General features: G+C 64.5%; 46 protein-coding genes, 1 tRNA gene and 1 pseudogene (1 of these 48 cut by a window edge). 29 read left to right on the top strand and 19 right to left on the bottom strand.

Annotated features, from left to right (window positions below; genetic code table 11):
• The coding region (locus A7X65_RS41025) for a transposase (RefSeq protein ID WP_156528257.1) at positions 1–166 on the top strand (166 nt) is incomplete at its 5' end.
• Between the two features lie 128 nt (positions 167–294).
• Here the strand turns inward: A7X65_RS41025 and A7X65_RS31355 are convergent.
• Both A7X65_RS31355 and A7X65_RS31350 read right to left on the bottom strand, forming a co-directional pair.
• Positions 295–1,110 (bottom strand): DUF2927 domain-containing protein, encoded by an 816-nt coding sequence (locus tag A7X65_RS31355; RefSeq protein WP_063692518.1) that lies wholly within the window; start codon positions 1,108–1,110, stop codon positions 295–297.
• A 173-nt stretch (positions 1,111–1,283) separates the two neighbouring features.
• Entirely contained in the window at positions 1,284–1,862 is a 579-nt protein-coding gene (locus A7X65_RS31350; protein WP_063692516.1) for a L,D-transpeptidase, read from the bottom strand.
• Between the two features lie 87 nt (positions 1,863–1,949).
• On the opposite strand from A7X65_RS31350, the gene A7X65_RS41020 reads away from it, so the two are divergent.
• The 3 genes from A7X65_RS41020 to A7X65_RS31340 all read left to right on the top strand — a co-directional run bounded on the left by A7X65_RS41020 (position 1,950) and on the right by A7X65_RS31340 (position 4,485).
• Positions 1,950–2,180, top strand: a complete 231-nt coding sequence (locus A7X65_RS41020) for a hypothetical protein (protein WP_082885119.1) — start codon at positions 1,950–1,952, stop codon at positions 2,178–2,180.
• 47 nt (positions 2,181–2,227) lie between these two features.
• The gene (locus A7X65_RS31345; RefSeq protein ID WP_063692514.1) at positions 2,228–3,775 is read left to right on the top strand and encodes an acetolactate synthase large subunit; all 1,548 of its coding nucleotides are present in this window, start codon (positions 2,228–2,230) and stop codon (positions 3,773–3,775) included.
• A gap of 179 nt (positions 3,776–3,954) precedes the next feature.
• Positions 3,955–4,485, top strand: a complete 531-nt coding sequence (locus tag A7X65_RS31340; RefSeq protein ID WP_063692512.1) for a hypothetical protein — start codon at positions 3,955–3,957, stop codon at positions 4,483–4,485.
• Positions 4,486–4,540: 55 nt separating this feature from the next.
• On the opposite strand, the gene A7X65_RS31335 is transcribed toward A7X65_RS31340, so the two are convergent.
• Complete coding sequence (locus A7X65_RS31335; RefSeq protein WP_063692510.1) at positions 4,541–6,079, bottom strand: peroxidase family protein; 1,539 nt, start codon at positions 6,077–6,079, stop codon at positions 4,541–4,543.
• Between A7X65_RS31335 and A7X65_RS42165 the strand changes: the two genes are divergently transcribed.
• Positions 6,065–6,394, top strand: coding sequence for a hypothetical protein (locus A7X65_RS42165; protein WP_156528255.1), 330 nt, complete (start codon positions 6,065–6,067; stop codon positions 6,392–6,394). The genes A7X65_RS31335 and A7X65_RS42165 overlap by 15 nt on opposite strands.
• Positions 6,395–6,416: 22 nt before the next feature.
• On the opposite strand, the gene A7X65_RS31330 is transcribed toward A7X65_RS42165, so the two are convergent.
• Positions 6,417–6,650: a DUF3551 domain-containing protein gene (locus A7X65_RS31330; protein ID WP_063692508.1), complete on the bottom strand. Its 234-nt coding sequence runs from the start codon at positions 6,648–6,650 to the stop codon at positions 6,417–6,419.
• Between the two features lie 283 nt (positions 6,651–6,933).
• Here A7X65_RS31330 and A7X65_RS31325 point away from each other — a divergent pair, with 283 nt between their 5' ends.
• The 4 genes from A7X65_RS31325 (at position 6,934) to A7X65_RS31310 (ending at position 9,245) form a co-directional block, all read left to right on the top strand.
• Positions 6,934–7,266, top strand: coding sequence for a hypothetical protein (locus tag A7X65_RS31325; RefSeq protein WP_063692647.1), 333 nt, complete (start codon positions 6,934–6,936; stop codon positions 7,264–7,266).
• A 234-nt stretch (positions 7,267–7,500) separates the two neighbouring features.
• A complete protein-coding gene (locus tag A7X65_RS31320; protein WP_063692507.1) occupies positions 7,501–7,986 on the top strand; it encodes a hypothetical protein in 486 nt (161 codons plus the stop codon).
• 56 nt (positions 7,987–8,042) lie between these two features.
• Positions 8,043–8,525, top strand: a complete 483-nt coding sequence (gene greA, locus A7X65_RS31315) for a transcription elongation factor GreA (protein WP_063692506.1) — start codon at positions 8,043–8,045, stop codon at positions 8,523–8,525.
• 42 nt (positions 8,526–8,567) lie between these two features.
• Positions 8,568–9,245, top strand: coding sequence for a hypothetical protein (locus A7X65_RS31310; RefSeq protein WP_063692504.1), 678 nt, complete (start codon positions 8,568–8,570; stop codon positions 9,243–9,245).
• Between the two features lie 24 nt (positions 9,246–9,269).
• On the opposite strand, the gene A7X65_RS31305 is transcribed toward A7X65_RS31310, so the two are convergent.
• A complete protein-coding gene (locus A7X65_RS31305) occupies positions 9,270–10,964 on the bottom strand; it encodes a hypothetical protein (RefSeq protein WP_156528254.1) in 1,695 nt (564 codons plus the stop codon).
• Between the two features lie 81 nt (positions 10,965–11,045).
• Here A7X65_RS31305 and A7X65_RS31300 point away from each other — a divergent pair, with 81 nt between their 5' ends.
• The 6 genes and pseudogenes from A7X65_RS31300 (at position 11,046) to A7X65_RS31275 (ending at position 18,192) form a co-directional block, all read left to right on the top strand.
• A complete protein-coding gene (locus A7X65_RS31300; protein ID WP_156528252.1) occupies positions 11,046–11,288 on the top strand; it encodes a hypothetical protein in 243 nt (80 codons plus the stop codon).
• Positions 11,289–11,521: 233 nt separating this feature from the next.
• Positions 11,522–15,097, top strand: a complete 3,576-nt coding sequence (locus tag A7X65_RS31295; protein ID WP_430643659.1) for a GAF domain-containing protein — start codon at positions 11,522–11,524, stop codon at positions 15,095–15,097.
• Positions 15,094–15,483 carry a response regulator gene (locus tag A7X65_RS31290; protein ID WP_063692499.1) on the top strand — a complete coding sequence of 130 codons (390 nt, stop codon included), beginning with the start codon at positions 15,094–15,096 and terminating at the stop codon, positions 15,481–15,483. The genes A7X65_RS31295 and A7X65_RS31290 overlap by 4 nt, the downstream gene beginning before the upstream one ends.
• Positions 15,484–15,558: 75 nt before the next feature.
• Complete coding sequence (locus A7X65_RS31285; RefSeq protein ID WP_245323959.1) at positions 15,559–16,428, top strand: universal stress protein; 870 nt, start codon at positions 15,559–15,561, stop codon at positions 16,426–16,428.
• A gap of 125 nt (positions 16,429–16,553) precedes the next feature.
• Positions 16,554–17,546 (top strand): annotated as a pseudogene (locus tag A7X65_RS31280) (DNA-directed RNA polymerase subunit alpha); the annotation flags it as partial.
• Between the two features lie 286 nt (positions 17,547–17,832).
• The gene (locus A7X65_RS31275) at positions 17,833–18,192 is read left to right on the top strand and encodes a hypothetical protein (RefSeq protein WP_063692496.1); all 360 of its coding nucleotides are present in this window, start codon (positions 17,833–17,835) and stop codon (positions 18,190–18,192) included.
• A gap of 456 nt (positions 18,193–18,648) precedes the next feature.
• On the opposite strand, the gene A7X65_RS31270 is transcribed toward A7X65_RS31275, so the two are convergent.
• The 3 genes from A7X65_RS31270 to A7X65_RS31260 all read right to left on the bottom strand — a co-directional run bounded on the left by A7X65_RS31270 (position 18,649) and on the right by A7X65_RS31260 (position 20,903).
• Positions 18,649–18,723 (bottom strand) — tRNA-Val (locus tag A7X65_RS31270).
• Positions 18,724–18,882: 159 nt separating this feature from the next.
• Positions 18,883–20,181 carry a coiled-coil domain-containing protein gene (locus tag A7X65_RS31265; protein WP_063692494.1) on the bottom strand — a complete coding sequence of 433 codons (1,299 nt, stop codon included), beginning with the start codon at positions 20,179–20,181 and terminating at the stop codon, positions 18,883–18,885.
• Positions 20,182–20,297: 116 nt separating this feature from the next.
• Positions 20,298–20,903, bottom strand: a complete 606-nt coding sequence (locus tag A7X65_RS31260; protein ID WP_063692492.1) for a DUF1134 domain-containing protein — start codon at positions 20,901–20,903, stop codon at positions 20,298–20,300.
• A 139-nt stretch (positions 20,904–21,042) separates the two neighbouring features.
• On the opposite strand from A7X65_RS31260, the gene A7X65_RS31255 reads away from it, so the two are divergent.
• On the top strand, positions 21,043–21,528 hold the full coding sequence (locus tag A7X65_RS31255) for a YHS domain-containing (seleno)protein (protein WP_063692490.1): 486 nt from the start codon (positions 21,043–21,045) through the stop codon (positions 21,526–21,528).
• Here the strand turns inward: A7X65_RS31255 and A7X65_RS31250 are convergent.
• The gene (locus tag A7X65_RS31250) at positions 21,522–22,349 is read right to left on the bottom strand and encodes a 3'(2'),5'-bisphosphate nucleotidase CysQ family protein (RefSeq protein WP_063692489.1); all 828 of its coding nucleotides are present in this window, start codon (positions 22,347–22,349) and stop codon (positions 21,522–21,524) included. The two genes, A7X65_RS31255 and A7X65_RS31250, sit on opposite strands and share 7 nt — an antisense overlap.
• A gap of 187 nt (positions 22,350–22,536) precedes the next feature.
• Between A7X65_RS31250 and chpT the strand changes: the two genes are divergently transcribed.
• The 7 genes from chpT (at position 22,537) to A7X65_RS31215 (ending at position 30,009) form a co-directional block, all read left to right on the top strand.
• A complete protein-coding gene (gene chpT, locus A7X65_RS31245) occupies positions 22,537–23,190 on the top strand; it encodes a histidine phosphotransferase ChpT (RefSeq protein ID WP_063692487.1) in 654 nt (217 codons plus the stop codon).
• Between the two features lie 198 nt (positions 23,191–23,388).
• Positions 23,389–26,187 (top strand): hybrid sensor histidine kinase/response regulator, encoded by a 2,799-nt coding sequence (locus A7X65_RS31240; protein ID WP_063692485.1) that lies wholly within the window; start codon positions 23,389–23,391, stop codon positions 26,185–26,187.
• Positions 26,188–26,213: 26 nt separating this feature from the next.
• Entirely contained in the window at positions 26,214–26,684 is a 471-nt protein-coding gene (locus A7X65_RS31235; RefSeq protein WP_063692483.1) for a chemotaxis protein CheW, read from the top strand.
• A 73-nt stretch (positions 26,685–26,757) separates the two neighbouring features.
• Complete coding sequence (locus tag A7X65_RS31230; RefSeq protein WP_007600538.1) at positions 26,758–27,123, top strand: response regulator; 366 nt, start codon at positions 26,758–26,760, stop codon at positions 27,121–27,123.
• Between the two features lie 75 nt (positions 27,124–27,198).
• Entirely contained in the window at positions 27,199–28,401 is a 1,203-nt protein-coding gene (locus tag A7X65_RS31225) for a protein-glutamate methylesterase/protein-glutamine glutaminase (protein WP_063692481.1), read from the top strand.
• Entirely contained in the window at positions 28,398–29,270 is an 873-nt protein-coding gene (locus A7X65_RS31220; RefSeq protein WP_063692479.1) for a CheR family methyltransferase, read from the top strand. The genes A7X65_RS31225 and A7X65_RS31220 overlap by 4 nt, the downstream gene beginning before the upstream one ends.
• Before the next feature lie 196 nt (positions 29,271–29,466).
• On the top strand, positions 29,467–30,009 hold the full coding sequence (locus A7X65_RS31215) for an MORN repeat-containing protein (protein WP_245323957.1): 543 nt from the start codon (positions 29,467–29,469) through the stop codon (positions 30,007–30,009).
• Positions 30,010–30,069: 60 nt separating this feature from the next.
• Here A7X65_RS31215 and A7X65_RS31210 read toward each other — a convergent pair whose 3' ends face one another.
• The 4 genes from A7X65_RS31210 to ctrA all read right to left on the bottom strand — a co-directional run bounded on the left by A7X65_RS31210 (position 30,070) and on the right by ctrA (position 33,187).
• Positions 30,070–31,230 (bottom strand): glutathionylspermidine synthase family protein, encoded by a 1,161-nt coding sequence (locus tag A7X65_RS31210; protein WP_063692475.1) that lies wholly within the window; start codon positions 31,228–31,230, stop codon positions 30,070–30,072.
• Positions 31,231–31,315: 85 nt separating this feature from the next.
• Positions 31,316–31,726 (bottom strand): hypothetical protein, encoded by a 411-nt coding sequence (locus A7X65_RS31205; RefSeq protein WP_063692473.1) that lies wholly within the window; start codon positions 31,724–31,726, stop codon positions 31,316–31,318.
• Between the two features lies 1 nt (position 31,727).
• Positions 31,728–32,132: a DUF350 domain-containing protein gene (locus A7X65_RS31200; RefSeq protein ID WP_063692472.1), complete on the bottom strand. Its 405-nt coding sequence runs from the start codon at positions 32,130–32,132 to the stop codon at positions 31,728–31,730.
• 353 nt (positions 32,133–32,485) lie between these two features.
• Positions 32,486–33,187: a response regulator transcription factor CtrA gene (gene ctrA, locus A7X65_RS31195; protein WP_008138878.1), complete on the bottom strand. Its 702-nt coding sequence runs from the start codon at positions 33,185–33,187 to the stop codon at positions 32,486–32,488.
• Positions 33,188–33,627: 440 nt separating this feature from the next.
• On the opposite strand from ctrA, the gene fliI reads away from it, so the two are divergent.
• The 6 genes from fliI to A7X65_RS31165 all read left to right on the top strand — a co-directional run bounded on the left by fliI (position 33,628) and on the right by A7X65_RS31165 (position 39,926).
• Positions 33,628–34,953, top strand: a complete 1,326-nt coding sequence (fliI, locus tag A7X65_RS31190; RefSeq protein ID WP_063692470.1) for a flagellar protein export ATPase FliI — start codon at positions 33,628–33,630, stop codon at positions 34,951–34,953.
• A gap of 133 nt (positions 34,954–35,086) precedes the next feature.
• Positions 35,087–35,506 (top strand): flagellar export protein FliJ, encoded by a 420-nt coding sequence (fliJ, locus tag A7X65_RS31185; RefSeq protein WP_011084990.1) that lies wholly within the window; start codon positions 35,087–35,089, stop codon positions 35,504–35,506.
• A 185-nt stretch (positions 35,507–35,691) separates the two neighbouring features.
• Complete coding sequence (locus A7X65_RS31180) at positions 35,692–36,237, top strand: sigma-70 family RNA polymerase sigma factor (RefSeq protein WP_063692468.1); 546 nt, start codon at positions 35,692–35,694, stop codon at positions 36,235–36,237.
• Positions 36,238–36,286: 49 nt separating this feature from the next.
• A complete protein-coding gene (locus tag A7X65_RS31175; protein WP_063692467.1) occupies positions 36,287–37,384 on the top strand; it encodes an anti-sigma factor in 1,098 nt (365 codons plus the stop codon).
• A gap of 237 nt (positions 37,385–37,621) precedes the next feature.
• Complete coding sequence (locus A7X65_RS31170; RefSeq protein ID WP_063692465.1) at positions 37,622–38,581, top strand: helix-turn-helix transcriptional regulator; 960 nt, start codon at positions 37,622–37,624, stop codon at positions 38,579–38,581.
• A gap of 118 nt (positions 38,582–38,699) precedes the next feature.
• Positions 38,700–39,926, top strand: coding sequence for an NAD(P)/FAD-dependent oxidoreductase (locus A7X65_RS31165; RefSeq protein WP_063692463.1), 1,227 nt, complete (start codon positions 38,700–38,702; stop codon positions 39,924–39,926).
• A gap of 1,107 nt (positions 39,927–41,033) precedes the next feature.
• Here the strand turns inward: A7X65_RS31165 and A7X65_RS31160 are convergent.
• The 6 genes from A7X65_RS31160 to A7X65_RS31135 all read right to left on the bottom strand — a co-directional run.
• Positions 41,034–41,234 (bottom strand): hypothetical protein, encoded by a 201-nt coding sequence (locus A7X65_RS31160; RefSeq protein ID WP_063692462.1) that lies wholly within the window; start codon positions 41,232–41,234, stop codon positions 41,034–41,036.
• Between the two features lie 294 nt (positions 41,235–41,528).
• On the bottom strand, positions 41,529–43,670 hold the full coding sequence (flhA, locus tag A7X65_RS31155) for a flagellar biosynthesis protein FlhA (RefSeq protein ID WP_063692461.1): 2,142 nt from the start codon (positions 43,668–43,670) through the stop codon (positions 41,529–41,531).
• A 298-nt stretch (positions 43,671–43,968) separates the two neighbouring features.
• Positions 43,969–44,721: a hypothetical protein gene (locus A7X65_RS31150; protein WP_145669099.1), complete on the bottom strand. Its 753-nt coding sequence runs from the start codon at positions 44,719–44,721 to the stop codon at positions 43,969–43,971.
• Between the two features lie 228 nt (positions 44,722–44,949).
• Positions 44,950–45,249 carry a copper-binding protein gene (locus A7X65_RS31145; protein ID WP_063692644.1) on the bottom strand — a complete coding sequence of 100 codons (300 nt, stop codon included), beginning with the start codon at positions 45,247–45,249 and terminating at the stop codon, positions 44,950–44,952.
• Between the two features lie 16 nt (positions 45,250–45,265).
• Positions 45,266–45,718 (bottom strand): cupredoxin domain-containing protein, encoded by a 453-nt coding sequence (locus A7X65_RS31140; RefSeq protein WP_063692643.1) that lies wholly within the window; start codon positions 45,716–45,718, stop codon positions 45,266–45,268.
• Between the two features lie 32 nt (positions 45,719–45,750).
• Positions 45,751–45,900: the end of a copper oxidase gene (locus A7X65_RS31135; RefSeq protein WP_063692641.1), read on the bottom strand. 1,188 nt of this gene lie beyond the right edge of the window; the window shows 150 of its 1,338 coding nt (coding positions 1,189–1,338); its start codon lies beyond the right edge, outside the window — the gene reads right to left on this strand; its stop codon occupies positions 45,751–45,753.

Below are 45,900 nucleotides of genomic sequence, written 5' to 3'. Positions count from 1 at the left end.
TCTCATCGCACGACGGCGGGCAACGGTAGAGACCACCTTTGCGACCCTCAAACGCCGGATGCGGCTCACTTGCATCCGCTACGTCGGAATCACCAAGGCAAGCGGACAAGTCCTGCTTGCCTCCATCGCCTTCAACATGAGGCGGTGGGCCACGATCGCCGCGTGAGACGCCCGCCAAGGGCGCCGACTACCGTCTCGGCCTCACAAAAAGACGCAGACGCAGCCCTCTCTCGACGTTTCCTGCCCCAAAAATGCAATAGCGCAACAGGCCCACAAGGGGAGAGGGAAAGAACCTCACTCCTTCAGATCATTCACCCGCTTCACCCACGCCCTGACATCCGTGAGCACCTGTGGCAGCAGGGCCTTGACCTCCGGCACGGTCATGCCGGGCTTGATGCGGGGGTCGTAGAGCAAATTGAGAATGTACTGGTCGTAGACGTCGAAATAGCCCATCGAGACGTTGTCGTTGAACATCGTCCACGGCACGCTCGCGGTGTCGTTGATCGGCCCGAGCGATTGCAGCAGCTCCTCATAGGCGCAGTCGAGGAAGGTGAAATCGCCATTGTCGACGGTGAGGATGACGTCGGAATGCTCGATCTCGAAATTGTCGTTCTTGCGGAAGCCGGACAGGCATTGCGGATCGAGCGAGGTGCGGATCTCGCGCGCCTTTTCCACGCCGTAGAAACTGGTGAGGGTGCGGAACAGGTCGCGGTCGCGCACCAGCTTCACCCGCACATTCGCGGCCTCGCTGCTGTCGATCATGGCGATGTCGAGATGCTGCACGCGCTTGCCGATGTCGGCGACGACCTTTGCAAGCTGCGCCTTGCGCTCGGCGCGTTCGCTCTCGACGAACACGCGCACCGGCCCGTCGAACTTGCGGATGCGGTCGACGCGGCCGGCGAGGTGGTATTCGGCGCCGAACGCGGTCTTGAGAAAACCTTCGACGATCTCGCCGTCGGAAAAGCTTTTCCGCTCGGCGCGCTGGCGCGAGGCGATCGCGGGCAATTCGCCCGCGGCGGCCATGGTAGCGGTGTCAGGGATAGATGTGAGCGCGGCGAGCGCCAGCAGGGCGAAACGGAAGGCAGCCGAGGGCGAGGTCAATGCGCTCATCGTCACCCGACGCTGCCGTATTCGCGTCGCGTGCACAAGACCGCAAATTCACGCGGCCCGCAGGTTCCCAATCACGGTGCCGTAGGGTGGGCAAAGGCGCGAAGCGCCGTGCCCACCATCTCCAGGCCGTGGGCACGCTTCGCTTTGCCCACCCTGCGGCACTTCGCGCGGGTCTAGTTGTTCAGCACCACCACGGTGGTGCCGACCCCGACGCGGCTGTAGAGGTCGCTCACGTCGTCATTGGTCATGCGGAAGCAGCCGGACGAGACCGCCTGGCCGATCGTCTCCGGCTCGTTGGAGCCGTGGATGCGGTAGAGCGTCGAGCCCAGATACATCGCGCGGGCGCCGAGCGGATTCTCGATGCCGCCCTTCATGTGGCGCGGCAGGTCCGGCCGGCGCGCCAGCATCTGCGACGGCGGGGTCCAATCCGGCCATTCCTTCTTGGCGGTGATCTTGTGCACCCCGCCCCAGCGGAAGCCGTCGCGGCCGACGCCGATGCCGTAGCGCAGCGCCTGGCCGTTCTGGAGCACCAGATACAGCCGGCGCTCAGAGGTGTTCACCACGATCGTGCCGGGGGCGTAGGTGCCGTTGTACATGACGGTGGTGCGGGGGATCGGGCTGGAGCCGCCGCGGAAGAAGTTCGGTCCGCCGCCCATGATGTCGCGGGAGTCGAACTCCTCGGCGAAGACGCCGCCGGCCGTGGCGGTCAAGAGTGCGATGGCGGCAATCGGCGCGGCAAAAAACCGGATCATTGTCTCCCCCGGAAAAAATTCTCTTCAACACAGGCCAGAGGTCATATTTGCGGGCTTTTCGCAAGCCACGGCCCCGTGAGGGCCGCCATGCCCGGCGATTGGCGTTACCAAATCGCCAACTGCGCCGATTTGCCGGAAAGCGCCAGAGCGTTCTCAGGCGAAGTGGATACCGGTTCGCATCGCGAAAACGCGTCGAAACAGGAAGCTGATGCCCCGTTCCGATGCCATCGGAACGGGGCATTAGCCAAGCCAGCGGATCGTCATGCGGGGCAGGGCCGCGATGCCCCCTATTGCTTTGACGCGGCCTGCGAACAATGATTGACCGGACGGATCACTGAAAATCGCCGGTTGCGGGAGCAAGAAGAATGAATGGTGCGGAAAGCCTGGTGCGGACGATGGTCAAGGGTGGGGTCGACGTCTGCTTCACCAACCCCGGCACCTCCGAGATGCATTTTGTCGCGGCGCTCGACCGCGTGCCCGGCATGCGCTGCGTGCTCGGCCTGTTCGAAGGCGTGGTGACGGGCGCGGCCGACGGCTATTTCCGCATGAAGGGCACGCCGGCCTCGACCCTGCTGCATCTCGGCCCCGGCCTCGCCAATGGCCTGGCCAACCTGCACAACGCCAAGAAGGCCAATTCCGGCATCGTCAACATCGTCGGCCAGCATGCCGTCTACCACATCGACTACAACGCGCCGCTGACCTCCGACATCGAGGGCCTGGCCCGGCCGATGTCGTCCTGGGTCCGGACCTCGCCGAATTCCAAATCGGTCGCCGCCGACGGCGCCGCGGCCATCGCCGCCGCCAAGAGCGCGCCGCCGCAGATCGCCACCCTGATCCTGCCCGCCGACACCGCCTGGAACGAGGCCGACGGCATCGCCGAGGTGCCGGCCGAGCAGCAGCGCGCCAGCTATTCGCCGCAGGCGGTCGACAAGGCCGCGAAGATCCTGCACGGCGACGGCGAGGGCACGCTGCTGCTGATGACCGGCAGCGCGCTGAGCGAGCAGGGCCTGGCCCTCGCCGAACGCATCGCCGGCAAGACCGGCTGCACCGTGATGGGGCCGACCTTCCGCCCGAAGATGGCGCGCGGCCGCGGCCGCTACTCGATCGACCGCATCCACTACGTGATCGAGAACGCGCTGCCGATGCTGGCCAAGTTCCGTCACATCGTGCTGGTCGAGTCCGACGATCCCGTGGCGTTCTTCGCCTATCCGAACAAGCCGAGCATGCTCAAGCCCGAGGGCTGCGAGGTGCACCGCATGACCTCCTGGGGCGAGAATTCGATCGCGGCGCTCGAAGCGCTCGCCGGCGCGGTCAAGGCCAGCGCCAAGGACGTCAAGCCGCAGGCGTTGCAGGAGCTGGTCAAGCCGACCGGCGCCCTGAACTTCGCCTCGATCGCACAGGCGATCGCCTGCGCGATCCCCGAGAACGCCATCATGGTCGATGAGTCCCTGACCACCGGCCGCGGCTTCTTCCCGCCGACCGCGGCAGCGGCGCCGCACGACTGGCTGCAGAACATGGGCGGCTCGATCGGCTTCTCCACGCCGCTCTCGATCGGCGCCGCGATCGCCTGCCCGGACCGCAAGGTCATCACCATGGTCGGTGACGGCAGCGCGATGTACACGATCCAGTCGCTGTGGACGCAGGCCAGAGAGAACCTCAACATCGTCACCATCGTGTTCGCCAACCGCATCTACCAGATCCTGCGCGGCGAGTTCGACAATGTCGGCGCCGGCGAACCCGGCCAGCGCGCCAACGACATGCTCCGCCTCGACCGTCCGACGCTCGATTTCGTCGCGCTGGCCAAGGGCATGGGCGTGCCGGGCCGCGCCGTCACCAACGCCGACGAGTTCAACAAGGCGCTGGCCGAAGCCGTCGCCGAGCCCGGTCCGCGGCTGATCGAAGTCCAGATGTAGCGCTGGCCGATCGTGCCGCGAATTCCGGCCTCATCCTGAGGAGCCCGCGGAACGCGGGCGTCTCGAAGGATGACGATAGGAGGGATATGGGCCTTCATGGTTAGACGCGCGTTCCGCGCTCCTCACCATGAGGGTCCGGGGGCGGCGCAACGGAGTGCGCGTGAGGGGTCGGGGGCACGATGCAGACCGAGCTGAACAAGGTGATCGCGGCGCTCCGGGACTTCTACGCCCACGAGGATTTTCTGTTCGAGAAGGACATCGGCGAGCGCGCGGTGACGCACCGCTTCGCAGTCTATCTGGAACGGCAGTTTTCCGGCTGGGCGGTCGACTGCAATTACGACCGGCTCGGCGAGCGCACGCTGCACCTGCCCCACGGCACCATCATCTCGACCGACGATCATCTCGGCAAGTCGATCTATCCCGACGTCGCCGTGCATCAGCGCGAGATCCCGAACAATCTGCTCACCGTGGAAATCCGCAAGGCGAGCAACCACACGCCGCTGGAGCACGACCAGCACAAGCTGCGGGCGCTCACCGACGTGCATGTCTGGTTTCCCTACTGGATCGGCGTGCTGCTGGTGCTGGACCGGCAGCATGTGACGATGTCGGAAGTCTATGTCAGCGGCGCCGTCGATCAGGCGCAGTCACTCTGGTTTGCGGAGCGGCTGGATGAGATCGGTCTCGGGACTGCGCATAAGACCGCGCCGTGACAAGGCCGCCCGCATAGCGCGGGCGGCCCTTCGCATCATCGTCGTAGAGGCAACCTCAGTGCAGCGGATCGCCCTGACCGAGCGCGTAGGCGACGAGATCCTTCAGCGCGAAGCCGGGGCCCGTCACCGGCGTCCATTGCGGGTCCTGCGACAGCACGGAGGAATTGTCGCCGAACAGCATGCCGAGGAAGACTTCTGCGACGATGCGGCCGCCGACAGGGCCGAGCTGCGGCGTGTTGATGCCGCCCGCCGGCGCGCCGGTGGCGGGGATGGCGACCGCGGTCTGGAACTGCCGCGCCTCGGCCAGGATGTAGGCCCACAGCGGGCAATTGCCGGCGAACACGCCGTTGGCGATGGACGCGATCGGCGCCTGCGGATCGTCAGGGCCCGGCTCGTCGACGGCCTTGCCGATGATGATCTGATCGTCGGCCAGCGGCGTCAGGTTCATTGCTCTCGCGACAGCCTGGCCCGAGGGCAGGCCAAGCCGCCAGCCGCGCTCGAGATTGCGCAGCGCCAGCGAGGCCGGATTGGACGCGACCTCCGGCGGCAGCTTGCGCAGCGGATCGACCAGCGACGTGTCGATGCGATAGGCGAACTGGAGGCGCCGCTTGTTGTCGGGATTGGTGTCGTCGTCCTCGACGCCGTAGGCGCGCGTGTCGAGATCGATGAAGCGGCCCCAGTCGATGGCCCGCCCCGGGCCCATGGCACGGAAACCGGTCAGCGCGTTCTTGTCCGGGTTGTTCGGATCGGGGAAGATCTGCAGCAGCATGTTGTCCGCATCGTTCAGCCGGTAGCCGGGGCGGATCATGGAGTGCCCGAGCCGGTAGGCCGCGACCGAGAACTCGACCGGCATGAACGGATAGGTCTTCCAGTGATAATGGGCGAGCTTGCTGCGGTCGTAGCGGCCCGCGGTCTTCAGCTCGTCCAGCACGCTGGCGTGAACGATGCGCGGCAGGAAGTCGTTCAGCACGACGTATTGATAATGGAAGCGGACGCGCTGCTGCACGTCCTCGAACGACAGGCTGTCATTGTCGTCGACCATGCGGTTGTGGAAGCGCAGCATCAGGGCCTGGAACTGCGAGACGATGCTGTTCTCGTCGTTGCGGGGATCGCCGATCAGCGCGCGGCCCTTGAAGCGCGGCAGGTCGCTGGTGTCGGCAACGCCGGTGCCGCTCACCTTGTCGCCGAGGCGGAACTTGATGCCGTCATACATGTAGGGCTGATCGTTCGGCCCGCGGCCGTAGACGTTGTCCATGTCGAACGACGGCGTGCGGAAGTCGACGAGCCCGTCGGGATCCTGCTGCCGGGTCAGCGAGCTCACGGGATCGAAGGTGATGTCGTGGTCGATGAACTGGCCGAAATAGGTGTAGAGCGAGGGAATGCCGCTCTCTTCCGCGTCCGGACCGTCCTTCGGCGCGTCGAACTTGCCGACCATCTTGTCGGCCAGCGCTGAAAGGTTGGCGACGTTGGCGGCGTCGTTTGCACCGAATGTCGCCGGAGAGAGCTTGCGGAACATGCGGCCGAAGCGGCCTTGCGAAAGCGGCGAACGGGTGGCGTTCAATCCGCGCGGAACAATTGCGTGGCGGCTGCTCATTTCAAATTCCTCCCTGAAAAAGTCACGACGGAACGAATAAAGCTAAAGTTGTTCGCAACAGAATATGCAGGCAAAGCTAGATCAGGGATTCCGGCGTGCGACAAGCCGTCGCTTCACACTGTGCGCGATGGCGGTGCTGTTCCGACATGGAGGAGGCGAGCAAGCTGCGGCTGCGCTTTGCAAATTTTTCCCGCGATGGTGACGGATAACATTCTCGTCATCGACGCGCGCGAGCGGCTTGATGCGGTGTCGACGCGCCGGGCCGCCGGCGCGGTCGATCGTCGTCACGTGAAGATTGTGGCGGCGCGCGCGTGATGCCGCGCGCGCCGCAACCACATCAGTAGAAGCGCTGCTGCGAGAAGGCGTAGCGCGGATTGACGCCGCAATAGGCCGACGTGCCGGAGGCCGAGGCCTGACATTGCTGATAGGTCGCGAACTGGCAGTTGCCGGGATAGCCCCAGATGCGGCCCTGCAGGCAATAGCGATCGTTTGCAGAATGCGCCTGGGCCGCCGGGGATGCTACGGCGAGCAGCGCGGCGAACGAGGCGAGGGCGAGGATGGTGCGACGCATTTCAATCTCCTTCGAGGACTGTAAATGAGGAACACCAGCTCATTCTGCGTGTTCCGGGACGTGTCCGACACTTTGTCGTGCTTGTCTTGGTGTCCGCAGTGGGCGGCGCGTTCAACATGGGCGTATGATGCGGCAAGCTGCGGCGAGCAATGTGATCTCGGCCACAGTTCGCCGCTGGCGTCCGGCCTATGTTGAGCGGACGTTTCACGAGCGGATCTGGACGCGTTGGTCCCTGCGGGCCACGCTTTGCTCATTCGGGGCAGGTCATTTTTTGGAGGTTCTGATGCAAAGATCATATTTGCTGGCTGCGACAGCAGCGCTGGCGCTTCTTGCGCAATCGTCATTCGCTCTGGCGCAGAGCACACCGGCCGCCGGCGGGACCGCGGCGCCTGCGGCGACAAATACTGCGCCGGCCGCGACAACGACGCCCGCCGCAACCACTGACACCAGCCAGTCGTCCGACTCCAAGAAGAGCGCGTCGAAGAAGCCGGCGAAGAAGAAGATGACGCGGCAGCAGGAGATCGATCACTCGGTCGACAGCGGCACCGTGCCCGCGCGCTACCGCAGCTCGGTGCCGAAGCAGTACCAGCAATATATTCCGTTCGAGAAGCAGTGATCTCCCGGCGATGCGCAAGCATCGTCCGGAAGCGCCGCGTTGGCTGGCTCCTCACTATGAGGATCTGATATCTGGCCGCGCAACGTGCCCTCATCCTGAAGGCCCGCCGTCAGGCGGGCGTCTCGAAGGATGGGCCGCGAGCTGCGAGGCAAGGGCCTGCGACACATCCCTTGTGGCGGTCTGCCGAAGCGGTGCTAAGGTAAGCTCGGGCCGAAGGGAGTGCCGGGGGACGGAATGAGCGACGACGTGAAGGATGCTGGCCTCGTGGCCATGATCAGCAGCATCCTCGGAGGCAACAAGCGCGCAGACATCGTTGCTCCGCCGCCGCTCGCTGAGGTTCCGCCGACCGTGCCGACGAGCGGATCCGAGCCGGCCGAGGCGGCGCCGCCCGCTGCGGTCCCGGTCAAGGACGAGGCTGAGCCCAATACCGCGCCGCCCCCCGCCAAGCCGGCCGAACCGCCCGCGCGGATCGCCACGACGCCGGACGGCAGGCAATTGCTGCCCGCGGAGGCGATCGCCGATCTCGTGCTCGGCGAGCTCCGCAAAATGGAGGATTTCCCCGCGTCCGGCGCCTCGGTCACGGTCTATGGCTACCGGCACTGGAACGCGATGATCACCTTCGCGCCGTTCTCGACCTCGTTCCAGAACGCGACGCGGTTCCGCCAAGCCATGCCGGATCTCGTCTTCAAGCTCCGTCGTTTCGTCGCACTTGAGATATAGTGGAGGTCATCGGCGGCGCACGGCGCGCCCCCGGACCATTCGACAGGATACTTGAATTGAGCGTCGCCTTTACCAAGGAAGATAGTGCGGAGACGGCATCCGAGACGCTGCTGCCGGATCGCCCGATCTCGCCCCATCCGAACCTCGTGACGGAAGCCGGCCTGCAGGCCCTGCAGACGCAGCTGCAACAGGCGCGCGAGGCCTATGAGGCCGCGCAGGCCATCGACGACGTCAACGAGAAACGCCGGCAGTCAGCAGTTCCCCTGCGCGACGTCCGCTATCTGACCGAACGGCTACGCACGGCGCAGGTCGTTGCGAAGCCGGAGTCCTCGGATACCGTCGCCTTCGGCAGCACCGTCACGTTCAGCCGTGCCGACGGCCGCGTGCAGACCTATCGCATCGTCGGCGAGGACGAAGCCGACCCGAAAGCCGGCTCGATCTCCTTCGTGGCGCCGGTGGCGCGGTCGCTGATGGGCAAGGCGGCCGGCGACGTCGTCGGCTCGGGCGCGCAGGAGATCGAGATTGTGTCGATTGCGTAAGATGGCCTTCGCCGTGTCAGCGAAACGAAGCCCGATGGCCGCATGAAACGTTTTCTGTCGGGAGCGTTGCCGTTCTACGCGCTGGCGGCACTTGCCATGTGCATGTACCTCGTCCTGTACAGGACGAGCCTGTTCGACCTGAACACCATCGTCCAGGATGCGACTGGTTCTGCGTGGTTTCCGGTCTTCATGTTCGTCTGCGTGCTGCTGGAGTCGGTCTTCCCGTATTTCGGCTACTTTCCCGGAACCGCTCTGATCCTGATGTCGGTGGCGCTCACGCCGAAATCCGCGGATGTCCCGGTTTTCGTCATGGCGTGGCTGGCCATCATCGTCGGCGCCGTCCTGAGTTACGGACAGGCGCGTTTCTTCAGGCCGTTCCTGCAGCGGGTTGCTTCAAAGGCGGCGCTGAGGCGGTGCGAGTCCCTGTTCGACGCCTACGGTCCCTACGCGCGCATTGCCCTGTTCGTTCATCCCAACGCCTGCGCGATGTATTTTACCGCACTCGGCCTGCTCGGCCGGAGATTGACCGCGGAACTCGCCTATCTCTGCGTGGGTGCCGCGGCCGCGGTGAGTATCCTGTTCGTCATCGTGACCAGGCTGGTGTCGTCCGTCGGTCCCACCGATGACGGGCAATTGCAGGTGCTGCTCGCGGCAGCCCTCGTCGCCATCGGGACACTCGTCGGTCTCTACGCAGCCCTTCGGCCGCAGCGGGCGGCTTGAGACTTGATCGCGCGCCGCGCTCGGCTATTTCGCAAAGCAGGTTGCCAGCGACGCAGTCAACTCCTCCAGACCAAATCGGCGTTGAAGACCATCCTGTTCAAGTACGAGCGCTTGATGAGCCAGCTTCATCAAGCCGACGCTGCTGTTGTGCCAGTTTGGTTCGCGAGCGACTTTGTGCAGGTCTCGAACGAACGTCGGCCGAGGCCGCCTAGCCTCTTCCGAGTTTGGTTTCAGCCAGTGTGCGAATTTTCCTGAATGCAGCTGATACGAAAAGTGGTCTCTGATGGGCTTGTCCCCCTCGATCACGATGAGGAACGAGAACTCGGGACGCAACGTGATCAGATCGAGGACAACGCCAAGGAAGCGAATGTGGAATCTTCCAGCCTCCTCGAGCTCTGCGATCCGCTGCATTCCTTTTAGTTCGGAAACGGGGATGTCGCCTGTTGGCCCTTCGGCGCTTGCGTCCTTGTCGTCCGCGCACTCCTCCAGGAACTCTCTCTTGAGCGCGATCCTCAGGTCGAACTGGTCGGAAACATCCTCAAACCTGTCGTGTTCCGTGCCGAAGATCTCGAAGCCACCGGCGGGTGGAAATTGCTTCGCCCGAGGCGAGACCGCGACATCGTCGTTGCGCGTGATCCGAACCGTGCTCCAGGCACCCTCGTCTCGGTAGAGAACAAGTGCCTGGACGCTGACGAGCGGGAAGCATTCGCCGGCTTTGCCGATGCTGAGGCCTGATCCGCCATTCCTCGTCGAAAGGTGGAGTTTGGGACGATTGTCGACCAAACTGGCGGCTTCGTGCGGAGGCATGCCGAAGGCATGGGTCAAACGGTGCTCCAGAATGTGGTTGGAGAGCACGTTTTCCATATACGTGCAGATCGTCGCGCTGAAATCCTGAACGACAAAGTGCTCGTCGAGCTGCAGTTCCCGGAGCGCGAAGCCGATCATATTGGGGCGGCGGATCTTTCCCGCATGGATCATCAGTTTGGCGTACTCCAGCTTTTCCCCCGAAAGATCTTCGGGAAACCGTACCGCGCTGGAGCCTGATAAGTTGGGAAATTGCCTTGGGTCGCGTCTCTCGATGGAATCAATCGACCTTGGAAAAAGCAGCTTGTGCTCGAACTCCGTCCGGACCTGATTGCCGGGCAGGCAGATGACCGAATGCGATCTGCCGTAAAGAGCCGGAAACGCGAACGGTCCGAGCTTGGACTTGGGGCCGAGCAGCTGGGAATAGTGGCGTTGCAATTGTTCGTCGCGCCAGTCTGCAAATCCCGGCGCATGACGAGATCGTTTCAGCTCCTCGTCTTTTTGCTTTGCCCAGGTCGTCAAATCATAGAGCGAAATGACCGACGGGGCGGATTCGAGCGCATTGCTCGTGATCGCCGGTGCGGTTTGCGCCGCAGCTTTGGCCTCTGTTCTTCGGTACGCATCCATCAGGCATCGACGATGGTCAACGTGTGCTTCCGGATTCGCTCCAAAGAACACTCTAGCAATGACCTCGATCCTGTCCCGGTGGGGGAGATCCTCTTTCAGCCAGCCTCTAACGGCGCGATCGCTGACGCCGACGGCATGTGCAAAATCCTTAGTCCCCCAACCGTTCCCTAGTCGACCATTCTGAGCCTTCTCGTCGAGGTACCACCGAAGAACCGCAGCAAAGTCCTTATCGGGTGGAGGAAGCCTGAGGGTCACGCCGCCCGCACGATCCTGACCTGCCTCAGCCATTTCCATCCACTTCCATCGAGAGACGGACTACTTCCGCCCGGCTTCTATAAATCGGTTGCCGCCAACCAAAAGGAGCGGCCGATGACAGATTGGACGATGCTGCTGAGCTTTGCCAGCGATACCATGCTCACGAATTTTCGCACGGCGATGGTGATCGCCCATTCGTTCTGGCAGCCCCAAGTGATGCATTATTGGGCCCTAGCGATCATCTACGCGTTCGGTGGACAGATCGCAAAGTGCGAAGGGCACTCGGATATGTGCCGCTGCTATCGCAGCGTGGCCGCCGTGTATCTCATGGTGGGCTTGAGCCATTTGGATGGGTAGCGCGGCACGGCCGGTACCGCCCGGACCGGGATGCCGTACTGCCCCGGCAGCCCTTGTCGCCCTCGACACCCTCGGCCTCTACGCGGCTTCGCGACCGGCTGACGCGTAGATGGTTGAAAATCAACTCACGATAGGTCTGGTCGGACGGACCCGGGAGTGGAATAATTCCCTACGCATTCTTGATCATATTTTGACGTCGGCCCCGAACCGGCCGGCGACCCGGATATTTCATGATGGCCGCGCTTCCTCAGGACGTGGTGGCGGATTTGCAGCAGGAGAACGCGCGGCTCCAGGCCGAATTGCGCGCCGCACAAGATCGCGAGAGCGCCACCGCGGACATTCTCAAGATCATCGCCAGTTCGCCATCGGAGGTGACGCCGGTCTTCGATGCCATTGCGAGGCAGGCCAATGCCTTGCTCGGCGGCTTCTCGACGACCGTATTCCGCTTCATCGACGGCACGGCCCATTTGGCGGCATTCACGCCGACGAATTCCGCCGCCGACGAGACCTTGAAGAACATGTTTCCGAGGCCGATTGCCCAGTTTGAGAGCTTTGCAGACGTCCAGGCGGGTAAGGTGGTACCGACCCCCGACACGGAAGCGCTGACGAATGAAATCAAATTCGTCGCGCGCGCGCGCGGCTTTCGCAGCATGTTGTTCGTTCCGCTCACCGCCGGCGGCGTCGTGATCGGCATGATCAGCGTGACGCGAGCCGAGCCCGGGACCTTCGCTCCGCATCATGTGCAGCTTCTGCAGACCTTCGCCGACCAGGCCGTCATCGCCATCGAGAATACGCGGCTGTTCAACGAGGTGCAGGCCCGTACTGACGACTTGCGGGAATCGCTGCAGCAGCAGACCGCCACCGCCGATGTGTTGAAGGTCATCAGCCGCTCCGCGTTCGATCTGCAAGCGGTTCTCGACACGCTGACGGAATCGGCGGCGGGGCTGTGCGGTGCCGAGATGGCGGCCATCGTCCGGCAGGACGCCGACGGCGCCTACAGTCATGCGACGCGATACAATTTCTCGCCCGAGTGGGCCGAGGTCTCGGCGGGCATTCGGCTCAATGCCGGGCGCGGCAGCGTCGTCGGGCGCGTCCTGCTGTGCGGCAAGGCCGTCCAGATTGAGGATGTCGTGCTCGATGCCGAATACGCCTATCCCGAGCAGCAGAGGGCCGGCGGCTATCGCACACTCCTGGGCGTGCCCTTGCTGCGATCCGGCGAAACGATCGGCGTGCTGTTCCTGGGTCGCAAGACCGTCAACTTGTTCACGGACAAGCAGATCGACCTGCTCTCCACTTTCGCCGATCAAGCGGTGATCGCGATCGAGAATGTCCGGCTGTTCGATGAGGTCCAGGCGAAGACGCGCGATCTCGCCGAATCGCTGCAGCAGCAAACAGCGACGGCCGACGTGCTGAAGGTGATCAGCCGCTCGACCTTCGACCTGCAAACCGTGCTCGACACGCTGGTCGATTCGGCAGCGCGGCTGTGCGAAGCGGAGATGGCGTTCATCATGCGCCGCGAGGGCGATGAATATCAGGCCGGAGCAGCGGTAGGATTCTCCGAGGAATACATCGCGTTTCTGCGGGCTCATCCCATCACCCCCGGACGGAGCACGGTCACCGGCCGGGCCGTGCAGGAGCGCCGACCGGTGCAGATCCTCGATGTTGCTGCCGACCCCGAATACGGCCTGCGCGAGTCCACGACCATGGCCGGTCAGCGCACGGCGCTCGGTGTTCCGCTCCTGCGCGAGAACGAGCCCATCGGCGCGATTGTGATCGCTCGCAGACGTGTGCAGCCGTTCACGGAGAAGCAGATCGAACTCGTCACCACATTTGCCGACCAGGCCGTGATCGCCATCGAGAATGTACGGCTCCTCGAGCAATTGCAGACCAGGACGCGGGACCTGTCCGAGGCGCTGATGTACCAGACGGGCAGCGCCGATATCCTGCGCGTCATCGCATCCTCGCCGACCGAGGTCGGTCCCGTGCTCAAGGCCATCGTGGAAAGCGCATGCGGGCTTTGCGAGGCCTATGATGCCTTGGTCATTCTGAGGGAAGGCAACGATCTCGTTACCAAGGCGCACCATGGACAGGTCCCCGTGGTGCGGAGCAGGCGCCCGATCAGTGCGGAATCGCCCACCGGCCGGGCGATTCTCGATCGCCGCACAATTCACGTGCACGACCTGTTCGGGCCCGAAGGGGACGAATTCCCGACGGGGCGTGAATATGCGATTCGCTCCAACGTTCGGACCGTTCTGAGCGTGCCGCTGTTGCGCGAAGGCGAGAGCCTGGGTGCGATCGTGCTGCGCCGTACCGAGGTACATCCCTTCGGCGAGAAGCAGATCAACCTGCTTCAGACCTTTGCGGATCAGGCCGTCATCGCCATCGGCAACGTGCGTCTGTTCGAGCAACTGAACGAGTCGCTCGAGCGGCAGACGGCAACGTCGGAGGTGCTGGAGATCATCAGCGCATCGGGCGCCTTGACCCCGGTCTTCAACAAGATGCTGGAGAACGCGACCCGCATTTGCGGCGCCGGCTTTGGCACGATGAATCTCTACGAGGACGGCGGCTTTCGCACGGTCGCACTGCATAACGCGCCGCAAGCCTATGTCGATACAAGGCTCTACCAGAGCATTCGTCCGCACCCGTCGAGCGGGCTCGGCACCGTCGAGAAAACCCATCAGACGGTCCATATCGATGACATTAGGACCCAGCCGCCCTACGCCGAAGGCAACCCGAATGTTCGCGCGCTTGCCGACCTTGCCGGCGCGAGGACCGTCGTCATCGTGCCGATGCTGAGGGAAGATGAGCTGATCGGCACCATCACGATCTTCCGGCAGGAGGTTAAGCCCTTCACGGACAAGCAGATCGAGCTCGTATCGAATTTCGCGCACCAGGGCGTGATCGCGATCGAGAATGCACGCCTGCTGAACGAGCTGCGCGAGCGCACCATGGAATTGTCGCAGTCGCTCGAGGAGCTTCGAAACGCGCAGGATCGTCTGGTCCAGACCGAGAAGCTTGCCTCGCTCGGGCAGCTCACCGCCGGCATTGCCCATGAAATCAAGAACCCGCTCAACTTCGTCAATAATTTCGCTGCGCTGTCCTCCGAGCTGATCGACGAGCTTCGCGACGGACTGGGCTCGGCCGCGCTCGGCGAGGCCGCAAGGCAGGACATCGACGCGCTGATCCACCTGCTGCAAGGCAATCTGGACAAGATCGTGCAGCACGGAAGGCGCGCCGATTCCATCGTCAAGAATATGCTTCTGCACTCTCGCGAGGGGGCCGGCGAGCGCCGCTCGGCCGATATCAACGCCATCGTCGAGGAAAGTCTCAACCTGGCCTATCACGGGGCGCGTGCCGAAAAAGCCGGCTTCGATATCACGCTCGAAAGAAATCTCGATCCGTCCGCGGGGGCGCTCGAGCTCTATCCGCAGGAGATCACGCGCGTCGTCCTCAATCTCGTTTCCAACGGATTCTACGCGGCGAGCAAGCAAAGGGACGCCACCGGCGGCGGCTTCGAGCCGAGGCTGCGCGCGACGACGACGAATCTCGGCGGCTCCGTCGAAATCCGGATTCGCGACAATGGCGCCGGCATCCCGGCCGACGTGAGAGAGAAGATCTTCAATCCGTTCTTCACGACCAAGCCCGCGGGCGAGGGCACCGGCCTCGGCCTTTCGATCTGTCACGACATCATCGTGAAGCAGCACGGCGGCAGCATCGAGGTCGATACCGAGCCTGGCGATTATACCGAGTTCATCATTACGCTGCCGCGTACGCTGGCGGCACCATTGCGGACTGGAGGCAGAAGTTGAGCGTCTATATCTTGGTCGTCGACGACGAGCCGGACGTCGAGGCGCTGTTCCGCCAGCAGTTTCGGCGCGATCTGCGCGCCGGCCGCTTCCTCATGGAGTTTGCATCGTCCGCGCCCGCGGCCCTGGAGCGCGCGGTCGCGATGGAGGATGCCACCCTGATTCTGATCCTGTCCGACATCAACATGCCCGGCATGAGCGGGCTGGAGATGCTGCCCATCGTGCGCTCGGTCCGGCCCGATGTGCCTGTCATCATGATCACGGCCTATGGTGACGCCGAGACCAGGCGCAAGGCGCTGGCGAACGGGGCGACCGACCTGATGACCAAACCGATCGACTTCGCGGCGCTGCGCCTGGAGATAGACACGAGGCTTGAGCGGGCCGTGTGACCGCGCCATTCTCGTGGTCGATGACGGGCCGCAACGGGGACGCAAGGTGAAGTCATCGCAGGGCACCCGACGTCAATGTTCACTGAAAACACCGGGAGATTGAAAATGAAGACGCTCTTGGTCCCGCTGCAGAACATTCCAATGATGACATCCACGCTCGACGCCGTCGTAGATCTCGCGCGACGCACCGGCGCCTATATCGAAGGCTTTCCACTTCGGTTCGGCATCCCGCCCTATATGGCCTCGGAATTGGCCACCGGCATCCTCATGGATTCCTATGAGGCGAAGAGCGAGGCCGAATTGAACGACATGCGCAACTTCTTCGAAGCCTACATGCTGAAGCACGACATTCCTCGGGCCGCTGCACCTTCAGGTCGGCCGTGCTTCGGCTGGCTGGAGAACGCGCCCGAGGGCGAGGAGTTTGTCGGAAATTATGGGCGCGCTTTCGATCTGGTCGTGATGGCACGGTCCGACGTCGATGCTGCGGGTCCCCACCGTCGTGCGATTGAATCCGCGCTGTTTGAGAGCGGCAGGCCCGTCCTGCTGGCGCCGTTGACCGCACCGAGAAGCGTCGCGACGAACATCATGATCCACTGGAACGGCAGTACCGAGCAGGCGCGGGCAAACGCATTTGCGATGCCGCTGCTGCGGCTGGCGAAAAGGGTAACGGTTCTCACCGTGATCGGCGGCCAGGAGGTCCCGGGACCGTCCGCCGAGCGGATCATCCGGCAACTGCGCTACAACGACATTGCAGCCGAGGCGATAAGGGTTGAGCTGGGCGATCGCGACACCGGCGAGGCGGTCCTCGATGCGGCCAGGGCTGACGGCTGCGATCTCCTGGTCAAGGGCGCCTTCACCCGCACCCGGCTGCGGCAAATGATATTCGGCGGCGCGACCAGCCACATCATGGACCACGCGGACTTGCCGGTGCTGATGGCTCATTAGAGCCGCAAGCAGGCTCTCCCGATCATGCCATCATGCCGCTGTTGGCGGCGTGGAAATGAAACTAATTCGCCTTGACGTTGCATTATAGGCCTATAGTATATTTGCTTTCGCTGTGGTTTGCGATCGTGACTATTCAAAAGAGTTGGCAAGAGCTTATTCGACCGAACAAGCTGCGGCTAACCGCCGGTAGCGATCCAGCTCGATTCGCAACCATAGTAGCCGAGCCTCTTGAGCGTGGATTTGGACTGGCGCTTGGGAATGTATTGCGCCGCATTCTTTTATCCGCACTTTCTGGGGCAGCCGTGCAGTCGATGCGCATCGATGGTGTGCTGCACGAATTCTCATCGATTGCCGGAGTCCGCGAGGATGTCACCGAAATTCTGCTGAACGTTAGGGACCTATCGATCAAGATGCTGGGCGAAGGCCCCAAGCGTATGGTCGTGAAAAAGCGGGGCCCAGGCGTTGTCACCGCGGGCGACATCCAGACGACCGGCGACATCACGGTCCTCAATCCGGACCTCCAGATCTGCACTCTCGACGAGGGCGCGGAAATTCGTATCGAGTTTACGGTCGCGACGGGCAAGGGCTATGTGCCAGCCGAGCGCAACCGTCTCGAAGACGCGCCGATCGGCCTGATTCCGGTCGATAGCCTGTACTCCCCGGTCCGCAAAGTATCCTACAAGGTTGAGAATACCCGCGAGGGCCAGATCCTCGACTATGACAAACTGACCATGGCGATCGAGACTAATGGCGCGATCTCGCCGGACGATGCCGTGGCCTATGCTGCGCGGATACTGCAGGATCAGCTCAATGTGTTCGTCAGCTTCGAAGGGCCTCCCGAGGAAGTAGCACAGGAAGTCATTCCTGATCTCGCCTTTAACCCCGCCTTCCTAAAGAAGGTGGACGAACTCGAGCTGTCAGTGCGTTCGGCCGAATGCTTGAGGATCGACAATATCATTTACATCGGCGACCTTGTGCAGAAGAGCGAAGCGGAGTTGCTCCGCACACCGAATTTCGGTCGCAAGTCGCTGAATGAGGTCAAGGAAGTGTTGGCCCAGATGGGTCTGCATCTCGGCATGGAAGTGCCGGGCTGGCCGCCGGACAATATCGAAGAACTAGAAACGTCTGCTCAAGTCGCGTTTGAAACTTCGAGCTCAAGTCCAAGCGGTGAGTCAAGTGCATACGAAGTTGTGCGTTCATCACCTACTCCGTTCTCATCGCCCTTCGGCGCAGAAAAGATCGATGTCGCTCAAGCCGAACAATCTCTTGTTCGCGATCTTCTAGCCGTGATGGATAGCCTCAAGAGGGAGGGCGCTGGCTTGGCGTCGCAGGTAGGCAATTTTCATACAGCGCTCGTTGAATTCAAGAAATGGGCAGCGACAACTCGTCGGGAGATTTAGTCGCATGTTTAGCAGGGAGAACGCGGCCAATCTTTTAAAGACTTTGAAGGAAGTCTACGACGAGCATATCGTTATTAAGACGCGTTTCGAGGCGGTACAGGACTCCACGGAAAAGGCTCTCGTCGAGTATCGGCGGCTGAACGAAACGCTGGTTGAGAAGCTCGACAGGGTGGAGAAAGAACGAGCAAAAAGTGAAATGGAGATGCTATCGAAGATAGCAAGCTTGGAAGCTAGATTGAATGCGTTTAGCGAGAAGGCGATGCGTTTGGCCGTAGCTGACGTTGCCGAACGATTCTTTCGCGACAGGCTGCAAAGACCTTCATTGATTACTTCCAGCGACGATACGGACGACTCAGAGCAATGACATTGATTGAGCTTTCGGACAAACTGGATTGTCGCGCACCGACACTCCACTGGGCTGTCGAGGTCTAATGCGTTCCCATTCTAGTTCAGCAATGTTTAGAGTGAGCTAAACACTCCCCGGGAATAGTCATTGGCCGTGGACCTCAAGGAGTGTAGTCGACGCTGTCCCTCTCAATGAGAGCCGCTCTGATGTAGGGGAAAGTGGAGCTTGGTCGGCAGGGCGTGGGGCCTCTCCCGATCATGCCATCATGCCGCTGTTTTGCCCGACGGAGCAAGAAAAGTTCGGAAAAGGCGTAACCCGTTGATCCGGCTGACGCCGGCTACTGTGCATGGGGTTGTTTTCGACATTTTGACGGGGCGGAAGCAGGATGCCCCAGTCCGTCTACGCTCTCCAAGCTACGCCGGACACGCTTCGCCATCATTGGCGTGGCTGCGCCACGCGAAGCCTTTTGGCGAATGGTGGGCGCACAAGGGATCGAACCTTGGACCTCTCCCGTGTGAAGGGAACGCTCTCCCGCTGAGCTATGCGCCCGGGACCATCATGCAGGCGGCCGGACTTTCGGCCGGCCGACGCATTGGAGCCCGCGATTTAGAAGTGCGGGCTTGAGGTGTCAAGTTTCCAGGCGCCTTAAGGCCGGAAAACCTTGCCGGATCCTGTAATTCGCTTGGGAAGGCCGCCTTTTCGGCCTGCTTACGCGCCCTGCTGGCGGGCGCGGGAGGCGTGGGCCTGGAGCGCGCGGATACGCTCGGCCAGCGTTCCACCGCCCTCGGGCATGGCCGGCGCGGCCGCGCCATTGCTCGCGGCGTCATTGGCCGGGCGGGGCGCCGGCTTCGGCGGCTGGCCGGCCTCGGCCGCGAGCAGCGCCTCGATCGGCGAGTTCGGGCCTTCGAGCTGCATGGCGAGTTTTGCCACTTCGGCGGCGATGTCGTTGATGCGCTCGCGCAAGAGCGCGTTCTCCATGCGCTCGGTCGCCCAGGAGCTTTCCGCCTGCTGCTGGATCGCGTTGATGTCGCGCTGCAGCTTGGCGCGCTCGTCGCGGGCGGTGCGGAGCTGATCCTCCAGCGCGGTCTTCTCCGCGCGGATGGCTTCGAACGCAGCCGACGATTTGCCGCCGCTGAGGGCTGCGATCTCGACGCGCAGTTCCTTGACGGTGCGCTCGGAGGTCTCGCTCGCCTGGCGGAGCTGGTTGTTCTCGTAGTCGCGCTCGGCGAGCAGCTTGCCCTGCGTCGCGAGGCGCCCCTCGAGGTCGGCGACGCGGCCCGACAGCATCTCGGCCTCTTTCACCTGCACGAGGAGCTGGCGATCGAGCTCGGTGACGCGCTGGCTCAGATTCTCGACGCGGCCGCGTGCGTCGCCGAGCTCGCGCGAGGCGGTCTCGGATTCGGTGCGCTCATGGGCGAGGCGTGCTTGGGTGGCGGCGAACTCCTTCTCGGCGTCGCCGACGCGGTTCTTCAGTTCCTCGATCTGCGTGCGCACCGCGACCAGCTCGACCTGGCGGCTCTCCGCCATCAAGGAGCGGTCGGACAGCTCGGAGTTGATCTTGGCGAGCTCGTGCTGCTTGTCGGTCAGCGCGTTCTCGGCGGAGCGGAGGCTTTCGGTCTTGGCGGCGAATTCCTCCTCTGTGGCGCGGAGCTGTTCCTTCACCGCCTTCTCGCGCGCTTCCAGCGCGAAGATCGTGGCGTTCTTCTCGCCCAGCTCGATCTTCATGCGGTTGATGGCGTCGCTTTTCTTGCCGAGCTCGGCGAGCTGGCTCGTGGTCTTGTTCTTGAGCTGCTCGACGCTCATCTCGAGCCGGCGGGCCGACATGGCGAATTCGGCGCGGAGCTGGTCCTTGTCGGCCTGGATCTCGGCCATCGACAGCGGCGTTGCGGCCTCGAGCCGGCGCGTGGTCAGGCGCACCGCGCGGTTATGCACCAGCGGCACGATCGCGAGCCCGCACAGCATCGCAATCAGGAAACCGATCGCCAGGTACATGATCGGTTCGACCATGGGCCAGAACTCCAGAAGCTAAGGAAAAATTTACCAACGACAATGCATGCGGGGCCGGCAAAAAGCCAGCCCCGGCCTGTCGTTAACCTTGATCCGTCACAGGATGGGAAGGCGCCCTAGAACGGGTTCCAGGTCGCGCGCGGCGTATATTTGAGATAGCCGATATTGGCACCCAGCCGCAGGCCGAGCCCGGAGCGGATCGGCACCAGCACGATGTTGTTGGCGGTGAGCGCCGTCATGCCGAAGCCGCCGATGATATAGGCCGAGCCGTCGAGGCCGGCGAAGCGCTGGTAGATCGCATTGGTGGCGGGCAGGTTGTAGACCAGCGTCATGGTGCGCGCGCCGTCGCCGCCCCAGTCGAAGCCGAGCGAGGGACCCTGCCAGTAGACGCGTAGGTCGCCGGCGTTCTTGGTGTAGAGCGTGCCTTCGCCGTAGCGCAGGCCGGCGACGAAGGCGCCGGAGCCTTCCTCGCCCAGGATGTAGCCGTTCGGCAGGCCCCATTGGCTGACCGCCTTCTCGATGATCGAGGCGAGGCCGCGCGAGACGTTGCCGAAGAAGCGGTGGCCGGCGGTCACGAGCTCGTCCGGCCCATAGGTGCTGGGCGTCGGGGTCCGCTGCGGCGGGGGCAGATTGGGCGGCGGCGGCTGCTGGGCCGAGGCCGGCACGATCCAGCCGACCATCGCGGCAAGCGCGAACGCAGCAAGGCGTGATGCGAAAGTCATAAAAGAACCCCTGGTATCGAAACCGGTTGCTTCCTTAACCTGACGCCAACAGGCACGGCTCTAGGTTGCGCCGGATGTCCCCTCGACTCGGATGTTATCCGCAGCAACTATGACGGCACAACGGCAGGAAGATAGCCCTTTGCGCCCCGGAATTGCCTTGATCGGCCGTCTGGCCTGCCTGCTGGCGGTTCTTTGGATCGGCTGCCCGGCGGTGCCGGCCGAGGCCGCCACCACCGAGCGGATCGTCGTCAACCGCTTCTCCGGCGTCGCCATCGAAGGGTTCGACCCCGTCGGCTATTTCGTCGACGGCACCGCCGAGCAGGGCACGGCGGAGTTCGAGGCCAACCTCTGGGGGGCGGTCTGGCGCTTCCGGAACGAGGGCAACCGGGCCTCCTTCCTGGCTCATCCCGAGGTCTATGGCCCCCAGTTCGGCGGCTATGACCCCGCCGACATCGCCCGCGGCGTCACCGTCGCCGGCAACCCGCGCTTCTTCGCGATCGTGGCTCAGCGGCTCTATCTGTTCAGCCGGGAAGCCAATCGCGATGCCTTCGCCGCCGATCCCGAGCGCTTCCTCTACGAGGTCGGCAAGCGCTGGCCGACGCTGCAGCAGCAGCTCAGTCAGTAACAACCTACCGCCTGCGGGTCGCCCCAGGCGATGAAGTCCGGGATGATGAAACCGGTGTCCCGCCGCTGGCCGAAGCGGAGCTCGCCCCCCTTGCCGTCGGTCACCCGGCCGCCGGCCGCGGTCACGACCGCGCAGCCGGCGCCAACGTCCCATTCCGAGGTCGGTCCGAGGCGGGGATAGATGTCGGCGCTGCCCTCCGCGATCCGGCCGAATTTCACGGCGGAGCCGCAGGTCTTTCTCACCGCGTTGGGCCTCTTGTCGATGAACGCCTCGCTCCTGGGATCGCCGTGCGAGCGGCTCACCGCCGCGACCCAGGGCTCGCCCTGTGCCGGCAGCTTGCGGGTGCGGATCGATTCGGCCGCACCGATGGTGGCGCCGTCAAACCGCACGCGCTCGGCGCCGCGTCCGACGATGCCGCGCCAGAGCAGCCCGAGCGCGGGTGCGCTGACGATGCCGAGCAGCGGGACACCATTGGTGATGAGGGCGAGATTGACGGTGAACTCGTCGCGGCCGGCGACGAACTCCTTGGTGCCGTCGAGCGGGTCGATCAGGAAGAAGCTGCCCTGGAACGGCGGCGCGGCGAGCTGGGTCCGCTCTTCCGACAGCGTCGGCACGTCGCTCGCGAGCTGCGCGAGGCCCTCCGCGATGATCCGGTCGGCGGCAAGGTCCGCCTCGGTGACCGGCGAGCCGTCCTGCTTGCCGTCGACCCGCATCGCCGCGCGGTTGACGCCAAGGATCGCTTCGCCCGCCTTCACCACCAGCGCGGTGAGCGGCTCCATCAATCCCGATGCGGCCTCGGCCTCGATGATCCTCACCTGCATGCCTCATTCATCGGCAAATATCGCCCCTCTCGATTGATTCGCCCGCAGCTCTTATGGCCGCTTCGAGCCTATCGCAAGCTAGCTGCCACAGGCTGGCGAATGTTAGAACCCGCAGCATCCGTCAAGCATGCGTGATTCGCGGCGCCCGGTGCCGTGCAATTCCAGGAACCCTCCAGGACCCCATTATATGTCTGACGCCTCGTCGCCCGCGACCGCTACTGCACCCGATATGCTCGAACTCGCAGCGCTGCTGTGCTCGCGGGTCTGCCACGATCTCATCAGCCCCGTCGGCGCCATCGTCAACGGGCTCGAAGTGCTCGACGACGATCCCAAGCCGGAAGACCGCGAATTCGCGCTCGACCTGATTCGCAAGAGCGCCAAGACCGCCTCCGCCCGCCTCCAGTTCTGCCGTCTTGCCTTCGGCGCGGCCGGCTCCTCCGGCGCCCAGATCGATCTCGGCGACGCCCAGACCATGGCGAAGGGCCATATCGAGGACGGCAAGTGCTCGATCACGTGGAATCTCCCGCGGCTGCTGCTGCCGAAGAATCGCGTCAAGCTGCTGCTCAACATGCTGGTCGTGGCCCAGCATACGATCCCGCGCGGCGGCATGCTGACGATCGATCCGATCGGCGAGGGCGAGACCATGAGCTTCCGCATCACCGCGACCGGGCATAATGCGCGCCTGCCGCAGAACATCTCCGAGCTTCTCAGCGGCGAACGCGGACCTGCCGCCGATGCGCATGCGATCCAGCCTTATTATACGCGGCTGCTCGCACAGGCCTGCGGACTCACGGTGACGCTCAAGCCCGAAGGCGAAGCCATCATCGTTACCGCTTCGTAAACGCGCGACGCGCGCACTCAGAAGTTAATCCAATCTTTACGAGGCGCTTCGGCTTGTCCGGAGCGCCTTATCTATTTGTTGGTTCCGTTCTTTTCCACATACTCAACCATTATTAAACGCTTTGCGGTGAAGCTGGCCTCATTCCGAAATGGCGCATCACGTCTCGTGCGCGCCCTCCCTGTATGAAGGCCTGTTTTCATGGATGATCTGTTGCGGGAGTTTTTGACGGAGACCAGCGAGAGCCTGGACACCGTCGACAATCAGCTGGTGAAGTTCGAGCAGGAGCCGAACAACGCCAAGATTCTGGATAACATCTTCCGCCTCGTCCACACCATCAAGGGTACCTGCGGCTTCCTCGGACTGCCCAGGCTCGAAGCGCTGGCGCATGCCGGCGAGACGCTGATGGGCAAATTCCGCGACGGCATGCCGGTGACCGGCCAGGCCGTGACGGTGATCCTGTCCTCGATCGACCGCATCAAGGAGATCCTCGCGGGTCTGGAGGCCACCGAAGCCGAGCCCGAGGGCAACGACCGCGACCTCATCGACAAGCTGGAAGCGATGGTCGAGCAGGGCATGGCCGCGATGGCGGCCGGCGCCGCTGCTCCCGTTGCTGCTGCTCCCGTTGCCGAAGCGCCGCCGCTGGTGCCGGAAGCACCCGCTGCCGCGCCCGCCAAGGAGATGACCTCGGGCTCGCTGGTCGACCAGACCCTGGAGCGCCCCTTGCGTCCCGGCGAAGTCTCGCTCGACGAGCTCGAGCGCGCCTTCCGCGAGACCGCGATCGAAGCCCCGGCGCCCGCGCCCGTCGCCAAGGCCGAGCCCGCGCCGGCCCCGGCTGCTGAAGCTCCGGCTCCGGCAGCGAAGGAAGCAAAGGCGCCCAAGGAAAAGGCCGCGCCGAAGAAGTCGATGGCCGACGAGACCGCCGGCGAGGGCGACCGCATCGCCAACCAGTCGATCCGCGTCAACGTGGATACGCTGGAGCACCTGATGACCATGGTCTCCGAGCTGGTGCTGACCCGCAACCAGCTGCTGGAGATCAGCAGGCGCAACGAGGACACCGAGTTCAAGGTGCCGCTGCAGCGCCTCTCCAACGTCACCGCCGAGCTGCAGGAAGGCGTCATGAAGACGCGCATGCAGCCGATCGGCAATGCCTGGCAGAAGCTGCCCCGCATCGTCCGCGATCTCTCGAGCGAACTCGGCAAGCAGATCGAGCTGGAGATGCACGGCGCCGACACCGAGCTCGACCGCCAGGTGCTCGACCTGATCAAGGACCCGCTCACCCACATGGTGCGCAACTCCGCCGATCATGGCCTGGAGACCCCCGCCGAGCGCGTTGCGTCCGGCAAGGGCGAGCAGGGCACCATTCGCCTCTCCGCCTATCACGAGGGCGGCCACATCATCATCTGCATCGCCGACAACGGCCGTGGCCTCAACACCGAGAAGATCAAGGCCAAGGCGATCTCGTCCGGTCTCGTCACCGAGGCCGAGCTCGAGAAGATGAGCGAAGCCCAGATCCACAAGTTCATCTTCGCGCCGGGCTTCTCGACCGCGGCCGCCATCACCTCGGTCTCTGGCCGCGGTGTCGGCATGGACGTGGTGCGCACCAATATCGACCAGATCGGCGGCACCATCGACATCAAGTCGGTGGCCGGTGAAGGCTCAAGCGTCACCATCAAGATCCCGCTGACGCTCGCCATCGTCTCGGCGCTGATCGTCGAGGCCGCCGGTGATCGCTTCGCGATTCCCCAGCTCTCGGTGGTCGAGCTGGTCCGTGCCCGCGCCAACTCCGAGCACCGCATCGAGCGCATCAAGGACACCGCGGTTCTTCGTCTGCGCAACAAGCTGCTGCCGCTGATCCACCTGAAGAAGCTGCTCAAGATCGACGACGGCGCGGCCTCCGATCCCGAGAACGGCTTCATCGTGGTGACGCAGGTCGGCAGCCAGACCTTCGGCATCGTCGTCGACGGCGTCTTCCACACCGAAGAAATCGTCGTGAAGCCGATGTCGACGAAGCTGCGTCACATCGACATGTTCTCCGGCAACACCATTCTGGGCGATGGCGCGGTGATCATGATCATCGATCCCAACGGCATTGCCAAGGCGCTCGGCGCCGCCGGCTCCTCGGCCCACGACATGGGCGACGAGAACGGCGCCCACCACATCGGCTCGGGCGAGCAGACCACCTCGCTGCTCGTGTTCCGCGCCGGCTCGTCGCAGCCCAAGGCGGTCCCGCTCGGCCTCGTCACGCGCCTCGAAGAGCTGCCCGCCGACAAGATCGAGTTCAGTAACGGCCGCTACATGGTGCAGTACCGCGAGCAGCTGATGCCGCTGGTGGCCATGGAGAGCGTCACCATCGCCTCCCAGGGCGCCCAGCCGATCCTGGTGTTCGCCGATGACGGCCGCTCCATGGGCCTCGTCGTCGACGAGATCATCGACATCGTCGAGGAACGGCTCAACATCGAGGTCGGCGGCTCGTCCTCCGGCATCCTGGGCTCGGCCGTGATCAAGGGCCAGGCCACCGAAGTGATCGACGTCGGCCACTTCCTGCCGATGGCGTTCGCCGACTGGTTCACCCGCAAGGAGATGAAGCCGTCGATGCACTCGCAGTCGGTGCTGTTGGTGGACGACAGCGCCTTCTTCCGCAACATGCTGGCTCCCGTGCTGAAGGCGGCCGGCTACCGCGTCCGCACCGCGCCGACCGCGCAGGAGGGCCTGGCCGCGCTGCGCGCGCAGAGCTTCGACGTGATCCTGACCGACATCGAGATGCCGGACATGAACGGGTTCGAGTTCGCCGAGACCATCCGCTCCGACAACAACCTCGCTTCGACGCCGATCATCGGCCTCTCGGCGCTGGTGTCGCCGGCGGCGATCGAGCGCGGCCGTCAGGCCGGCTTCCACGACTATGTCGCCAAGTTCGACCGTCCCGGTCTGATCGCGGCGCTGAAGGAGCAGACCGCGGGCGCCGCCGGCGCCTCCGAGCTGAGCCGGGCAGCGGCGTAAGCAGGACAGGGATCAGGAGACCCGAGATGAGCACCAAGACCCAATCCGCCGAAGGCGCCATGGTCGAGTACGTCACCGCGATGATCGGCGGCCAGCTGTTCGGCCTGCCGATCTCCCGCGTCCAGGACGTGTTCATGCCCGAGCGCGTCACCCGCGTTCCCCTGTCCTCGCGCGAGATCGCGGGCGTGTTGAACCTGCGCGGCCGCATCGTCACCGTGGTCGACATGCGCGCCCGTCTCGGCCTGCCCAAGGCCGAGGACGGCAAGGTACCGATGGCGGTCGGCGTCGATTTGCGCGGTGAATCCTATGGCCTGCTGATCGACCAGATCGGCGAGGTCCTGCGCCTGCCCGAGGCCGGCATGGAAGAGAATCCCGTCAACCTCGATCCCCGCATGGCCAAGCTCGCCGGCGGTGTCCACCGCCTCGACGGCCAGCTCATGGTCGTGCTCGACGTCGATCGCGTGCTCGAGCTCGCGCCCGAGATGATGGCGGCCTGATACGGCGGCACCGCCGCCGACGGGCCAGTAATTGGAAGTGCCCTCGAAAACGGGGGAGGAAGCAGAGGTTCACATGCGAACTTGTCTCGTCGTTGATGATTCCAGCGTCATCCGCAAGGTTGCGCGCCGGATCCTGGAGGGCCTCGACTTCCAGATCCTCGAAGCCGAGGACGGTGAGAAGGCTCTGGAGGCCTGCAAGCGTGGACTGCCCGACGCGGTACTGCTCGACTGGAACATGCCCGTCATGGACGGCTACGAGTTCCTCGGCCACCTCCGCCGCATGCCCGGCGGCGACCAGCCGAAAGTGGTGTTCTGCACCACCGAGAACGACGTCGCGCATATTGCGCGCGCGCTGCACGCCGGTGCCAACGAGTACATCATGAAGCCGTTCGACAAGGACATCGTGACGGCGAAGTTTCAGGAAGTCGGACTTATCTGAGCGAACACCCGGAGGCGGAACGGATCCTTCGGCGATTGTTTTCAACTGAACCGTTTCAGTCTGAGTTGGTGAGTAATGAGTGTTGCGTTCGCAGGTAATTCGACCACGGGCACGTCGCGTGAAGCCGGGCCGCTGCGGGTGATGGTCGTTGACGACTCCGTCGTCATCCGCGGCCTGATCTCGCGCTGGATCGGCGCCGAGCACGACATGGAGGTCGCAGCGTCGCTGCGCACCGGGCTCGAGGCGGTCAACCAGCTCGAACGCATCAACCCCGACGTTGCCGTGCTCGACATCGAAATGCCCGAGCTCGACGGCATCTCGGCGCTGCCGAAACTGCTGGCGAAGAAGCGCGATCTCGTCATCATCATGGCCTCGACCCTGACGCGCCGCAACGCGGAGATCAGCTTCAAGGCGCTCTCGCTCGGCGCGGCCGACTACATTCCGAAGCCGGAATCGACCCGCGAGGCGTCGGCCGCCGACATCTTCCATCACGACCTGATCCAGAAGATCCGTCATCTCGGCGCGCGGCTGCGCCGCAGGCCCGCGGTTGCGAGCCCGCCGCTCGCACCGGCAAGTCCTGCTGCGCCGGCTGCACGCGCACCCGTCGTTGCGCGGCCTGCCGCGCCGGCGCCTGCTCCGGCCGTGCATGCTCCGTCGTCAGGCGTGTTGTCGACGCGCCCGTTCTCGACCCAGGCTCCGAAGGTGCTGCTGATCGGCTCCTCGACCGGCGGTCCGCAGGCGCTGATGGCGCTCGTCACCGAGCTCGGCCCCGTCATCGACCGCTTTCCGGTGCTGATCACCCAGCACATGCCGCCGACCTTCACCACCATTCTCGCCGAGCATCTGGCGCGCTCGAGCCGCCGCCCGGCAGCCGAAGCGGTCGACGGCGAGCCGGTGAAGCCCGGACGGATCTATCTCGCGCCCGGCGGCAAGCACATGCGCCTCGCGCGCAGCGGCGCGGACGTCGTGATCGCGCTCGATGACGGCCCCGCCGTCAATTTCTGCAAGCCCGCGGTCGATCCGCTCTTCACCTCCGCCATCGACATCTGGCACGGCAACATCCTCTCCGTGATCCTGACGGGCATGGGCTCGGACGGCATGCGCGGCGGCAAGGACATCGTCGCGGCCGGCGGAAGCGTGATCGCACAGGACGAAGCCTCCAGCGTGGTCTGGGGCATGCCGGGCGCGGCGGCCAATGCCGGCATCTGCGCCGCGATCCTGCCGCTCAACCAGATCGGCGCCAAGGTCAACCGCCTGTTCGCGGGAGACCGCTCGTGAATCCGACGGACTACGACTATCTGCGCAAGTTCCTGAAGGAGCGCTCGGGCCTCGATCTGTCGCCCGACAAGCAATATCTGGTCGAGAGCCGGCTGCTGCCGCTCGCGCGCAAGGCAAGCCTTCCCGGCATTCCCGATCTCGTGCTGAAGATCAGGAACGGCGACGGCCGGCTTGCGACCGACGTGGTCGAAGCCATGACCACCAACGAGACATTCTTCTACCGCGACAAGATTCCGTTCGACCATCTGCGCGAGACGATCCTGCCCGGCCTGATCCAGGCGCGCGCCGCGCGCAAGTCGATCCGGATCTGGTCGGCGGCCTCGTCGACGGGGCAGGAGCCCTATTCGATCGCGATGTGCGTGAAGGAGATGGGCGCGGCGCTCGCCGGCTGGCGCATCGAGATTGTCGCCACCGATCTGTCGCAGGAGGTGCTGGAGAAATCCAAGGCCGGCATCTACAGCCAGTTCGAGGTGCAGCGCGGCCTGCCGATCCAGCACCTGATGAAATACTTCACGCAGGCCGGCGAGCTCTGGCAGCTCAACGCCGACATCCGCGCCATGGTGCAGTTCCGCCAGCTTAATCTGCTGCAGGACTTCTCCCATCTCGGCACGTTCGACGTGATCTTCTGCCGCAACGTGCTGATCTATTTCGACCAGGATACCAAGGCCGTGATCTTCGAGCGCATGGCAAAGGGGCTGGAGGCCGACGGCACGCTGCTGCTCGGTGCCGCCGAGTCCGTCGTCGGCATCACCGACGCGTTCCGGCCGATCACCGAACGCCGCGGTCTCTATCAGCTCAACCCCGCGCGCTCCGGCCGTCCGATGGGTGGATTGATGCCGCCGTCGCTGAAGGTCGCCGCCGCGAGGTAAGTGGTCGAACGGCGGGCGCTCCGAGAAAGCGCCGTCGGCGCGAACGGCCGGCAACATCCGGCGAATATCTTCCGTCGTTGTGCGCGGCGCTGTACGCGCGCTTGAGCGCTCGCGAATTACTCCGCTACCGCGCAAGAGAGCATCGCGCCGCGATGCAGCACGGTCGTGGCTCTGAACAGCATCTGAAGGTTATGTTATGCTGCCGATGGTCCCGCCGAACCTCGGCGGGATTTTATTCCATCATGAACGAATTTGTGGAGGGCATACCATGCGAATGTCTTGTGCCTCATGCATTTTGTTGATTGCGCTTTCGTTGCCGGCGACGGCCCGCGCCGGCGAGCAAGTGCTCGAATTCAAGCTCGTCACCAAGCCGGTGGACGTCAAGGTCACCGAGGTCGCGAATGTCGAGGGGCAGACGGTCATGTCCGGCAAGATGTTTGGCGTCGCCATCTTCAAGGATGGCCGCATCGCCGTGAAGGATTTCGTCAACTCCAGTGATTTGCTCAAGGGCTCCGGGCCGATGTTCGGCTACAGCACCTACACCTTCGACGATGGCTCCTCGATCACGGCGCGCTACAGCGGTGCGATCAAGGACGGCAAGGCGAAGGGCGAATATACGATCCTGTCGGGCACCGGAATGTACGCGAACGCGACCGGCACCGGCGGCTTCGAAAGTACGAAAAGCGGGTTCAAGGGCGCCTTCCTGTACGACGGACGATTCATCGTCAAGACGCCCTGATCCAATACGAGAACCTTCGCGCTCGCGTGCCTTCACCGACAGGGGCCGCGAGCGCATCTTTCACAGAATCGCATGCGGCAAAAACCGCGAGCCGTTGCCCGTGATCGGGCTCTCGTCTTCGCGGATCGACAGGCCGCACGGCTCGTGGTTCACCAGCCAGCTTCCAACGACGACGTAATTGCCTGAGAAGTTCGGCAGTGGCGACAGCGCCTGCCGCACAAAACCTTCGGCGCCATAAGGGCCGGCCTGCTCGTCGAGCGCCGCTCCGCCGGACACCAGCGTGACATTGGCGCCTTCGCGCGACAGCAGCGGCTTGCGCACATACGACGTTCCGAGCTCCGCGGCCCGCGCGTCGTCCTCGAAGAAGGCCGGCAGCAGATTGGGGTGGTTCGGAAACATCTCCCAGAGCAGCGGCAGGATGCCCTTGTTCGAGAGCACCGCCTTCCATGGCGGCTCGATCCAGCGCGTCGCTGCGCTCTTGAGATTGGCGCCGAACGCATCCTGGAACATCCATTCCCAGGGATAGAGCTTGAAGGCGAGCGCGATGTCGCGTTCGTCGAGATCGACGAAACCGCCGCCCTCGTCGCGCCAGCCGACCTGGGCGATGTCGAGCAGCGTGGTCGAGAGTCCGGCCTGGCGTGCCGTGTCTTCGAGATACGCCAGCGTGCCGGCGTCCTCGGTATTGTCGGTGGCGCCGGTGAGATGCAGGTGTTGGCCCGCGGCGATCGTCTTCCATGCCGCGATCAGGCGCTCATGGATGGAGTTGAACTGATCGGCACGCACCGGGACGATGCGGCGCTCGATCGCCTGTTCGAGCCAGGTCCATTGAAACACCGCGGCCTCGAAGATCGAGGTCGGCGTATCCGCGTTGTATTCGAGCAGCTTCGCCGGCCCCTTGCCGTCGTACTTCAGGTCGAGCCGGCCGTAGAGGCTGCGGTCGCCGCGCTTCCAGCTCTCGGCGATGAAATCCCAGAACGCTTCAGGAATCTTCAGGCGCCGCAGATGCCGTTCGTCGCCGATCACGCGGCCGGCGAGCTCGCGGCACATCGCGTCGATCTCGCCGGTCGGCGTCTCGATGCCGCGCTCGATCTCGTCGAGCGTGAAGCCGTAATAGGCGCGCTCGTCCCAATAGCGGTCGCCGCCGATGGTGTGGAAGACGAAGCCGCATTGCGCGGCGGTCTCCCGCCAGTCGTCGCGCTCGAGGCAGGTGATGCGCTGCATGTTATTTCCTGCGCATGATCTCCGCGCAAACGCGTTCCGCGTTTGTCGCGAGGGAAAACCGCTGGCCACTTTTCCGGATCATGCGCTAGCCGCCGCTTGAAAAACCATGGCCGAACGAGCCGAAGCCGCCGCGGCTCACGCTGCTGTGGCCGGAGTCCGATGACGTGCTCGACGAGGAATGGCTGGAGGAATCGCTGCTGTAGTAGCTCGATCGCGACGACGAGCCCGATTCGCCGCTGCCGCCCGAGGAGCTGCTTCTGCTGCTGCTGCTGCACGCAGTGCTCGTCTGCACCGCCGGATCCGCCCCGGGAGGAGCGGGCTCGCAACTCGTCCGCGGCATCAGCGTGTAGGCGGTGGTGCCGACCGCGAGCGTGCCCATCACCAGCAGGGCGACGTGACCGGAGCGCTTCACCGGCTCCTTCGCCGGGAGCGCCAGTGGCTCCGGCCGGCGTGGCCGGCGCCTGCTGAATTCCTTGCTGGGGGGCTTCTCCGCCATGTCAGTAGATCATGCAGGCGGCGTTGAGCAGGCCCGCGGCGAGCGAGGACAGGCCGAGCCAGATGGCGGGCGCAAGCTCGCCGGCGGCGATCCGCGCCGACAGGTTCGGCACCGGCACCTTGACGAGAAAGAACACGATGACCTGCACGATGAGCGCGATCGTCGCCCAGATCAGGCAGTCCAGCACATTGGCCGAATGCGCGATCGCGCTGACCAGCGGCGCGACGAAGCCGAGCAGGCTGAGGCCGAGCGCGATCGCGGCAGCCGGCTCGTCGTCGCGGATCAGCTGGAACTCGTTGTAGGGGGTGATGCGGGTATAGACGAAGAGATACGCCACGATCGCGATCAGCCCGGTGCAGAAATAGACCAGGAAGGCGGGCAGGCCGGCCAGTGATTGCAGGATCATCGTTCCCCCATCGTGCAGCGACCATTCGTCGGCGGGAGAAGCATAGCGGTTCAAAGGTTAAGAGAGGGGAGGTCGTAGCCACGGGTTCTGCGGCGCATCCTTCGAGACGCCCGCCGTTGGCGGGCCCTCAGGATGAGGGCGGAGTGCGTGGCAGCAGTTTCGACGAGCGCCGGTGCTGCTTAGCCTCATCCTGAGGAGACCGCTGAAAGCGGTCGTCTCGAAGGACGAGGCGTGCGCTCAGGTCGCCGAGGGGGCAAGCGGGAGAAGACATCCCCAAAAACGAAAACCCCGCCATTTGCGGCGGGGTCCAGGCTGGGAGGAGCGAGCCCCGGGGGCTCGCGACGTAAACCGGATCAGGCGGGAATGCGCTCTTCGTGCTCGTGCGGCTCGCGCAGCACGTAGCCGCGGCCCCACACGGTCTCGATGAAGTTGCGGCCTTCGGAGGCGTTGGCGAGCTTCTTGCGGAGCTTGCAGATGAAGACGTCGATGATCTTCAGCTCGGGCTCGTCCATGCCGCCATAGAGGTGGTTGAGGAACATTTCCTTGGTCAGGGTGGTACCCTTGCGGAGCGAGAGCAGCTCCAGCATCTGGTACTCCTTGCCGGTCAGGTGCACGCGCTGGCCGCCGACTTCGACCGTCTTGGTGTCGAGGTTGACGACGAGGTCGCCGGTCTGGATGACCGACTGGGCGTGACCCTTGGAGCGGCGCACGATCGCGTGGATGCGGGCAACCAGCTCGTCCTTGTGGAAGGGCTTGGTCATGTAGTCGTCGGCGCCGACGCCGAGACCCTTGACCTTGTCCTCGATGCCGGCGAGGCCGGAGAGGATCAGAATCGGAGTCTTGATCTTGGAGACCCGGAGCTGCTTGAGCACGTCGTAGCCGGACATGTCGGGCAGGTTGAGGTCGAGGAGAATAATGTCGTAATCGTATAGTTTACCGAGATCGACGCCTTCTTCCCCCAAATCGGTCGTGTAGACGTTGAAGCTCTCAGACTTCAACATCAGCTCGATCGACTGCGCGACGGCGCTGTCATCTTCAATCAGCAAAACGCGCATGCCAGTTCCCCATAGTCGCCGCTCCTGGGCGTCAGGTCGGCCGCATTCGCGGCACTCAACAAAACGCCTTTGAACAACTGATTCGGATCCTGACAACAGATGGTTAACAAACTCTGATTCTGGAACGCAAGTCCCCCCGGTGCAATTTTTGTCGAATCGCCCTAAGGTCTTGCGCAGGAAGCAGCTTTCGTTACCCCGATCCGTTCAAGTTCCACTTTAAGAGACGGGCCTAACCGACTCCCGCGACTCAGCCTTCTTCTGAAGGGGAGCCACGCTCAGTCACAAAGACAGTGACGCAATGATTAATGATGCGGGTAAACACGAAGTTAAGCGCCGTTCAGAAATATGGCGAAACTTAAGAGTTTCCCCGTGAAGGCCCGGATGACGAAGGCGATCGGCTTAGTGAAGGCCCTCTTGTCTGCTGCGAAGGCGCGCTCCTTATGAAGGCTCTTGCCGAACAGATCGGCGATATCGACGGCGTCAACATCTACGGCCGTGTGGTCGGCGTGCGCGGCCTCATGGTCGAGGTGGCAGGTCCGATCCACGCGATGTCGGTCGGCGCGCGGCTCGTGATCGAGACCGGTGCCAACCGCACCATTCCCTGCGAGGTGATCGGCTTCTCCGGCAACAACGCCGTCGTGATGCCGTTCGCCGGCCTCGACGGCGTGCGCCGCGGCTGCAAGGCCGTCATCGCCAATGCCGCCAACCAGGTGCGGCCCTGCGCGGCCTGGCTCGGCCGCGTCGTCAATGCGCTGGGCGAGCCGATCGATGGAAAGGGGCCGCTGCCCCAGGGGTCCTCGCCGATGCCGTTCCGCAATACGCCGCCGCCGGCGCATTCGCGGAAGCGCGTCGGGGCCCCGCTCGATCTCGGCGTGCGCGCGATGAACACCTTTCTCACCTGCTGCCGCGGCCAGCGCATGGGCATCTTCGCAGGCTCCGGCGTCGGCAAATCGGTGCTGCTGTCGATGCTCGCGCGCAACGTCGATGCCGCCGTCAGCGTCATCGGTCTGATCGGCGAACGCGGCCGCGAGGTGCAGGAGTTCCTGCAGGACGACCTCGGCGAGGAGGGCCTCGCGCGTTCCGTCGTCGTGGTCGCGACCTCCGACGAGCCGGCGCTGATGCGCCGCCAGGCGGCCTATCTGACGCTCGCGGTCGCCGAATATTTCCGCGACGAGGACCAGGACGTGCTCTGCCTGATGGACTCGGTGACGCGCTTTGCCATGGCCCAGCGCGAGATCGGCCTGTCGGCCGGGGAGCCGCCGACCGCCAAGGGTTATACGCCGACCGTCTTCACCGAGCTGCCGAAGCTCTTGGAGCGGGCCGGGCCGGGCCTCGGCGAGGGCGCCATCACCGCGATCTTCACGGTGCTGGTCGACGGCGACGATCACAACGAGCCGATCGCGGACGCCGTCCGCGGCATCCTCGACGGCCACATCGTGATGCAGCGTTCGATCGCCGAGCGCGGCCGCTACCCCGCGATCAACATCCTCAAATCCGTCTCCCGGACCATGCCGAAATCGGCCGACCCGGAATACTGGCCGACCATCCAGAAGGCGCGGGCGGTGATGGCGACCTACGCCGACATGGAGGAACTGATCCGGCTGGGCGCCTACCGGGCCGGCTCCAGCCCCGAGGTGGACGAGGCGATCCGCCTGCACGAGCCGCTGGAAGCCTTCCTGCGCCAGCGCAAGGATGAAAATGCCTCCTTGGGGGACGGCTATCGGCAGTTGGCGCAAATCCTCGCGAATTTGGAAACGGAACGCTAACTTTGTCAGGTCATCATCCGATCCCACAGAGTAGCAGAGCCGGTCTTGGCCCCAGTCGGGCCTGTGGGGAGACCGGTGCCGTCCCAATGTGCGTGTGTCTTGCAGCTAGGGGACTTCTGGGGAGTACGAGTCGATGAAGTCACGTGATACCCTCATTCGCCTGAAGAAATTTCAGGTCGACGAGAAGCGCCGCCGGGTCACCCAGATCGAGACCATGATCGCCGATTTCCAGCGGATGTCGGTCGATCTCGAGCGCGAGATCCAGACCGAGCAGGAGCGTGCCGGGATCAACGATCCCTCGCACTTCGCCTACCCGACCTACGCCAAGGCCGCGATCCAGCGCCGCGAGAACCTGACCCGCTCGGCCGACGAGCTCAAGGGCCAGCTCGACGAAGCCAAGGCCGCGTTGGCCGAGGCCTTCGAGGAGCTGAAGAAGGTCGAGCTCCTCGACGAGCGCGACCAGGCCCGCGAACGCGCCGAGGAGAACGCCCGCGAGCAGGCCGACCTCGACAGCATCGGCCTGATGCGCGCCCGCATCGGCGCCGTCGCCTAAGCGGCCGCCAGCAAGAACGACCGAGAATTCGCGAAACCCGGACCCTCAAGGTCCGGGTTTTCGTATGTGCTGTCCACAGCGTGGCGCCACGCCCCTTGGTGGTCGGCTTTGCTGCGCGCTATGGTAGCGAAGTGCCGGGGGCCTGTGCGGAATACGCCTGAGCCTTGCGCGTGTTGGGGGGCCGAATGCTGACGCCAGCAGAGCTGGTCGGGCTGATTGAGGCGGTGGCGAAGGGCGATCAGGCCGCGTTCGAGCGCCTCTACGTCGCCACGCGCGCGAAACTCTATGGCGTCGTGCTCCGTATCTTGCGTCGGCAGGATCTCGCGGAGGAGGTCATTCAGGAAGCCTACGTCAAGATCTGGAACAGCGCCGGCCAGTTCAATCCGGCCCTGTCGTCGCCGATCACGTGGATGGCGTCGATCGCGCGCAACCGTGCGATCGACATCGTGCGCAAGAAGTCGGAAGCCTCCATCGAGGAAGAGCCTCAGGCGATGGAGGTCGCGGCCGACAGTCCCGATCCGCTGGCGCGCCGCGAGATGACCGAGGAGCTGAAGCGGCTCCTGGAATGTATCGGCCGGCTCGAGCCGGACCGTCAGAGGCTCGTGCTTCTCGCCTATTACAACGGCTGGAGCCGCGAGCAATTGGCGGAGAAATTTTCGGCGCCCGTCAACACGGTGAAGACGTGGCTGCGGCGCAGCATGCTGGATATCCGGGAGTGTCTCGGACTGTGATGGCTTGTGAGATGGCTTGGACGATGAGGATGGCTCTGGACTGCAATTGATGGCCTACACGGAGGACCATATCGCGCTCGCCGCGGAATATGCGCTCGGCTCGCTGGATGCCGACGAGCGCGCGCAGGTCGAGACCATGATGGCGGTGGACCCGGCGTTCGCCGACATCGTGCAGGGCTGGGCCTACCGGCTCGGCGTCCTCAACCAGATGGTCGGCACGATCGAGCCGCGTCCGATCGTGTGGGAGAACATCAGGGCCGAGCTGGCGCGGACGGCCTTTGCACAGCAGCCGCCCGCGCAGACCGAAGCCGCGGCGCCGCCCCCGCCGCCCATGCCGGAGGCCTTCTCGTTCGACACCGCGCCCACTGAGACGTCTTCGGCTGCCACGCCGCCGACCGAGCCCCCGCCAGTCGAGAGCCAGTCGAGCGAGCCGCAGCCTGCCGCAACCGAGCCGGCCGAAGCGGCGCGACCGGCCGGCGATGCGCTGCCCGACATCGCGCCGGTCTTCATGCCGCAGGTCCATGCGCCCGATCCGGATGTGGTGCATGCGCCGCCGGCGCCGGTCGTGGACAACACCAATGTGATCCGGCTCGAGGGCCGCGTGAAGCGCTGGCGCACCGTCGCCTCCGCCGTCGGTGCGCTCGCGGCCGCGCTGCTGGTGACGCTGTCGCTGCAGATCTTCCGGCCCGACGCGCTGCCCGGCGCCTTGCGCCCGGCGCCGCGCATCCAGACCGTGGAAGTGAAGACGCCGGGCACGCCGCTCGCCGCGTCCGCGCAATATGTCGCGCTGCTGCAGGGCCAGGGCGGCGGCCCCGCCTTCATCCTCACCATCGACGGCGCCACGCGAAACTTCACCGTGCGCAAGGTCGGCGCCACGCCGGAGCCCGGCAAGAGTTTTGAGCTCTGGCTGATCTCCGACAAGCTGCCGCGCCCGCGCTCGCTCGGCGTGATCGGCGCCGGCGAGTTCACCGCGCGCCCGCTGCTCGCCGGCTACGATGCCGACGTCGTCAACGGCGCGACCTATGCCGTCACCATCGAGCAGGCCGGCGGGTCGCCCAACGGCCAGCCGACCTCGGCGCCGGTGTTTTCCGGCAAGCTGATCGAGACCGTCCCGCCCGCCCAGCCGCAGGCACCCGCGAAGAAGTAGGGGGGCCGTAGCCCGGGTGGGCGCAGCGATATCCGGGGGCAGTGTTCCCGCATGTCGCTTCGCTCATGCGGGCTACCAGGGCGTGTTCCTGTCGCTCCCGTCCGCTCCGGCGTCGCATGGCGACAAGCCCCTTTGAATCCGCCCGCGCTTTGAACCTCGGTGCAATTCGCGGCGTCAAATCCCCGGAATTTGCACGCGGCGCCGATTTGGGGCGCCGGAGAAGGGGCGAGACATCAGATGGATGCAGCGAGAACGCCGGGCATCTTCGTTCACCAATATTCGGGCCTGCCGATGGGTCCGGCCTTCGAACATTGGCGCGAACGGGCCTTCGGGGCCTGCGGCCTCGAGATCGGGCCGAGCCATGGCGACAGCATCGATTGCCGGCTCCAGGTCAGTGTCGTCGACAATATCGTGCTGGCCATCCCGGAGGGCGCCTCCGCGCAATACACGCGGGCCCAGAGCCACCTTGCCGACGGCAGCGACGATCTCGTGCTGATCTCGGCGCATGCGGGCCTCGTGCGTGTCGGCCAGAACGGCCACACCATCGAGCTTGCTCCCGAGCAGATGGTGCTGGTCGACATGGGCATCACCGGCACCGTCGGTCACACCAATGAGGAACGCTTCACCACCATCCGCATGCCGCGCCGTGCGTTGCTCGACATCAGCCCGCGCGCCGAGGAGAAGCTGTCGCAGGTGCTCTCCGACGGCGCGGTCGCCGAGACCATCTTCCGCTACCATGCGCTCGCCGCCAATCACGCGCCGCATCTGGACGCCGTCGGCCAGCGCCTGACCGCGCAGCACATGGTCGACCTGGTCGGCCTCCTGCTCGGCACCGATGCGGAGCATGCGAGCCTTGCGCGCGGCCGCGGACATGCCGCGGCCCGCCTCGACATCATGCGCGCCGACGTGATGGCCGCACTCGGCCGCAACGATCTCTGCCTCGCCGACGTTGCGACGCGCTCGGGCCTGAGCCCGCGCCAGGCGCAACGCCTGTTCGAGCAGGCCGGCACCACCTTCACCGAATTCGTGCTGGAGCAGCGCCTGCTGCTGGCGCGCAAGCAGCTCGGCGATCCCCGGGCGCGGACGCGCAAGATCAGCGACATCGCGCATTCCTCGGGCTTCTCCGACCTGTCCTATTTCAACCGCGCCTTCCGCAAGCGTTTTGGCGCGACCCCGTCCGAATTGCGCGAGGCGTAAGCCCACGAATTTGTGCAGCGGCCAGGCGGCCGCCGCATTTGGTCGGCCGGGGCGAATGCGCTATACCTGCCGGTGCGGGCAGACCGCGGGATTTCTCTGGAAAGCACAGTAGGCGAACATGGCGCGTATCGTCGTGCTCGGCGCCGGGTTTGCAGGCCTGTGGGCAGCCATCGCCGCCGCGCGAAAGCGCGACGAGATCGGCGCGGCCGGTCGCGACATCGAGATCCATCTCATTGATCGCAATCCCTATCACAACATCCGCGTTCGCAATTACGAGGCCGATCTCAGCGAGGTCGCGCTTCCGCTCGGCCCATTGCTCGATCCGATCGGCGTGACGCATGGCCTCGGCGAGGTCGAGGCGATCGATCCGGCGCATCGCCAGATCTCGCTGGTGACCAGCGGCGGCGAGGCGACGCTGAGCTATGACCGCCTCGTGCTGGCGCTCGGCAGCGAGGTGATGCGTCCCGACATACCTGGCCTCGTCGATCATGCGTTCGATGTCGATACCTATACCGCCGCACTTCGCCTCGACGATCATCTCACCTCGCTCGGGCGCAGCGCGCCGGCGCCGGGACGATCCACCGTCGTCGTGGTCGGCGCCGGCTTTACCGGCATCGAGGTCGCAGCCGAAATGCCCGACAGGCTGGCGCGCGCCGGCATCACCGGCAGCCGCCGCATCATCCTGGTCGATCCCAATCCTTCCGTCGGCGCCACCATCGGTGCGCATGCGCGTCCTGTCATCGCGACGGCGCTCACCTCGCTCGATGTCGAGACGCGGCTCGGCGTTCGTGTCGTGTCCGTCGAGGCGGCCGGCATTCACCTGAGCTCGGGCGAGTTCATTGCGGCGCAGACCGTGATCTGGTGCGCCGGGATGCGTGCCAGCCCCTTGGCGGCGAGTTTTCCGGACGCACGCGATCGCCTCGGGCGCCTGCTGGTCGATCCATTCATGCGGGTTGCCGATGTCGGCGGCGTGTTCGCCTGCGGCGACGTCGCCTCCAGCGTGGTCGACGGGCTGCATCCGACCGTGATGTCGTGCCAGTTCGCGCGGCCCATGGGCCGCTTCGCCGGCCATAACGTGGTGGCCGATCTCGCAGGCCAGCCGATGCTGCCGCTGCGGATCGACTGGTACGTCACCGTGCTCGATCTCGGTAGCTGGGGCGCGCTCTATACGGAGGGGTGGGATCGCGAGGTACGCACCACCGGCGCGGCTGCGAAGGCCACCAAGCAGACCATCAACCGCAAGCGCATCTATCCGCCGCTGACGGGCAGCAAGGACGAGCTGTTCGCGGCCGCCGCACCGACCGTGCAGGCGCCGCCGCCGACTTATGGGGCGCCGCGCCGCTGAGCTGGAGCGTGGGGCCATCGGCCAGGCGAAACGATGAAACGAAGGCGACGGGTTCGCCGGTCGAACGTCCGCTTTTGACCCAAAGCCGACCTTCACGGTGATGCTCGCCGAAGTCCGCTTCTGGCCCATAGCTGACCTTGCCGTGCGTTCGCTGACCGTCAGCTTTGATTCCAACGCCGGAAATTTGACGCGGGGGGCGGCCGATCGAGGCCAATTCGGCGGGTGGGTCCAGCCACAAGCCCTCGCGTCGCTCGATGGCAAAACACCCTAACCTTGGGGCAATCTCCCTCTCCAAAAATATTCCCTTTACCGAAATTCGGAAACGGCGTATCCATCGCGGCGACCCGGCCCAAGGAAGAGGGGCGTATCGCGATCGTCACGAACGCGGGCCGGGCGGCGGTGGGCGTGGGCCTCATCGGCGCGAAGGGTTTTGCAGGGCGGGCAACCGTGAGCAAAGGCCTCGCGCACACGACCGGTGAGATCCGCGCACGGCAAAATCGTGTGGTCCTGGCGCCCGGGGTCTGTGCGCCAAGTCTTGTGGTGGTGTGAAACGTCCAACCGGACGTGCACATCAGTCATCTGCGGGGCGACGGGGGCAATAGTGCATCGCTCCCCGGGGAGAGCGCGACATAAGCCGTCAAACCACTGCGCAGGGAAGGCCGGATGTTCGGGCTTCACCTGTATGCCGCTGTGCAGATCTTCTAACTGCTACTTCGCACAGTGGACCGCGGGTGCCAGCCGGCACCCGGTCTTCCCTGCGCCCTCTTTCAATGGAGGGTGAAGCGACCAGGCAAAACTCGGGCGAGATGAGCCGCGAGGCTGCGATGGTGTGTCCGCGATGGAGATGCAAGTGAGCAAGGGTCGTAGGATGGGTAGAGCGCAGCGAAACCCATCATGCGTAGACGCGGTGGGACATTCGATGGGTTTCGCTGCGCTCTACCCATCCTACCATCCGTCATTGAGACTACCCCCAGACATGAGAAAGCGCCCGTGGGGGGCGGGCGCTTTCTGTAGTCGACTTGGGGTTGGGGTCGTCTACATATCCACGTGGCGACTTTGGGGGGCTGGTAAAGAGCCGCGTGAATTCACAAAACTTGTCTGATCTCCTTATCGAACGAGGGACGCGTTCGAGCTGGTGATAACGACCGGCTTGCCGGCCTTGATGACGCGGGCCGTCTGGGTCAGACCTTCATCCGATCCTGAGCGTGCCGTGATGCCGAAGCCTGCCAACGCGATCCCTGCGACGAGGGCCACGACCACAATCTTCAGGTGGGTCGAGCGATCTGCGCTGTAGATCGAGTGGTTCATGGAAGCCTCCTGCCGCCATCTACCCGAAGTAGTCGCCGGCCGTTTGAGGCAGGTTCATGCTTCCGGTGCCCAACAACCTAGTATGGGGGGGATTCGTTCCCAAGGGGCGATCACAAGAGCGTGAAAGGACGTGAAAGATCGCGATCAAAGGCGACCCTTGATCGTTCTTTTCTATAATTATTTCAAAGTCGTAATGTGCCTGCCGGGCGCTTTTTCCCTCTTTGGTCTACAAGGCGCCAGGAACTCAAAAACCATTTGCCTGTGGCCGAAAAACACACGGCTTCTTAAGGCAAATCAGATGCTTCCGACCGTTTTCAGCCTCGCCCGCGGGTGGATCTCGGCCTGCGACAACACGGTCGTCTGGGCGCGGAACCGCTCGACCAGAGAGCGGACGAAGGGACGAATTGCCGCAGAGGTAACCAGCACCGGCGCCTCGCCTTCACGCGCGGCGCGCTCGAACGCCTCGCGCACGCCGGTCATGAACTCCGACAGTTTCGAGGGCTGCATGGCGAGGCTGCGCTCCTCGCCCTGGCCGATGATGGATTCGGCGAAGGCCTGCTCCCATTTCGCCGACAGCGCGATCAGCGGCAGATAGCCGTTGTAGGAGGTGTTCTGCGCGCAGATCTGGCGCGCCAGCCGGGCGCGAACGTGCTCGACCATGGTGGAGGGATTGCGCGAGAAGGCGAGCGAGTCGGCGATGCCTTCGAGGATGGTCGAGAGGTCGCGGATCGAGATGCGCTCGGCCAGCAGCAGCTGCAGCACGCGCTGGATGCCGGAGACAGTGACCTGTGCGGGCACGATGTCCTTGACCAGCTCGCTCTGCTCCTTCGGCAGCTCCTTGAGCAGCTTCTGCACCTCGCCATAGGAGAGCAGGTCCGACATGTTGGCCTTGAGCAGCTCGGTGAGATGGGTCGAGAGCACGGTCGCGGCGTCGACGACGGTGTAGCCCTTGAGCGAGGCCTCTTCCTTGAGGCTGGCATCGACCCAGGTCGCGGGCAGGCCGAAGGTCGGCTCGGTGGTGTGGATGCCGGGCACCTGAACCTGGCTGCCGCCGGGATCCATGACCATGAACTGGTTCGGCCAGATCTTGCCGGTGCCGGCATCGACCTCCTTGATCTTGATGATGTAGGTGTTGGCCTCGAGCTGGACGTTGTCGAGGATACGCACCGCCGGCATCACGAAGCCCATCTCGATCGCGAGCGAGCGGCGCAGCGCCTTGATCTGCTCGGTGAGGCGGTCGGTGCCGTCGGGGCCGTTGACCAGCGGCAGCAGCGCGTAGCCGAGCTCGATCTTGAGGTCGTCGATCTTGAGCGCGGCGGAGATCGGCTCTTCCGCCGCAGCGGCGCCCGGCGCGCCGGGCGTGCCCGCGGCGGGCGCCGCGTTGGCGGCTTCCTCGGCCTTGACGGCGGTGCGCTTGTGGTTGCGGGCGTTCCAGGCCAGCGCGCCGGCGCCGGCGCCGAGTGCCAGGAAGGGGATGGTCGGAATGCCCGGCAGGGCGGCCAGCACCAGCATGACCGCGGAGGACATCGCCAGCGCCTGCGGATAGCCGGAGAACTGCTTCATCAGCGCCTTGTCGGCGGCGCCGGACACGCCGGCCTTGGAGACCAGCAGGCCGGCTGCGGTGGAGACGATCAGCGCCGGCACCTGGGTGACCAGGCCGTCACCGACGGTCAGCAGCGTGTAGCTGCGCCCGGCGTCGGCGAAGGACATGCCCTGCTGGGCCACGCCGATGATCATGCCGCCGACGACGTTGATGAAGACGATCAGGAGGCCAGCGATGGCATCGCCGCGAACGAATTTGGAGGCACCGTCCATGGCGCCGAAGAAGCCGCTCTCGTCCTCCAGCGCCTTGCGGCGCTCCTTGGCGACCTTCTCGTCGATGAGCCCGGCGCCGAGGTCGGCGTCGATCGCCATCTGCTTGCCGGGCATGGCGTCGAGGTGGAAGCGCGCGGCGACTTCGGCGATACGGCCCGAACCCTTGGTGATGACGATGAAATTGACGATGATCAGGATTGCGAAGACGATGATGCCGATGACGAAATTGCCGCCCATCACGAAGCTGCCGAAGGCTTCGATGACGTGACCGGCGGCGGCCGTTCCCTCGTGCCCGTGCGACAGGATCAGGCGGGTCGAGGCCATGTTGAGCGACAGGCGCAGCATGGTCGAGATCAGCAGGACGGTCGGGAAAGCCGAGAATTCCAGCGGCGCCTGGATGAACAGCGAGGTCATCAGGATCAGGATCGAGAGCGTGATCGAGATCGCCAGGAACAGGTCCAGCACGATCGCGGGCAGCGGCAGGATCAGCACCACCAGGATGGTGAGGACGCCGAGCGCCAGCGCGATATCGCCGCGCTTGAGGATGTTGACGATCTCGTTGAGGGAGGGGATGCCGGGCTTGGCGCTGCCTACGCCCTGTCCCGCGGTGACGTCGACCATGGTAGCTGCCTCCCCGCGCGACTGCCGGCCGCGCGCCCCAAACGTCTGCGCGGCGGCCGATGGGCCGCCGTTCCGAAAGTGAGGCACCGCACTGGCGTCCACGGGGGCTCCCGTTCTACGCGGCTGACGACACTCGACTTCACCCGGCAATTCTTGCCGGGTGTATGGTTAGCAAAGGGTTAACGGAGGGGGTGGCTGGAGGTCAGATCCGGGGGCGCCGGGCCCCCGGATGCCGGATCCGGACGATGGCCGCCGGGGCTGCGGCCGGTGGAAGGGGCGGATCGGCTCGTAATCGCCGCTAGAGCGACTGCACGACGTCGGCATTGCCCATCGGCGACAGGCTGCTCGACTCCTTCCTGATCGATTCCGCGACGAAGCGAAGCTCCCAGTTCTTGACGAACCAATAGGCCGCAAACGCCCAGAGGCCAGACCATTCCACGAACAGGATGTAGGAATCGTTCGCCCGATCCGTATGGAGGAAGTGCATGATCACCGAGCCCCCCATCGCCAGCATCATGTAGGCGCCGATCAGGAAGTAGAACGTCCTGAACCGCTTGCGGGCCGTTTCGTCATTCTTGATCTGCGACAGCGTCTGGTCCGAGTACCAGAATATGATGACGCCGATACACACGAACGCCAGCACCGCGCTGATGCCGTGCAGCGTGATGTTCGGATAGCCGAACGAGGCAAGGGTGAAGGGGCTGGTCTTGTCGGGGATGCCCATCGGAAAGATCGCAACGCCCAAGGTGAATATGCCGGTCAGGCTGAGCCAGCGGTCTTCATTCTTCGAGAAGCCCTTGTAGCGGTACAGGAACACGCCGACGGCGAAGAGCAGGCCGCAGAACCAGAGCCGGGCGGGATAGAGGTCCGCCACGCCTTGAGCGGGGGTCTGGGCGAAATAGTAATCACTCAGCGAGGGCTGCAGGCGAATGCCCCAGAGCAGGCCGATCAGGATCACGACGACCGGGAAGGCCGCCGTCAGCGCGCCCATTCGTGTCCGCAGTTTTCCGTAGTTCTCGATGATGGCCTTGTCGATATGATCTTGTTCCATAATGAACTCCATGACTCCAAAGGGCGTCATGTTGGCATTATTTAAGGTTGTGGAAAAGGTTTAAGGTTGTAGGCAAGACGCCGCAGCATCGAGCCGCGTGGCTGCAGGCTTGATGCGGCGCAAGGTCAGGCGGGTCCGCCATCGGAGCTCCCAATGCACCGTGGTGCATTGGGGCTTCCCGGGCGTCAGGGCGCGTCGCCTGCAACGATGGCCGGGGAGGGGGCTGTGCTACTTCGCTTTCTCCATCTTCGTCACCGTATATCCCGACGCTGCCTCCTCGGCCTCGAAGGTCACCTTGTCGCCGACCTTCACCTGCTTGAGCATCGCGGCGTCCTTGACGCGGTAGACCATGGTCATGGGCTCCTCCATGCCGAGGCTCTTGGCGGGGCCGTGCTTGAGCGTGATCTTGCCGGCGCCTTCGTCGATCTTCTTCACCTCGCCGCTGATCGAGGCTCCGGCGGCGAGCGCGCCGCAAGACAGGCCGAGCGTCAGCGCGAGCGCCGTGGCGATGCGGATGATGGGGTTCATGGTTCGCTCCATTGCTTCAATTCACGGTGACGTTGCCGACCATGCCGTAGTCGCGGTGGCCGGGGATCAGGCAGGAAAATTCGAACGTGCCGGCCTTGGTAAACTTCCAGAGGATCTCCGCGGTCTTGCTCGGAGCAAGCCGCACCCCGTTCGGATCGTCGTGCTCCATGTGCGGATGCTTCTTCATCACCTCGGCATGGGCGAGGTTCTCCTTGGTCGTCGCGAGCAGGAATTCGTGGTCCTCCTTGCCGACATTGCGCAGCACGAAGCGGATCTGCTCGCCGCGCTTCACCTCGATCTTGGCGGGCGCGTAGTCCATCTCGTTCATCAGGATCTCGACGGTGCGGGCGGGCTTCTTGGGATCGCCGGGCTCGCCGGCCGAAAAGGCCGCGTGCCCGTGCTGCTCGTGCGCCAGCGCCGGTGCCAGCGAAAGCGCAGCCAGCGCTATTCCGAGTTTGATCGTCTTCATCTTCTTCTCCAGTTGGTGGTTCATCGAAACGCTCACATCTTCATGTTCTTCATCGGCGGGCCGCCCGGCTTCTGCCGCGCCGGCTCCGCGGCCGGCGATGCGACCTCGTAGGCGACGGTGCCTTGCGGGAATTTGTAGGGGCCGGGATCGCGGTAATCGTCGCGCGCGAGGTCCTCGCGGAT

Origin of the sequence: Bradyrhizobium stylosanthis, assembly GCF_001641335.1 — a bacterium.
Taxonomy (GTDB): domain Bacteria; phylum Pseudomonadota; class Alphaproteobacteria; order Rhizobiales; family Xanthobacteraceae; genus Bradyrhizobium; species Bradyrhizobium stylosanthis.
The sequence above is the reverse complement of the archived record's forward strand: the minus strand, read 5'-3'. Positions and strand labels throughout refer to the sequence as shown.

What these genes read in the sequence shown, in the direction of transcription:
- A7X65_RS31330 (WP_063692508.1), bottom strand. Translation starts at nt 6,650, where the DNA reads ATGCGTCGCACCATCCTCGCCCTCGCCTCGTTCGCCGCGCTGCTCGCC.
- A7X65_RS31260 (WP_063692492.1), bottom strand. Translation starts at nt 20,903, where the DNA reads ATGACTTTCGCATCACGCCTTGCTGCGTTCGCGCTTGCCGCGATGGTC.
- A7X65_RS31210 (WP_063692475.1), bottom strand. Translation starts at nt 31,230, where the DNA reads ATGCAGCGCATCACCTGCCTCGAGCGCGACGACTGGCGGGAGACCGCC.
- A7X65_RS31215 (WP_245323957.1), top strand. Translation starts at nt 29,467, where the DNA reads ATGCTGCCGATGGTCCCGCCGAACCTCGGCGGGATTTTATTCCATCAT.
- A7X65_RS31235 (WP_063692483.1), top strand. Translation starts at nt 26,214, where the DNA reads ATGAGCACCAAGACCCAATCCGCCGAAGGCGCCATGGTCGAGTACGTC.
- A7X65_RS31150 (WP_145669099.1), bottom strand. Translation starts at nt 44,721, where the DNA reads ATGGAACAAGATCATATCGACAAGGCCATCATCGAGAACTACGGAAAA.
- A7X65_RS31265 (WP_063692494.1), bottom strand. Translation starts at nt 20,181, where the DNA reads ATGGTCGAACCGATCATGTACCTGGCGATCGGTTTCCTGATTGCGATG.
- A7X65_RS31355 (WP_063692518.1), bottom strand. Translation starts at nt 1,110, where the DNA reads ATGAGCGCATTGACCTCGCCCTCGGCTGCCTTCCGTTTCGCCCTGCTG.
- A7X65_RS31160 (WP_063692462.1), bottom strand. Translation starts at nt 41,234, where the DNA reads ATGAACCACTCGATCTACAGCGCAGATCGCTCGACCCACCTGAAGATT.
- A7X65_RS31310 (WP_063692504.1), top strand. Translation starts at nt 8,568, where the DNA reads ATGAAACGTTTTCTGTCGGGAGCGTTGCCGTTCTACGCGCTGGCGGCA.
- flhA (WP_063692461.1), bottom strand. Translation starts at nt 43,670, where the DNA reads ATGGTCGACGTCACCGCGGGACAGGGCGTAGGCAGCGCCAAGCCCGGC.
- A7X65_RS31350 (WP_063692516.1), bottom strand. Translation starts at nt 1,862, where the DNA reads ATGATCCGGTTTTTTGCCGCGCCGATTGCCGCCATCGCACTCTTGACC.
- A7X65_RS31340 (WP_063692512.1), top strand. Translation starts at nt 3,955, where the DNA reads ATGCAGACCGAGCTGAACAAGGTGATCGCGGCGCTCCGGGACTTCTAC.
- A7X65_RS31205 (WP_063692473.1), bottom strand. Translation starts at nt 31,726, where the DNA reads ATGGCGGAGAAGCCCCCCAGCAAGGAATTCAGCAGGCGCCGGCCACGC.
- A7X65_RS41020 (WP_082885119.1), top strand. Translation starts at nt 1,950, where the DNA reads ATGCCCGGCGATTGGCGTTACCAAATCGCCAACTGCGCCGATTTGCCG.
- ctrA (WP_008138878.1), bottom strand. Translation starts at nt 33,187, where the DNA reads ATGCGCGTTTTGCTGATTGAAGATGACAGCGCCGTCGCGCAGTCGATC.
- A7X65_RS31345 (WP_063692514.1), top strand. Translation starts at nt 2,228, where the DNA reads ATGAATGGTGCGGAAAGCCTGGTGCGGACGATGGTCAAGGGTGGGGTC.
- A7X65_RS31285 (WP_245323959.1), top strand. Translation starts at nt 15,559, where the DNA reads ATGTTCACTGAAAACACCGGGAGATTGAAAATGAAGACGCTCTTGGTC.
- A7X65_RS31140 (WP_063692643.1), bottom strand. Translation starts at nt 45,718, where the DNA reads ATGAAGACGATCAAACTCGGAATAGCGCTGGCTGCGCTTTCGCTGGCA.
- chpT (WP_063692487.1), top strand. Translation starts at nt 22,537, where the DNA reads ATGTCTGACGCCTCGTCGCCCGCGACCGCTACTGCACCCGATATGCTC.
- A7X65_RS31300 (WP_156528252.1), top strand. Translation starts at nt 11,046, where the DNA reads ATGACAGATTGGACGATGCTGCTGAGCTTTGCCAGCGATACCATGCTC.
- A7X65_RS31200 (WP_063692472.1), bottom strand. Translation starts at nt 32,132, where the DNA reads ATGATCCTGCAATCACTGGCCGGCCTGCCCGCCTTCCTGGTCTATTTC.
- A7X65_RS31145 (WP_063692644.1), bottom strand. Translation starts at nt 45,249, where the DNA reads ATGAACCCCATCATCCGCATCGCCACGGCGCTCGCGCTGACGCTCGGC.
- A7X65_RS31335 (WP_063692510.1), bottom strand. Translation starts at nt 6,079, where the DNA reads ATGAGCAGCCGCCACGCAATTGTTCCGCGCGGATTGAACGCCACCCGT.
- A7X65_RS31170 (WP_063692465.1), top strand. Translation starts at nt 37,622, where the DNA reads ATGGATGCAGCGAGAACGCCGGGCATCTTCGTTCACCAATATTCGGGC.
- A7X65_RS31175 (WP_063692467.1), top strand. Translation starts at nt 36,287, where the DNA reads ATGGCCTACACGGAGGACCATATCGCGCTCGCCGCGGAATATGCGCTC.
- fliI (WP_063692470.1), top strand. Translation starts at nt 33,628, where the DNA reads ATGAAGGCTCTTGCCGAACAGATCGGCGATATCGACGGCGTCAACATC.
- A7X65_RS31250 (WP_063692489.1), bottom strand. Translation starts at nt 22,349, where the DNA reads ATGCAGGTGAGGATCATCGAGGCCGAGGCCGCATCGGGATTGATGGAG.
- A7X65_RS31225 (WP_063692481.1), top strand. Translation starts at nt 27,199, where the DNA reads ATGAGTGTTGCGTTCGCAGGTAATTCGACCACGGGCACGTCGCGTGAA.
- A7X65_RS31305 (WP_156528254.1), bottom strand. Translation starts at nt 10,964, where the DNA reads ATGGCTGAGGCAGGTCAGGATCGTGCGGGCGGCGTGACCCTCAGGCTT.
- A7X65_RS31240 (WP_063692485.1), top strand. Translation starts at nt 23,389, where the DNA reads ATGGATGATCTGTTGCGGGAGTTTTTGACGGAGACCAGCGAGAGCCTG.
- A7X65_RS31295 (WP_430643659.1), top strand. Translation starts at nt 11,522, where the DNA reads ATGGCCGCGCTTCCTCAGGACGTGGTGGCGGATTTGCAGCAGGAGAAC.
- fliJ (WP_011084990.1), top strand. Translation starts at nt 35,087, where the DNA reads ATGAAGTCACGTGATACCCTCATTCGCCTGAAGAAATTTCAGGTCGAC.
- A7X65_RS31275 (WP_063692496.1), top strand. Translation starts at nt 17,833, where the DNA reads ATGTTTAGCAGGGAGAACGCGGCCAATCTTTTAAAGACTTTGAAGGAA.
- A7X65_RS31180 (WP_063692468.1), top strand. Translation starts at nt 35,692, where the DNA reads ATGCTGACGCCAGCAGAGCTGGTCGGGCTGATTGAGGCGGTGGCGAAG.
- A7X65_RS31165 (WP_063692463.1), top strand. Translation starts at nt 38,700, where the DNA reads ATGGCGCGTATCGTCGTGCTCGGCGCCGGGTTTGCAGGCCTGTGGGCA.
- A7X65_RS31325 (WP_063692647.1), top strand. Translation starts at nt 6,934, where the DNA reads ATGCAAAGATCATATTTGCTGGCTGCGACAGCAGCGCTGGCGCTTCTT.
- A7X65_RS31320 (WP_063692507.1), top strand. Translation starts at nt 7,501, where the DNA reads ATGAGCGACGACGTGAAGGATGCTGGCCTCGTGGCCATGATCAGCAGC.
- A7X65_RS31230 (WP_007600538.1), top strand. Translation starts at nt 26,758, where the DNA reads ATGCGAACTTGTCTCGTCGTTGATGATTCCAGCGTCATCCGCAAGGTT.